At 72.6% G+C, this 57,447-nt stretch carries 50 protein-coding genes, 1 CRISPR repeat array and 1 riboswitch (1 of these 52 only partly in view); of the genes, 20 read left to right on the top strand and 30 right to left on the bottom strand.

Translation table 11 applies throughout. The features are described from left to right. From cobT to ABT092_RS06395, 6 genes are all read right to left on the bottom strand, one after another. On the bottom strand, positions 1-1,450 hold the start of the coding sequence (cobT, locus tag ABT092_RS06420; RefSeq protein ID WP_351240437.1) for a nicotinate-nucleotide--dimethylbenzimidazole phosphoribosyltransferase. It extends 2,648 nt beyond the left edge of the window; only the first 1,450 of its 4,098 coding nucleotides appear in the window; the start codon lies at positions 1,448-1,450; the stop codon falls past the left edge of the window. Positions 1,451-1,766: 316 nt separating this feature from the next. Further along, positions 1,767-2,978: a precorrin-6y C5,15-methyltransferase (decarboxylating) subunit CbiE gene (gene cbiE, locus ABT092_RS06415; RefSeq protein ID WP_351240435.1), complete on the bottom strand. Its 1,212-nt coding sequence runs from the start codon at positions 2,976-2,978 to the stop codon at positions 1,767-1,769. A 253-nt stretch (positions 2,979-3,231) separates the two neighbouring features. Then, positions 3,232-3,870, bottom strand: coding sequence for a GNAT family N-acetyltransferase (locus ABT092_RS06410; RefSeq protein WP_351240433.1), 639 nt, complete (start codon positions 3,868-3,870; stop codon positions 3,232-3,234). A 199-nt stretch (positions 3,871-4,069) separates the two neighbouring features. Beyond that, a complete protein-coding gene (locus tag ABT092_RS06405) occupies positions 4,070-4,897 on the bottom strand; it encodes a MetQ/NlpA family ABC transporter substrate-binding protein (protein WP_351240432.1) in 828 nt (275 codons plus the stop codon). Between the two features lie 92 nt (positions 4,898-4,989). Then, positions 4,990-5,751 (bottom strand): methionine ABC transporter permease, encoded by a 762-nt coding sequence (locus tag ABT092_RS06400; protein WP_351240430.1) that lies wholly within the window; start codon positions 5,749-5,751, stop codon positions 4,990-4,992. After that, positions 5,748-6,803, bottom strand: coding sequence for a methionine ABC transporter ATP-binding protein (locus ABT092_RS06395; protein WP_351240428.1), 1,056 nt, complete (start codon positions 6,801-6,803; stop codon positions 5,748-5,750). The genes ABT092_RS06400 and ABT092_RS06395 overlap by 4 nt, the downstream gene beginning before the upstream one ends. Before the next feature lie 583 nt (positions 6,804-7,386). Here ABT092_RS06395 and ABT092_RS06390 point away from each other — a divergent pair. Further along, positions 7,387-7,746 (top strand): hypothetical protein, encoded by a 360-nt coding sequence (locus ABT092_RS06390; protein ID WP_351240426.1) that lies wholly within the window; start codon positions 7,387-7,389, stop codon positions 7,744-7,746. Position 7,747: 1 nt separating this feature from the next. Beyond that, complete coding sequence (locus ABT092_RS06385; RefSeq protein ID WP_351240424.1) at positions 7,748-8,191, top strand: hypothetical protein; 444 nt, start codon at positions 7,748-7,750, stop codon at positions 8,189-8,191. A 53-nt stretch (positions 8,192-8,244) separates the two neighbouring features. Here ABT092_RS06385 and ABT092_RS06380 read toward each other — a convergent pair whose 3' ends face one another. Both ABT092_RS06380 and ABT092_RS06375 read right to left on the bottom strand, forming a co-directional pair. After that, entirely contained in the window at positions 8,245-8,742 is a 498-nt protein-coding gene (locus tag ABT092_RS06380) for a GNAT family N-acetyltransferase (protein ID WP_351240422.1), read from the bottom strand. Between the two features lie 38 nt (positions 8,743-8,780). Then, complete coding sequence (locus tag ABT092_RS06375) at positions 8,781-9,317, bottom strand: RNA polymerase sigma factor (RefSeq protein WP_351240420.1); 537 nt, start codon at positions 9,315-9,317, stop codon at positions 8,781-8,783. Between the two features lie 253 nt (positions 9,318-9,570). Here ABT092_RS06375 and ABT092_RS06370 point away from each other — a divergent pair, with 253 nt between their 5' ends. Next, positions 9,571-10,242: a lysophospholipid acyltransferase family protein gene (locus tag ABT092_RS06370; RefSeq protein ID WP_351240418.1), complete on the top strand. Its 672-nt coding sequence runs from the start codon at positions 9,571-9,573 to the stop codon at positions 10,240-10,242. 71 nt (positions 10,243-10,313) lie between these two features. Here ABT092_RS06370 and ABT092_RS06365 read toward each other — a convergent pair whose 3' ends face one another. Both ABT092_RS06365 and ABT092_RS06360 read right to left on the bottom strand, forming a co-directional pair. Further along, complete coding sequence (locus tag ABT092_RS06365; protein WP_351240416.1) at positions 10,314-11,669, bottom strand: HEXXH motif domain-containing protein; 1,356 nt, start codon at positions 11,667-11,669, stop codon at positions 10,314-10,316. After that, positions 11,666-12,916: an FxsB family cyclophane-forming radical SAM/SPASM peptide maturase gene (locus ABT092_RS06360; protein WP_351240414.1), complete on the bottom strand. Its 1,251-nt coding sequence runs from the start codon at positions 12,914-12,916 to the stop codon at positions 11,666-11,668. The genes ABT092_RS06365 and ABT092_RS06360 overlap by 4 nt, the downstream gene beginning before the upstream one ends. 395 nt (positions 12,917-13,311) lie before the next feature. On the opposite strand from ABT092_RS06360, the gene ABT092_RS06355 reads away from it, so the two are divergent. The 3 genes from ABT092_RS06355 to ABT092_RS06345 all read left to right on the top strand — a co-directional run bounded on the left by ABT092_RS06355 (position 13,312) and on the right by ABT092_RS06345 (position 18,371). Beyond that, entirely contained in the window at positions 13,312-13,494 is a 183-nt protein-coding gene (locus ABT092_RS06355) for an FxSxx-COOH-like cyclophane-containing RiPP peptide (protein WP_351240412.1), read from the top strand. 83 nt (positions 13,495-13,577) lie between these two features. Continuing rightward, positions 13,578-17,297 (top strand): FxSxx-COOH system tetratricopeptide repeat protein, encoded by a 3,720-nt coding sequence (fxsT, locus tag ABT092_RS06350; protein ID WP_351240410.1) that lies wholly within the window; start codon positions 13,578-13,580, stop codon positions 17,295-17,297. A 54-nt stretch (positions 17,298-17,351) separates the two neighbouring features. Continuing rightward, positions 17,352-18,371, top strand: coding sequence for a hypothetical protein (locus tag ABT092_RS06345; RefSeq protein ID WP_351240408.1), 1,020 nt, complete (start codon positions 17,352-17,354; stop codon positions 18,369-18,371). Here ABT092_RS06345 and ABT092_RS06340 read toward each other — a convergent pair. From ABT092_RS06340 to ABT092_RS06305, 8 genes are all read right to left on the bottom strand, one after another. Beyond that, positions 18,322-20,817: a hypothetical protein gene (locus ABT092_RS06340; RefSeq protein WP_351240406.1), complete on the bottom strand. Its 2,496-nt coding sequence runs from the start codon at positions 20,815-20,817 to the stop codon at positions 18,322-18,324. The genes ABT092_RS06345 and ABT092_RS06340 overlap by 50 nt on opposite strands. Before the next feature lie 34 nt (positions 20,818-20,851). Further along, positions 20,852-21,994, bottom strand: coding sequence for a hypothetical protein (locus tag ABT092_RS06335; protein ID WP_351240404.1), 1,143 nt, complete (start codon positions 21,992-21,994; stop codon positions 20,852-20,854). Continuing rightward, positions 21,991-22,902: a hypothetical protein gene (locus ABT092_RS06330; RefSeq protein WP_351240402.1), complete on the bottom strand. Its 912-nt coding sequence runs from the start codon at positions 22,900-22,902 to the stop codon at positions 21,991-21,993. Before ABT092_RS06330 ends, ABT092_RS06335 begins: the two co-directional genes overlap by 4 nt. 15 nt (positions 22,903-22,917) lie before the next feature. Then, complete coding sequence (locus ABT092_RS06325) at positions 22,918-24,228, bottom strand: hypothetical protein (protein ID WP_351240400.1); 1,311 nt, start codon at positions 24,226-24,228, stop codon at positions 22,918-22,920. 454 nt (positions 24,229-24,682) lie between these two features. Further along, entirely contained in the window at positions 24,683-26,251 is a 1,569-nt protein-coding gene (locus ABT092_RS06320; RefSeq protein WP_351240398.1) for an MFS transporter, read from the bottom strand. Beyond that, positions 26,248-26,799 carry a TetR/AcrR family transcriptional regulator gene (locus ABT092_RS06315; protein WP_351240396.1) on the bottom strand — a complete coding sequence of 184 codons (552 nt, stop codon included), beginning with the start codon at positions 26,797-26,799 and terminating at the stop codon, positions 26,248-26,250. The genes ABT092_RS06320 and ABT092_RS06315 overlap by 4 nt, the downstream gene beginning before the upstream one ends. A 135-nt stretch (positions 26,800-26,934) precedes the next feature. Further along, positions 26,935-28,380 (bottom strand): argininosuccinate lyase, encoded by a 1,446-nt coding sequence (argH, locus tag ABT092_RS06310; protein ID WP_351240394.1) that lies wholly within the window; start codon positions 28,378-28,380, stop codon positions 26,935-26,937. Positions 28,381-28,529: 149 nt separating this feature from the next. Continuing rightward, positions 28,530-29,723, bottom strand: coding sequence for an argininosuccinate synthase (locus ABT092_RS06305; protein ID WP_351240392.1), 1,194 nt, complete (start codon positions 29,721-29,723; stop codon positions 28,530-28,532). Positions 29,724-29,877: 154 nt separating this feature from the next. Here ABT092_RS06305 and ABT092_RS06300 point away from each other — a divergent pair, with 154 nt between their 5' ends. Next, positions 29,878-30,582, top strand: coding sequence for a L,D-transpeptidase family protein (locus ABT092_RS06300; protein ID WP_351240390.1), 705 nt, complete (start codon positions 29,878-29,880; stop codon positions 30,580-30,582). 72 nt (positions 30,583-30,654) lie between these two features. Here the strand turns inward: ABT092_RS06300 and ABT092_RS06295 are convergent, their stop codons facing one another. From ABT092_RS06295 to argC, 5 genes are all read right to left on the bottom strand, one after another. Further along, on the bottom strand, positions 30,655-31,191 hold the full coding sequence (locus ABT092_RS06295) for an arginine repressor (protein ID WP_351240388.1): 537 nt from the start codon (positions 31,189-31,191) through the stop codon (positions 30,655-30,657). A gap of 7 nt (positions 31,192-31,198) precedes the next feature. Continuing rightward, complete coding sequence (locus ABT092_RS06290; RefSeq protein ID WP_351240386.1) at positions 31,199-32,401, bottom strand: acetylornithine transaminase; 1,203 nt, start codon at positions 32,399-32,401, stop codon at positions 31,199-31,201. Further along, on the bottom strand, positions 32,398-33,327 hold the full coding sequence (argB, locus tag ABT092_RS06285) for an acetylglutamate kinase (protein ID WP_351240384.1): 930 nt from the start codon (positions 33,325-33,327) through the stop codon (positions 32,398-32,400). The genes ABT092_RS06290 and argB overlap by 4 nt, the downstream gene beginning before the upstream one ends. 126 nt (positions 33,328-33,453) lie before the next feature. Beyond that, on the bottom strand, positions 33,454-34,605 hold the full coding sequence (argJ, locus tag ABT092_RS06280) for a bifunctional glutamate N-acetyltransferase/amino-acid acetyltransferase ArgJ (protein ID WP_351240382.1): 1,152 nt from the start codon (positions 34,603-34,605) through the stop codon (positions 33,454-33,456). 103 nt (positions 34,606-34,708) lie between these two features. Further along, entirely contained in the window at positions 34,709-35,737 is a 1,029-nt protein-coding gene (gene argC / locus ABT092_RS06275) for an N-acetyl-gamma-glutamyl-phosphate reductase (protein WP_351240380.1), read from the bottom strand. A gap of 89 nt (positions 35,738-35,826) precedes the next feature. Between argC and ABT092_RS06270 the strand changes: the two genes are divergently transcribed. The 3 genes from ABT092_RS06270 (at position 35,827) to ABT092_RS06260 (ending at position 38,045) form a co-directional block, all read left to right on the top strand. Beyond that, positions 35,827-36,405, top strand: a complete 579-nt coding sequence (locus tag ABT092_RS06270; protein ID WP_351240378.1) for a YdeI/OmpD-associated family protein — start codon at positions 35,827-35,829, stop codon at positions 36,403-36,405. Between the two features lie 64 nt (positions 36,406-36,469). Further along, positions 36,470-36,556: riboswitch (ZMP/ZTP riboswitch) on the top strand. 24 nt (positions 36,557-36,580) lie between these two features. Next, positions 36,581-37,438: a bifunctional 5,10-methylenetetrahydrofolate dehydrogenase/5,10-methenyltetrahydrofolate cyclohydrolase gene (locus tag ABT092_RS06265; RefSeq protein WP_351240376.1), complete on the top strand. Its 858-nt coding sequence runs from the start codon at positions 36,581-36,583 to the stop codon at positions 37,436-37,438. Positions 37,439-37,592: 154 nt separating this feature from the next. Beyond that, positions 37,593-38,045 (top strand): iron chaperone, encoded by a 453-nt coding sequence (locus tag ABT092_RS06260; protein WP_351240374.1) that lies wholly within the window; start codon positions 37,593-37,595, stop codon positions 38,043-38,045. Between the two features lie 22 nt (positions 38,046-38,067). Here ABT092_RS06260 and ABT092_RS06255 read toward each other — a convergent pair whose 3' ends face one another. From ABT092_RS06255 to ABT092_RS06245, 3 genes are all read right to left on the bottom strand, one after another. After that, entirely contained in the window at positions 38,068-39,405 is a 1,338-nt protein-coding gene (locus ABT092_RS06255) for a serine hydrolase domain-containing protein (RefSeq protein WP_351240372.1), read from the bottom strand. A gap of 76 nt (positions 39,406-39,481) precedes the next feature. Then, a complete protein-coding gene (locus tag ABT092_RS06250) occupies positions 39,482-39,823 on the bottom strand; it encodes a hypothetical protein (protein WP_351240370.1) in 342 nt (113 codons plus the stop codon). A 104-nt stretch (positions 39,824-39,927) separates the two neighbouring features. Beyond that, the gene (locus ABT092_RS06245) at positions 39,928-40,494 is read right to left on the bottom strand and encodes a histidine phosphatase family protein (RefSeq protein WP_351240368.1); all 567 of its coding nucleotides are present in this window, start codon (positions 40,492-40,494) and stop codon (positions 39,928-39,930) included. 193 nt (positions 40,495-40,687) lie between these two features. Here ABT092_RS06245 and ABT092_RS06240 point away from each other — a divergent pair, with 193 nt between their 5' ends. Further along, complete coding sequence (locus ABT092_RS06240) at positions 40,688-40,900, top strand: DUF1918 domain-containing protein (protein WP_351240366.1); 213 nt, start codon at positions 40,688-40,690, stop codon at positions 40,898-40,900. A gap of 18 nt (positions 40,901-40,918) precedes the next feature. Here ABT092_RS06240 and ABT092_RS06235 read toward each other — a convergent pair whose 3' ends face one another. After that, a complete protein-coding gene (locus ABT092_RS06235; RefSeq protein WP_351240364.1) occupies positions 40,919-42,172 on the bottom strand; it encodes a glycoside hydrolase family 10-like protein in 1,254 nt (417 codons plus the stop codon). A 190-nt stretch (positions 42,173-42,362) separates the two neighbouring features. Here ABT092_RS06235 and ABT092_RS06230 point away from each other — a divergent pair, with 190 nt between their 5' ends. Together ABT092_RS06230 and ABT092_RS06225 are read left to right on the top strand one after the other, a co-directional pair. Then, positions 42,363-43,223 carry a 3-hydroxybutyryl-CoA dehydrogenase gene (locus ABT092_RS06230; RefSeq protein ID WP_351240656.1) on the top strand — a complete coding sequence of 287 codons (861 nt, stop codon included), beginning with the start codon at positions 42,363-42,365 and terminating at the stop codon, positions 43,221-43,223. Between the two features lie 985 nt (positions 43,224-44,208). After that, a CRISPR array of direct repeats spans positions 44,209-44,725; the repeat unit is 28 nt; unit sequence GTGCTCCCCGCGCGTGCGGGGGTGGTCC. Positions 44,726-44,845: 120 nt separating this feature from the next. Then, a complete protein-coding gene (locus tag ABT092_RS06225) occupies positions 44,846-45,784 on the top strand; it encodes a DUF5655 domain-containing protein (RefSeq protein WP_351240362.1) in 939 nt (312 codons plus the stop codon). 101 nt (positions 45,785-45,885) lie between these two features. Here ABT092_RS06225 and ABT092_RS06220 read toward each other — a convergent pair whose 3' ends face one another. Then, positions 45,886-46,635, bottom strand: coding sequence for a DNA-methyltransferase (locus ABT092_RS06220; protein WP_351240360.1), 750 nt, complete (start codon positions 46,633-46,635; stop codon positions 45,886-45,888). A 531-nt stretch (positions 46,636-47,166) separates the two neighbouring features. Here ABT092_RS06220 and ABT092_RS06215 point away from each other — a divergent pair. The 7 genes from ABT092_RS06215 (at position 47,167) to ABT092_RS06185 (ending at position 54,550) form a co-directional block, all read left to right on the top strand. Beyond that, positions 47,167-48,291 (top strand): C40 family peptidase, encoded by a 1,125-nt coding sequence (locus ABT092_RS06215; RefSeq protein ID WP_351240358.1) that lies wholly within the window; start codon positions 47,167-47,169, stop codon positions 48,289-48,291. Positions 48,292-48,367: 76 nt separating this feature from the next. After that, complete coding sequence (locus ABT092_RS06210; RefSeq protein WP_351240356.1) at positions 48,368-48,676, top strand: DUF6112 family protein; 309 nt, start codon at positions 48,368-48,370, stop codon at positions 48,674-48,676. Between the two features lie 86 nt (positions 48,677-48,762). Then, on the top strand, positions 48,763-49,404 hold the full coding sequence (locus ABT092_RS06205; protein WP_351240354.1) for a hypothetical protein: 642 nt from the start codon (positions 48,763-48,765) through the stop codon (positions 49,402-49,404). 60 nt (positions 49,405-49,464) lie between these two features. Next, entirely contained in the window at positions 49,465-51,039 is a 1,575-nt protein-coding gene (locus ABT092_RS06200) for an SCO6881 family protein (protein ID WP_351240654.1), read from the top strand. 95 nt (positions 51,040-51,134) lie between these two features. Then, complete coding sequence (locus tag ABT092_RS06195; RefSeq protein WP_351240352.1) at positions 51,135-52,604, top strand: SCO6880 family protein; 1,470 nt, start codon at positions 51,135-51,137, stop codon at positions 52,602-52,604. 19 nt (positions 52,605-52,623) lie between these two features. Then, on the top strand, positions 52,624-53,031 hold the full coding sequence (locus ABT092_RS06190) for a DUF6238 family protein (protein ID WP_351240350.1): 408 nt from the start codon (positions 52,624-52,626) through the stop codon (positions 53,029-53,031). Positions 53,032-53,047: 16 nt separating this feature from the next. After that, the gene (locus tag ABT092_RS06185; protein ID WP_351240348.1) at positions 53,048-54,550 is read left to right on the top strand and encodes a putative type IV secretion/conjugal transfer ATPase; all 1,503 of its coding nucleotides are present in this window, start codon (positions 53,048-53,050) and stop codon (positions 54,548-54,550) included. 300 nt (positions 54,551-54,850) lie between these two features. Here the strand turns inward: ABT092_RS06185 and ABT092_RS06180 are convergent, their stop codons facing one another. Beyond that, complete coding sequence (locus tag ABT092_RS06180) at positions 54,851-56,170, bottom strand: Vps62-related protein (protein WP_351240346.1); 1,320 nt, start codon at positions 56,168-56,170, stop codon at positions 54,851-54,853. Positions 56,171-56,786: 616 nt separating this feature from the next. Further along, positions 56,787-57,122, bottom strand: coding sequence for a hypothetical protein (locus tag ABT092_RS06175; RefSeq protein WP_351240344.1), 336 nt, complete (start codon positions 57,120-57,122; stop codon positions 56,787-56,789). Positions 57,123-57,447 lie beyond the last annotated feature (325 nt).

Below are 57,447 nucleotides of genomic sequence, written 5' to 3'. Positions count from 1 at the left end.
CGGGGGCCGCCGGGGCGGGCGGCGCCTCGGCGGGCGCCGCCTGGACCACCGGGGTCGGGGCCGGCGTGGTGGTGGCGGGCACCGACACCCCGGTCGGCCCGGGCTCCACGGGGGCGACCGGGGCCGGGGCGGGCCCGACGGGGTCTTCGACCGGGGCGGCGGCCGTCACGGGCTCGGGCTGGGGGTGCGGCAGGGTCAGCGGGTGGGGCGGGGTGGGGGCGAGGTGCGGGGTGGTCGGCACCGAGCCCTCGACCGGGACGAACTCGCCCACCGGAACGGCGACTCCGGCCGGCGGGGTGTGCGGAACCGTCACCGAACCGGTGGCCCGGGCCACCGCGGCGAGCGCGGCGTCGGGTGCGGGCGTCACCGGGGGGGCGAGGGGGACGCCCCGCCCCGCGGTGGGCGGAGCGGTCGGCGCGGAGGGCTGCGGAACCGCCTCGGAGGGTGCCTCCACCACGGGCTGCTCGACCAGCGGGACGGACACCGCCCCGGTGTCGGTGGAGGAGGCGGGCACCTGGGTCCCGTCCATCGTGGGGACGGTGGTGGTGGCCTCGGGAGCAGGCGGGAACGCGGGGGCCGTCTCCGGTGCGGCCGAGGGGGTCACCTGCGCGGGGGGCGCCCCCCAGGGGGCGCCGGCCTGCGGCGGGATCTCGGCGAGCTGGGGGCCCGGGAACGGCGCGGCGGCCGGCGGCTGCTCGGGGGCGGCCGGGGGCGCGGGCGGCCGGCGCACCTTGACCGCGCCCCGACGGGAGCCGGCGGGACCGCGGTCGGCGAGCGAACGGACCGGGCCGGAGGCGCTGTCCGGGGTGGGCGGCGCGGCGTGCAGGGGGCGTCGGGGCGTGCCGGTGGGCTGGCCGGGCGCCGGGTGCGCGCCGGGCGCGCGGACGTCTGCCCCCTCGGCCGCGGGGGCCGGACCGCTGTCCCGACCGCCCGTCTCGTGCGGACCGGGCTCGTGTGCTCCGGCCGGCGCTCCGACTGCGGGCTCGACCGGTGCGGGGGCGGCGGGATGGGGCTGCGGGGTGGGCGCGGAGGTGTTGGCGGTCACGGGTGCGTCGGCCTCGTACGGGTTCGGGGGCTCGTCGTCGTCCGGTGTCTCCAGCGAGGTGGGAACCGAGAGGACGGGGGCGGGCCCTGCGGGCACGGTGGGGCGCGGCCGGGCTGCGGACCCGGACGGCGCGACGGGGCTGCCCGTCGGCGGGGGCGGGGTGGCTCCCGTGGTGTGGACCACCGGCGGATAGGCATCGCCCGCGGGGGCGGTCGCGCGCGCCGAGGGGACGCCACGGCCGTCGCTCCAGGCTCCCTGGGCACCGGGCATCAGGAGTTGGTCGTCGTCGTGGGTCTCGGCGGGGCCCGGCGGCGGTGCCGTCCCGCTCCGGACGGACGCGGCGACGGTCCCCTCGCCGGGGTGGTCCGGCTGTGCCTCGTCCGAAGTCCGGCCGGTGTCGGTCATGCGTACCCCTCGCGCATCGGTAGTCTTCCTCGTCCGTCCCGGTCCCGCCGGACCGCCCGACCCGAGAACGAGCGGGCGCGCCGCGCGGCACGTACCGGTGCCGTCGACACCAGGCATTGTCCCGGCTGGCCCCCACCTCGGCACGCGGTTCCGGAACGGACGCCTGTGGACTGCGCCACGTCGCGCGTCCTCAGCCTTCGCCGTACCGCGGTCCACCCAAAACGGGCGGGTCTTTCGGACATTGGGCCATGAACGAGCCACCGGTCCGGTGCGGTACAACGATCGGCCAGCCTACCCCGGGCGGGCCCCGCGGCGCTCAGGGGGCGCGGCCCGGAAGGCGTCCGGAAAGGAGGAAACCGACCGTCCGTTCCTTCTCCGTCCAGGCCCGGGTGTCGAGTTCCACGGCCTGGAGGAGGGCGCACTCGACCTCGTATCCGTGTTCGATCAGGTCGCGACCGACCCGTTCGGCGGCGTCCCGGGTGGCCGCATGGGTGACGATCCGTCCGGGGCGGCGGTCGGCCACGGCGGACACCACGGCCGCTCCCCCGCCGCCGACGCGCACCACGTCCGGTTCGGGCAGCGTCTCCAGGACGTGCGGCGCACGGCCGTGGACCGTCTGGAGCTGGACGCCGAAGCGACGGGCGGTGGCGGCGGCGCGGGCGCAGTTGTCGGGGTACTGGTCGACGGCGATGACGGCGGCGCCGAAGCGGGCGGCCTCCACCGAGAAGGCCCCGCTGGCGCACCCGATGTCCCAGACCAGGTCGCCGACGCGGGGCCCGAGGCGGGCGAGTTGGGCGGCGCGCAGCCGCTCGTTCTCGCTCTCGCCCAGTCCGGGCCCGAGCTCGGCGGCGGGCAGGGTCCAGCCGCGGGGGCCGGTGCCCGGGTCCCGGCCGGCGATCCAGCCCGGTTCCGGGGTGACGCCGCTGCCGCCCCCGATGCAGAGGACGACGTTGGGGTCGCGCCAGGCGTGGTCGGCGGCCTTGTCCGAGGTGACGACGGTGACGCGTTCGCGATCGGTGCCGAGTTCCTCGCAGATGACGAAGGTGCGGTGCACGCCTTCGAGCAGGAGGCCCAGCTCGGCGGGCCCGGCGCCCGGCGCGGTGAGCACGGCCACCTTGGGGTGGGCCCGGCAGACGTTGACCGCGCGGCGCAGGGTGCGGCGGTGGGCCACGACGACCTCCGCGTCGTCCCAGGGCATGCCGGCCCGGGCGAAGGCCCGGGCGACGGCGGAGGTCGCGGGCAGCACCTCGATCTCCAGGCCGAACTCGGGATCGCGCAGCGCCCGGACGACGCCGAAGAACCCGGGGTCGCCGTCGGCGAGGACCACGGCGGTGCCCCGGTGGGCGGCGATGCGGCGGGCGGCGAGGGCGATGCTGCCGAGCCGGATGCGCTCGGCGCGCTCGGGCACGTCGGGGAAGGCGAGGTGGTGGGCCGCCCCGGCGACCAGGGTGGCCGCGGCGAGTGCCGAACGCGCGGCGACGGAGAGCGGGGAGCCGTCCCAACCGATCACCGTGACCCGGTCGGCCATCGTCGTCAGTCTCCAGAGGTCGAGGGGCCGGACGGGTCGTGTGCCGGGGGCGCGTCGGGGGCGGAGCGACACCGGTGGCGTACGCGGGCGCACGGACGGGCCCGGGCGACGGAAGGGTGCCGGGTGCCGCGCACCGGAGCATCGTGAGCGTACCGGGTACGGGCGGTCCACGCGCCCCGGGTGCGCGGTTCGGGGGAGCCGCCGGGCGCGGGCGAGGGGCGCGCCGGACCCACCGGGCGCGTCTGCCGGAGCGTCAGTTCCAGTCGGTGAAGGCGGTGTAGGCGTCGGAGTCGGCGAAGGCGTCCGCCGGGCCCTCCAGGTCCTCGGGGAGCAGGCTCCACACGATGAGGTCGGTCCGGTGTTCGGTCCAACCGCCGTCGTCGGTCCTGGTCCGCGCTATCCAGGCGCCCCGGAGCACGCCCTCGCTGATGCAGCCGATCTTCTGGGCCACCTGTTGGGCCGCGGTGTTGTCGGCGGCCGTCCGCAGCTCCAGGCGCTCGAACTTCTGGTCCCGGAACAACCACCCCGCGACCGCCAGCGAGACCTCGCAGGCGTAGCCCTCGCCGCGCGCCCAGGAGGCGGTGACGCAGCGCAGTTCGGCGGAGCGGACGCGCCAGTCGGCGGCGCGCAGCCGGGCCGTGCCGACCAGCCGGCCGGTGAGGAACTCGGTCACGGCGAAGACGATGCCGTGGCCGGCCGTGCGTTCGCCGGGGGCGCCCTCGGTGACCCAGGCGCGGGCGTCCTCCTCGGTGTACGGGTGGGGGGCGGAGGCCCACACCACGACCGACTCGTCGTTCATCATCTCGGTCAGGGCCGGAACGTCCACGTCCTCGAAGGGGCGCAGGACCAACCTTTCCGTGCTGAGGGAGATGTCGGGGAAGGTGGTCGTCATGGGCCGCTCCGTAACCTTCAGGAACCTGCAGGTCTGCTGCTGAGTGGACCAGCATGCAGCATCGGGACGCGGGTACGCACCACGGGACCCGGGTGGGAGGGTCGGCCCCGTGGTGCGCGAGGGGTCCGGGGCGCCCGACGTCACGGTCGTCGAACGCCCCGGAGGTCCGGGCGGCTCCTTCGAGCGGTGGTGCGCCGGCTCAGAAGGCCGGGATGACGGCGCCGTCGTAGGTGTCCTCGATGAACTTCTTCACCTCGGGCGAGGTCAGCAGCTCGGCGAGCTTCTTGACCCGGGGGTCGTCCTCGTTGCCCTTCTTGACGGCGAGGAAGTTGCCGTAGGGGTTGTCCTTGGCGTCCTCAGCCGCGATGGCGTCCTTGGCCGGGCTGAGCTTCGCCTCGATGGCGTAGTTGCCGTTGATCACCGCGGCGTCGACGTCCGCGAGGGCCCGGGGCAGCTGGGGGGCCTCCAGTTCGCTGAACTTGAGGTCCTTGGGGTTGTCCGTGATGTCCTTGGGCGTGGCCGCGAACCCGACGCCGTCCTTGAGGGTGATCAGGCCCTTGGCGGCGAGCAACTGGAGGGCTCGCGCCTCGTTGGTGGTGTCGTTGGGGACCGCGATGGTGGCCCCCTTCTCCAGGTCCGCGAGGTCCTTGACCGTCTTGGAGTAGACGCCGAGCGGCTCCAGGTGGACCGTGGCACCCGGCACGGGCACGATGTCGGTGCCCTTCTTCTTGTTGAAGTCGTCCAGGTACGGCTTGTGCTGGAAGTAGTTGGCGTCGAGTTCGCCCTCCTGGACGGCGGTGTTGGGGGTCACGTATTCGGTGAACTCCCTGACCTCCAGCTCCAGGTCGGCCTTGGCCGCGAGCTCGTCCTTGATGTAGGTGAGGATCTCGCCCTGCGGGGTGGCGGTCGCGGCGACCTTCAGCGGCCCGTCGGAGTCGGAGCCCTGGTCGGAGCCGCAGGCGGTGAGGCCGAGCGTGAGGGCTCCGGCGGCGAGGACAGCGGCGGTGATCTTGGTGGTGTTACGCACGAAAAGTGCCTTTCTCCATGGGTGGTACCGGTCCCGGCGGTCTGCGCGGGACGCGTGTGAGGGGGTCGACGGTCGGACGGCCGCCGACCGGGTCAGGGGGTCTTGACGGCTTCGAGCTCGGCGCTCGCCGGAGCGACGCCTTCGGTCGGCGGGGCGGAGCGCAGCAAGCGCAGCCGGGGCCCGGCCCCGGCCCGGCCGGTGCGGCGGTGCAGGGAGCGGGCGGCGAGGTCGCCGGCGAACTGGATGACGGAGATCACGACGGCGAGGATCGCCACGGTGACCCACATCAGTTCGGTCTCGAAGCGCTGGTAGCCGTAGCGGATGGCGATGTCGCCCAGGCCGCCGGCGCCGACCGTGCCCGCCATCGCGCTGTAGCCGATGAGGGCCACGACGGTGGTGGTGGCACTGGAGATCAGCGAGGGCAGCGACTCGGGGACCAGGACCCGGCGGACCACGGTCCAGGTGTTCCCGCCCATCGCCTGGACGGCTTCCACGAGGCCGCCGTCCACCTCGCGCACGGCGGTCTCGACCAGGCGGGCGAAGAACGGGATCGCGCCGATCGCCAGCGGCACGATCGCGGCCTCCCGGCCGATGGTGGTGCCGGTGATCTCCCGGGTGAAGCCCATCAGGGCGACCATCAGGATGATGAACGGCATCGAGCGGGCCACGTTGACGAGTTGGCCGAGGACCTTGTTGAGGACCACGTTCTGGAGCAGTCCGCCCCGGTCGGTGAGGACCAGCAGGACGCCCAGCGGCAGCCCGCCGACGACGGCGATCACGGTGGACCAGCCGACCATGTACAGGGTGTCCCAACACGCCTGCTCCAGCAGCGGCCACATCTCGGACCAGGTCACTTGACACCCTCCTTGGCCAGGGCGGACGGCAGGGGGCGGGGCGCTTTGTCGGCTTCGACGACGTCGACCTGGAGTCCCTGCTCGCGCAGGAAGCCGACCGGCACCACGTTGTCCTCGTAGCGGCCGGGCAGTTCGATGCGCATGCGACCGACCTGCTTGCCAGCGACCGTGTCCATCGCGGCGCCGAGGATCGAGATGTCGATGTTGTACGTGCGGGAGAGCTGCGAGATGACGGGCTGGGTGGCCGCTTCGCCGTGGAAGGTGACGTCCACGACGGTGCGGTCGGGGCCGGTGGCGTCGCCGGCGACCGGGAAGAGCGCGGAGGCGAGTTCGGAGCCCGGGGTGGCCAGCAGTTCGCTGACCGTGCCTGACTCGACGATCCGGCCGTGCTCCATCAGGGCCGCGGAGTCGCAGATCGACTTGACCACGTCCATCTCGTGGGTGATGAGCAGCACGGTCAGCCCGAGCTGCCGGTTGAGGTCGCGCAGCAGGTGGAGGATGGCGCGGGTGGTCTCCGGGTCGAGGGCGCTGGTGGCCTCGTCGGAGAGGAGCACCTTGGGGTCGCCGGCCAGGGCCCGGGCGATGCCGACGCGCTGCTTCTGCCCGCCGGAGAGTTGGGCGGGGTAGGCCCGGGCCTTGTCGGCGAGGCCCACCAGGTCCAACAGCTCTAGCGCTTTACGGGAACGTTCCTTCCCGGAGGTGCCGAGGATCTCCAGGGGCAGTTCGACGTTCTCCCGGACGGTCCGCGTGGAGAGCAGGTTGAAGTGCTGGAAGACCATGCCGATCCGGCTGCGCGCCTCGCGCAGCGCACGGCCCGCCCGGGGGCCGCGGCCGGCGAGGGCGGTGAGGTCCCGGCCGTCCACGGTCACGGTGCCGGCGGTGGGGCGCTCAAGGAGGTTGATGCAACGGATGAGGGAGGACTTGCCGGCGCCGCTCTGGCCGATGACGCCGTACACCTCTCCTTCGCGTACCTGGAGGTCCACGCCGTCGAGGGCGGTGACCTCGCGTCCGCGGGAGCGGTAGACCTTGGTGAGGCCCTGGGTGGTGATCACTGGGATTCCGTCACTGTCGAGTGCGGGCGTCCTGCTGGACGCCGGCACGGGGCATTCGTCGGGGAACGCGGCACGGTTCTCGGTGGCGGGTGTGCGGGGGGAGAAACGCGCGCTCGGGGCGGGCGGGTCCGCTCGACGCACGGTCGGGGACACGGCTCAGCGGTCTCGCTTCGGGGCGCGAGGCTGATGGTGCGGGGGCCCTCAGAAGGCGCACATTCGACACATACAAGCAGCACCGGGCGTCTTCATCGCCTCGGTCGCAAAGGTGCGGCTGCTGGTCGTGGTCATGTCGGCAAGTAAAGCAGACCCCGGGGCGCTGTCCACCCCCTCCGTCCGCATAGCGGACAGTCTCGGACAATCCTCGGACAGCTTCCCGTACCGCCGCGAGGCCCGCATCCCGCCCGTCGCCCCCGTCGCTACGGGGCTCCCGGAGCACCTCGCCCCGCGGCGCCCCCGCCCGGACGGAACCCGCGACTGTGGCCAAGGCCACGAAGGACCCCTCCCCGGCCCTCGCCCCGGGGACACGGGCGGGCTCGACGGGGCCGGCGCGGGGCGCCGACCGGCTGCGTAATAGGGTCGCCGCATGCTTGCTGCACTGACGATCGCGACCGCGGTGGCGGCGCTCGCGCTCGCCGCCTGGTGCGCCTTCGCCGCGTACCGCGACCAGCCCACCAAGGACTGGCACTTCATCGGGATGGTCGTGGTGTCCCTGCTGGCGCTCGCCCAGCTCGTGGTGGGGATCGTCCAGCTGGCGCGCGGGGAGAAGCCCGAGAAGGGCACCGCGATCTTCGTCGGGTACCTCATCGGCTCGGCTAGCTGCATCCCCGCCGCCGGCTTCTTGTCGCTCGCGGAGCGCACCCGCTGGGGTTCGGTGACGGTCGCGGCGGGCGGCGTGGTGCTCGCGGTCCTCCAGGTGCGGCTCTACGACATCTGGGGAGGTTGAGATGACGGAGGCCGGCCCACGGGCGCCGGGCGGGCGCACGCGGTTGATCAGCGGACCGGGGACCCTGCTGCTCTGGCTCTACGGGGTGATGGTCGTCGGAGCGGTGTCGCGCTCCGTCGTCCAGATCACCACCGACTTCGGGCGGGCCCCGCTGGCCTACGCCCTGTCCGCCGTCGCCGGCCTGGTGTACGGATTCATCACGTACTCCCTGGTGCGCGGCGGGGAGACGGCCCGCCGGGCGGCCCTGGTCTGCTGCGTCGTCGAGCTGGCCGGGGTCCTGGTGGTGGGCACCTGGACGGTGCTCGACCCCTCGGCCTTCCCCGACACCACGGTCTGGTCGGAGTACGGCATGGGCTACCTGTTCATCCCGGTGCTGCTGCCGTTGACCGCCGTGTACTGGCTGCGTCGGGCCCGGACCGCTCCGCCCGGGCCGACGCCCTCCTGACCCACCGCCCCGCCCGTCCTCGGCCGAGGGGCCCTCCTCCGCCGCCGGGTGCGTCAGGTCGCGGTGGTGAAGTCGCCCGCCTGCTTGGCGAGGGTGACGACGGTGAGCCGCTCGTCCACCTGACGGCTGCCGACCGGCGCGTAGCCGTGTTTGCGGTACAGCCGCAGGTTCCGGTCGGAGCGTCCGCCGGTGAACAGTTCGAAGCGGGTGGCCGTGCCGGCCGCCTCCAGCCGCTGCTCGATGGCGGCGAGCAACCGTCCGCCGATCCCGTGGCTGCGCATCCGGGGGTGGACGATGAGCTTGCCAATGTGGGCGACGCCCTCGGCGTCGACCGAGCCGCGCACCGAGGCGATCACCTCGTCGCCGAGCCGGGCGACCAGGACCAGCCCCCGGGCCAACTCCGCCCGGACGGACGCCAACGTCTGGGTGAGGGGTTCGATGGAGTAGTCCCCGTAGAGCTCCGCCTCGCTCTGGTAGCACAGGTACTGCAACTTCAGGATCTGTTCGGCGTCCTGCTCGGCCGCCGCGGAGATGGTCACGCTCATGCCCATGTGCGCATGCCTCCTGCTTACCTACTCCACCGGTTGTCTTAACGCTCCCTTCCCCTCGGGTCGGGAACCGCAACCTCCGCCGCGAGCATTCTGCGCAGACATCCCAGGCATCGGGAACGTTCCGGCCCTAGACTTCCCTGTGAGATACCCAACTCTCCTGCGATTTCTCGGTACGTCAGGTCATACGGCGAAAGAAGAGCGGTCATCAGCTTCCGGCAGCGCACGGGCATGCGCCGCACCGCCGCCCGCAGCCGCCGCCCGCGGTCGGCCACCAGGGCCATCTCCTCGGGGTCCGGCTGCGGATCACCGGGCAGGCGGGTGCCGCACGGCAGTTCGCGCTCCAGCAGTCGGTGGCTGCGGTGGACCTCCGAGCGGACGGCGGCGCTCAACCAGCCGGCGGGGTCGGCGGGCGGGCCGGCGGAGGTCCACTGTTCGAGCAGGCGCAGCCAGACCTCCTGGAGGAGGTCCTCGCGGGCGTCGCCGGCGCAGGGCGCCTGCGCCACCACCTCCCGCACGAGCAAGGGGGCGAGGGTCTCCCACGGCAACGACAGCCGGGGCGGGGTGCGGTGGTCCATGTCCGCCCGAACGGCGGCACGGGCCGTCGGGTTGCCGCACCGGGCGACGTTTCAGCCGTGTGAGGGGGCGCACGCGGGGGCCGGTTGACGCGTCCGGACGACCCCACCATCAGTGAGGGAAACGTGACACGACGTGACGATTCGGGGAGCCCGATGTGCGCGCGAGGGCGCCGCGCGAGTATCGTCCTCACCTGCACGGACTGGCGGCAGGCCGTGACCGGCGCAGCCTCGAATCCCGACCCCGGAGGGCCCGTTGTCCCGTTTTGCGCTCATCAAGGCAGTGCTCGGACCGATCATCCGCCTGGTCTTCCGGCTCCGGGTGGAGGGCGTCCAGCACGTTCCGGGAACGGGTCCGGTCATCCTGGCCGGCAATCACCTGACCTTCATCGACTCCATGGTCCTGCCCCTCGTCTGCGACCGCCAGGTGGTCTTCATCGGCAAGGACGAGTACGTGACCGGCAAGGGCCTCAAGGGGCGGCTGATGGCGTGGTTCTTCACCGGGGTCGGCATGGTTCCGGTGGACCGCGACGGCGGCCGGGGCGGGGTGGCCGCCCTGATGACGGGCCGTCGCATCCTGGAGGACGGCCGTGTCTTCGGGATCTACCCCGAGGGCACCCGCTCCCCCGACGGACGGCTGTACCGGGGGCGCACCGGGATCGCCCGGCTGACCCTGATGACCGGGGCCCCCGTGGTGCCGTTCGCGATGATCGGCACCGACAAGCTCCAGCCCGGCGGCCGGGGCATCCCGCACCCGGGCAAGGTCACCGTCCGGTTCGGCGAGCCGATGGAGTTCTCCCGCTACGAGGGCATGGACCGCGACCGCTACGTGCTGCGGGCCGTCACCGACTCCGTGATGGCGGAGGTCATGCGGCTGTCCGGCCAGGAGTACGTCGACATCTACGCCACCAAGGCCAAGGCCGCCTAGATCCTCCCGTTCCGATCCTGCCGGGCCCGCGCGCCCCGGCGCCCGCACCCTCCGGCCCGCCCGTGACCCGCTCACGGGCGGGCCGGGTGGTGTCGGGCCGCGTGGAGCCGGGTCCAGCGCCCCCGGTGCGCCCGGGCGAGGTCCGCCGCGCGGGCCGCGGCCGGTTCCGGCACCCGCTGGGCGTGGAGCTCGGCCAGCGCCCCTTCCATGCGCCGGGCGAACCGGGTGCCGAGGGGGGTGAGCCGCCCGCTGTCCAGCAGCGTGCCGTTGGCCTCCCGGGTGACGTCCCGCCAGCGGGCGAACTCGACCCAGGCCCGTTGACGCCCCGCCGGTTCCCGCGCCACGCCCAGTTGGCGCAGCCAGAAGCGGGCGACGCCCAGATGCGCGTACACCCCGTGCAGCAGCCCGACGAGCGGGCGGGGGTCTTCGCGCCAGGGCGCGTAGAACAGCTCGCCGGGGCGGTCGTCGACCAGGTCGAAGAGGTGGGTCAAGGCGGCCAGCTTGTTGTGTTGGGCCTCGTGGGCCAGGTCCAGGGCGAACCCGAGGGCGGTGCGCGGGGCGGACATCCCGGTGCAGCCGAAGGTCTCGTTGGAACTGCCGCTCAGATCCCGGAAGTCGGGTGACAGCACCGGAACCACCGCCCGGAACACCTCGCCCACCTCGACCAGTTGATCCGGATGGGCGATCCGCAGGACCCGTCGGGCACGCGCGAACGTCCGCTGCCAGCGTACGCGTTCCGCCGCCGGGAGCCGACCGGTGCCCGCCGAGGCGGGAAACGCGTCCGGGTCGAGGTCGTCGAGGACCGGGCCGTTCCCGTCTCCGGCCAGCCCGTGCAGGACCAGCCATCCGGTGCCGTCCGGCTCCGGGTCGTCCGGCGAGGTGGACGCCGCCCCCGGCGCCAGGGCGCGCACCCGCTGCCCGCCGACGCTCACGGTGGTGCCCGCCGGACCGGTGCGCACGCACGCGGGCTCGCCGTGCGCGGCGCCGCCGAACTGGGCCGCGCCCAGCGAGGGCAGGAGGACCCGACCGTGACGCACCGGGAGCGTCACCGCTGCGCTGAGCCCCGCCCGACCGGCGGCGACCACGGCGGTGGCCAACAGCAGGTCCGTGTCGGCGGGGCCCGCGGCGGGGCCCAGGAGCGTGCCGAGGGAGCGGAGTTGGGCCGGGCCCACGGACGGATAGGTGAGCGTCTCGACCACCGCAGCGGGGTTCGAGCGGTACGCGGCTGCCAGCAACTCCCAGGCCCGGTCGGCGTGTTCGGCGGCAGGACCGCCGTACTCCCGCGCCCGGGCCACCACCTCGCGGACCAGCATCAGCCGTCGGCTGTACTGGGCGCTCCGCAGCACGCGTACGGCCTCGGGGCCGCCGTCGCCGACGGCGATCCGGTCGAAGAGCTCCCCGCCGAGCCGGTGCCGGGGCGCCGTCACGGAGCGCCCACCACCGGGCGGGCGAGCAACCGCCCCAGGTCCGCGGCGAGTCGACGTCCGACGTGGCCGATGAGGGCGGCGAGGTCGGGGCAGTACACACTGGGATTGGCGAAGTCCGAGCCGTCCGCACGGTAGCGGTGGGTGACGTGCCCGCCTCCGCAGACCCGGTGCAGCGGGCAGGCGCGGCAGGTCGTCGAGAGTCCGGCGAGCCCGGGCCCCGGGACCGGACCGGTCGGGGCGGTCAGCGCACGGTCGAAGGGGTCGCGCAGCACGTGCAGCCCGGTGTCGATGGCCCCCGGGTAGGTGGTGCGCAGCGTGGCGTCCCGGCCGATCGCCCCGTCCGTCTCCACCACCGCGTAGCCCACCGGGGCGAGCCCCAGGCCCTCCGTCTCCGCCCGGCCGCCGAGCAGCAGGGCGAGCAGGTCGTCCAGCAGCCGCACCCGGGTCTCGCGCACCGGCGCGTCGAACCACACGTCGAACACGGCTGCCAACCAGTCGGCGTACGGGGTGTCGACCCGGTCGGGACGGCGCCCCGGTGGGGGCGCGGACCAGTTGCCGTGCGGCAGCAGGAAGTCGATCACCGGGGGGCGGTGGCCGAGCAGGTGCCGATAGGTGGCGAGCGGATCGTTGCGCACGTCGATCACGCACAACAACCCGCTGAACAGGTGCCGGTGGGGCCCGGCTCCCAGGCGTCGCAGCGCGGCGGACACCTCGGCGTGGCTGCCGCGCCCGTCGGCCCGTCGACGGTGCCGGTCGTGGGCGGCCGCGTCCCCGTCGAGGCTGACCCCGATGCGGACGCCCAACTCGGCGAGGAGGTCCAGACGGCGCCCGTCCAGACCGAGGCCGTTGGTCTGCACGAGCACGTCCAGGCGGACCCCGGGCGGGAGGGCCCGCCGCAGCACCCGGACCGTGCGGGTCAGCGCGGCGGGGCCGAGCAGCAGCGGTTCCCCGCCGTGCAGCACGACCTTGACCGCCGGCAACCGGTGCGCGGCGACGTGCTCGGCGATCCGGTCCGCGGTGCGGTCGAGCACCGCCGGGGCCATGATCCGGGGGCGACCGCGCCAACTCTGGTCGGGCCCCTCGTACATGTAGCAGTAGTCGCAGGCGAGGTCGCACCGACCGTGGACCTTGAGGACGAAGGAGTGGAAGGGCGGGGGTGCGGGGGGTGGGGTCGGCGGCCCGGTGGCGGTCCGGGTCGGTACGCGGACCTCGCTCGTCCCCGGCTCACCGGTTCGGGCCGGATTCACGTCGCGCACGGTGCGTGCACTCCTCAGAACGGTCGTGCTGGGCCGGGTCCGACAGAAAGCCCGTTCAGTATTTTCAGTGGCCCTCGCGATCGTCAAGCGGGCGAATCGGCCGACCTGTCGTGCGCCGCCGCGCAGCTGGTGGTCGGGGTGGCGCCCGAGGCCGCGCGGGGGTTTGCTCCGGTGACGCGACGGGGCGGGGCGAGCGGGGCGACGGGCACATCCGAGCGAGGGGTGACGGCCCGGTGCGGCCCCGTCGCCCCACGGGTGTGGTGGGCGTGCGACCTGGTTGACGGGGCGGCCCGAAACCTGGTTCCCCCTCGCCCGGGTGGCTACGATGGGACCACCGTGCGCCCGTCGGTGCGGACCCGCGGACGAGAAGGGTGGACGATCGCCCCATGGCCGACCCGGCCGAAGTGATAGACGACCTCGAATCCCTGTTGGCGGACCTCTCCGCACTGCCCTTCGAGACGGTGGCGGAGTTGCCGGCCTCGGCTCTCGGGTGCGCGCTGCGCCGACTCCACGAGGCGGCGCGGACCCCGGACCGGATGTTCGCCTCGCAGTACCAGGATTCCCTGTAGCGGTCCGGGACGGATCGATCGCCCACCCCACGCGTCCGGCGGGGTCCGGCCGGTCCCGGACGTCCAGAAGTGGAGCGACCACCATGGCAGTTGAGGCCGGCAGCGAGATCCTCCGGGGCCCGCGCGTCACCCTGTTCTGTTCCCCGACGGAGAACATCGGCCAGACCACCACGGTCCTCAACACCGCACTCGTCCTCGCTGAGGCCGGCCGCCGCGTCCTCGTGGTCGACGCGGCGGTGAGCGGGGGCGCCCGGGTCGGCGCCGCACGCTACCTCGGTGCGCTGCCCGACGTGCGGCGCGAGGTGCCGCCAGGCACGCTGCCCGGCACCGGACTGCCCCGCCCCACCCGGTGGAGCCTGGTCACGCAGGGGGCTTCCCTGTCGCTGGACGTGCTGACCACCCGGGACGCCTCGGACCTCGCCGACCTCCCGGTCCGACAGCGCGGAACCGCCGCGGGACGGGCGCACCTGGCCCAGTACGACGACGTCCTGATCGACGCGCCGGTGACCCGCACCGCCGAGGACCACGCCGTCCTCGGACCGCTGCCGCACGTCATCGCGGCCTGCTTCACCCTCAACTCCTGGCTGATCGAAGGGGCCGCGGCACTCGCCCGGGGACTGCGCCGCCACGCCTCCGGACGGGTGGGGGTGCTCGCGGTGGGGCTGAAGGCCGACAGTCGGACCAGCGACCAACTGCGCATCGCCCGGGCCCTGATCCGGGACTCCTTCGACCCCTTCGGCGACGGTGCGGGCGCCCACTACGTGGAGTTCCCCTACGACCCGCTGTACACCCAGTCCGACACCCTGGCCGTGGTCGAGGAGCGCGACGGCGCGCCGGGCGAGGGGGAGGGCCTGCGGCCCGGCTTCCTGCAACTCGCCGCCGAACTCGCCCGCTCCCGGGCCGTGGAACTGCGTCGGGTGACCCTGCTGCACACCTGCCGCCACCTGGCCTGGGCGGAGTGGGTGGAGGCCCAGTTGGAGGCCCGCGGCATCGCGGTGCGCAGGTTCGGCTTCGCCACCTACAGGGGGGAGGTGCCGGCGCCCGGCAGCATGCTGCTCGCGCTCTCCCCCATCGGGGTGACCCCGGAACAGGCCGACCGGCTCGCCACCCTCTCCCACCCCGACGTGCGCATGGTCCTCGTCGACGAGGAGCCGCTGCCCCGCGGGCTGGGCCACCACGAACAGATCGTGCTGCGCCGGCTCACCGAACCGGAGGCGCTGCTCCGGCTGCGCCGCGGGCTGCGGTTGCCGCCCGGCGGCGAACGGTCCGTCGCGATGCGCCGCTTCCCCCGGTTGCCCGCCCGGCACAACCTGCGCCCCCGCAACCTGGGCTTCGTGGGCCGGGACGAGGTCTTCGAACGGATCAGGGCGGTGCTCGACGCGGCGGAGCGGGCCCGCAGCCACTGCGTCCTGATCGGCGCGCCCGGCGTCGGCAAGAGCCAGTTCGCCCTGGAGTACTGCCACCGCTTCCCCGGGGAGTACGACGTGGTGTGGTGGGTGCGGGCCGACGGCGCGGGCGCCGTCCGCCGCAGTCTGACCCAGCTCGCGGAGCGGCTCGGCGTGCCCACCGTGGGGGACGTGCCGAGCCGGGTGCTGGACCACCTGCGCTCCGCCGGCGCCGGCTCCTGGCTGCTGATCTACGATGACGTCCGGGACCCCGAACTCCTCTTCGACACACGGCTGTTGCCGCCCTCCGGAGACGGCGGGCACGTGCTGCTGACCGCCCGCCGCTCGGCCGGTCTGCCGGCCCGGCACCGGCTGGACCTCGCCTCGTTCTCCGAGTCGGAGAGCCGGGACCTGCTGGCCGGCCGGGTGCACGGGCTGACCGTCGAGCACGCCGACCGGATCAGCCGCACCGTCGCCCACGTCCCCCTGCTCGTCCATCTGGCCGCGGCCTGGGTCGAGGTCCGCGCCTCGCTGCTCACCACCCTCAACCGGCCCCGCACCGAGGCCGTCGAACGGGCGGTCGGGGAGTTCGGCGACGCCTTCCTGTCCCAGCAGCAGGAGTTGCTGGGACGGCACAAGGAGGTCTCGCTGTCCCGGGTCATGCTGGAGGTCTCCCTGCGGGCGCTGCGCGACTCCCCCGCCGCCGAGGCGTGGAGCCACGAGCGGGGCGACAGCGCCGTCACCCGGTGGTTGCTGGAGTGCTGCGCGCTGCTCACCGGCCCCGGGGCCAGCCTGCAACTGCTGCGCTCCGCGCAGATGCAGTACGCGCTGGCGCAGCGCACGGCCGCCCCCGGCGACGCACCCGACGCGTCGATCAGCGATGCGCTGATGGTCGACGTCGCCCTGTGGACCACCGCCCGCTACGGCCTGGTGGAGGTCGACTTCGCCCGCCCCGAGCGTCCCGTCCGCCAGCACCAGGTGTTGCGGGACGCGGTGCTGGCCCGGATGGGCGCCGCCGAGCGGCGCCGGCGCGAACACGAGCTGCGGGCGGTCGTCGCCGGCTTCTCGCACGCCGAGCCCCGGGGCCGCGCGGGCACCGACTTCAGCGACCAGCAGGCCCGGCAGCTGACCGCGCTGCGGATCTGGGAGGACCCCCGGCCCGAGGTGCGCAGACGCCTCATCGACCACCTGCTGAACCTGGCCCGGACCCGGGACGAACTGCGGCTGCGGGAGGTCCTGGAGCTGGGCGGGCGGGCGCACAAGCACTGGCAGGAGGACGAGCCCTCGGCCGAGTACCTCCGACTGCACCAGGTGATGGCCGCGGCGCTGCGCGTCCTCGGGGAGTACGCGGAGGCGTCCCGGCACGCCCGGCTGGCGCTGCGCGGCTACCGGTCGACCTTCGGCGTCAACCACCCCCGCACCCTGCTGTCCGCGGACGCCTACGGGGCGCTGCTCCGGGCCGACGGGCACTTCGCGGACGCCCTGGCCGAGGGCCACCACGTCCACCAGCGGGTGCGCGAACTCCTCGGCCCCCACCATCCGACGACGGCGCAGGCCGAGCACAACCTCGCCCTGTCCGAATCGCTGGTCGGCAAGGTGGCCTCCGCGCTGGACCGGCTCCAGGGCCAGCTGAACCGGCGGCGGGCGATCGGCGGCCCCGACGACCCGGCCGCCTGGAGCGTGGTCGTCCCGCTCGCCGCCGCCCAGCGGGCCCTCGGCCAGGACCGGGAGGCATACGACCTGCTCAAGCAGTACGTGAGTTGGCAGAGCGGGGCCACCGGGGCCCGCATCCCGTACGCGGAGCTGGCCCGGGTGGAGACCGGGCTGGCCGTGTGCGAACGCCGGCTGGGGAACCCGACCGGGGCGTGGGAGCGGGACGACCGGGTGCTGCGGGAGTGCCTGCGCCAGCTCGGGGCGTCCAACCCGGTCACGGTGCGCACCCGGTTCGGCCTCGCGAGCGACCTGCACGCACTGGGCCGGCAGGACGAGGCGCTGGACCAGTCGGCCCGGTGCCTGAGGGCCCTGGACACCAGCATGGGCACCGACCACCCCTACACCCACCTGGCGCGCATCCGGCACGCCGTGCACGAGCGGGGGGCGGGACGGCTGGAAGCGGCCCTGGAGGGCGGCGGGCACGCCTACCGGCGGTTGGAGGCGCGGCTGGGGCCCACCCATCCGTGGACGGTCGCCGCGGCCTCGGCGCTCGCCGGGTCCCTGGTCGCGGACGAGGCCTACGAGGAAGCCGAGTGGCTGGAGGAGCGGGCCCTGGACGGCTTCGAGGAACTCCGCATGACCCAGCACCCGTCGCGGGCGGTGGTCGCGGCCAACCTGCTCGACACGCGGGCCCGGTTGGACACCGGACGGCCCGCGCCGGGCGTGCGGCGGGCCGACGTCGATCTGGAGCTGCCCGGTGTATGACGGAGACGGTGCGGGCAGGCCGCACCGAGGGCACGGGCGAGGGAGTGACAGGACGTGAGTGCAGAACACGGTCCCGGGGAACGGGAGTCCGCCGTCCTCGACCCGCTGTACGCGGAGCACTGGGACCGGGCACCGTTCGCCGAGGTCAGCGAGCGCTGCGAGCGCACCGTGGCCGGCTGTCCGGCGCTGCGGTCGCTGAGCTACTTCAACAACGGCATCGTGGACTTCGTGGTCCGGCCGGCCGGGGCCCGGCCGCTGTCCGGCGGGCGGGAGTCGGACCTGCCGATCGACGTGGAGAGCCGGCCGGGCAACCAGCTCGTGCTGAGCATGGAGACCTTCGACAAGGCGTTGGCGCCCCTGCTGACCGGTTCGCTGATGCGGATGGTGGTCGCCACCCCCTCCGGCGGGCTGTACTGCGGACGGGTGAAGGAACAGCAGCACCTCGTCGGGGTCTCGCTGCGCGGGGACGGCGTGGCGCCCATGGACCGGGCCCTGAACGACCTGGTGACGGACATCCGGGTGCACGTGCTGAGCCGTTCGGCGGAGAACCCCGGCGGCATACCGGATCAGCCGTACCACACGCCGGACGGCACCGTGGAGCCGCACTTCACGGCGGGTGCGCGGGTGGACGAGCCGATGGTGGCCAGGTTGCGCGGGATCTGGGGGCGCCACCTCAACCCGGTGGACCTCCAGTACCTGGGGTACTACGAGGACTGGCGGTTGACGTGCGTGGGCGACGCCTTCGACGACCCCCGGATAGGGAAGCGGTTCCTGAACATCAAGCCGGCGGCACGGCGTCGCAAGTACCGCGACCTGGCCGACCGACTGCGGGACGACATCGCCCGGCTGAGGGACATGCTGCTGTTGGTGAGCCAGGAGCCGATGGACCGGCTGGTCCTGGACGTGGAGGAGGGCTGCGTCTTCTTCCACTGGCTGCCCGGTGGCCGGGGCGGCGACTTCGTGTGCGGGGTGACGCTCGACCAGCACGAGGTGGGCAACGCGGAGCGCCGGTTGCGGGAGTTGGTCAGCGAACTGCCGCGGAGGGCGCCCCGCCCCCGTTCCGGCCGTTGGTGACCGACGCCAACACGGTGGCCTGCACCCGCTCGGCCAGGGTGCTCAGCATCTCGGCGACCTGAGTGCTGCGCACTTCCCGGGTGCCGCGGTCCAGGGCGTCGGGTCCCGGCGGCAGGGTGTCGGGACGGATCTCCGGCAGCACCTCCACGGTGATCTCGAAGCTGCGGCACAGCACGAAGAGGCTGTTGCGCTCCTCCTCGGTGGGGTCCGCGTCGCCGTCGGCGACGGTGGCGAGCCAGTCGCCGACGCTGTCGCGGAAGGTCCGGATGAGCATGCGGACCAGGGTGGTGACGCCGATCGCCTGGAACTGCGGTGCGGTGAAGGTGACGCGCTGGGGGCGGCCGTCCGGGGGAGCCATGCCCGTCGCGTCGACGCCGAGCGAGCGGCGCAGGTCCACTGGCTCGCCCATGAGCCGGTCGAGGGCGTCCACCGCTTCGGTGAACAGCCTGCGCACCGTCTGCGGGAGGGCGGCTCCCCCGCCGTCGCCGGCGGAACCCGGCCCGCCGTCCGTGCGGACGGGCGCCAGGGCCAGGCGTTCGAGGCGGGCGTCGAGGTGCTCGATGCGCTCCAGGGTGCCGCTCTGCTGCTCGGTGACGCGGCCGAGCCGGGCCCGCACCTGGTCCAGGGTGCTTTCGCGCTGGGCGGCTTCCAGCCGGCGGGCGAGGACGTCCACGGCGTGGTCGAGCCGTTCGGCGAACCCGGTGTCGGTGACCACGACGGGCGAGGTGCGGGTGGTCTCCGCGATCCGGTCGCGCATCGCCCGGGAGACGTATCCGTTGGCGACCACCAGGATCTCGCACTCGCCGCGGGGGAACGCCCGGTGCGCGGCACGAGTGACCCGGCCGATCCGTTCGACGTCGTACGGCTCCAGCACGGACGCGGCCGGCAGCACTCCGAGGACGGCTCCGGCTCCCACCCGTACCCAGTAGGCGACCTCCCGGGTCCCGGGCGGGGCGGGGTCGCCGAGCTCCGGGGGCCGGGACTCGCGCCGCCACTGTCCCTGGGCGAGGGCGCGTTCGACGGTGCGCAGGACGTCGGCGTCGGCCCGCTGCTCGTACATCTGCCGTACGGCCGCGTGCACCCGGGCGACGTCCACCACGGGGGCGACCTCGGGCGGCGGGCCGGTGGCGCCCTCGGCGGCCGTGACCGCGGCGGCGGCCTGCACGGCGAGCGCGTCCCGGGTGAGCTGCCACGCCTGGCGGCAGACCTTGAGCACTTCGCGCGGGACGCCGTTGGAGAGTTCGGCGACCGCGGCGACGGCCTCCGGGGTGAAGGGCGTGACGAGCACCTCCTCGGTGTCGTCGCGGGTGGGCGCCTCGGTGGTGTCGAAGTCGCTGGGGTCCGTGTGGTCCTCGTGCCCCGGGCCGGCGGCTTCCGCCCCGGGGCGGAAGCCGCCGACGCGGAGGTAGCCGCTGACGAGCCGGGCGGTCTCGGGTCCGTCGAGCCCGGTGGGCCAGAGCTGGAGCACCCGCTCGTGGAGTCCCTGCGGCATCCGGCTCCAGGGTTCGGGCTGGATGCACATGACCAGCAGCCCGTCCTGGTTGACGTAGGTGTTGACGAGCTTCTCGAAGCCGTTCATGAACTCGCTGCGTTCGCGCTGCGGCCAGCTCAGGACCGTCTCCAGCGCGTCGATGACCAGGACGTACCGCTGGCCCACCCGGCCTTGGAGGAAGCTGAAGACACAGAGCGCGTCGAAGACCGCCTCGGTACTGTCGATGGGGCCGTCGATGCCCCTCTCCCGCAGTGCTTGGCTGGGCTCCGCGGCGGTCAGCCAGTCCCACACCTCCCGTTTGAAGTCGCCCTCCAGGAGCAGGGCCAGGGCGACGGCGAACCTCCGGTGGTCGACCGCGACCCGCAGGTGCTCGCGCAGGTGCCGGTGCATCAGTTCCTTGTCGATGCCGAACGCCTGGATGACCTTGCGCGGGTCGAAGGTGCCGTCGCTGAGTCCGGCGATCACGGCCTTGTGCTGGGGGCCGATGTGGAGGTCCGCCGCATCGGGCCCGGTCAGGAGCTCCACCACCACGTTGGCGTAGTAGGCGGAGACCACCCGCTCGAACGCGATCCGGGCCTCGGTCTCGTGGCGCAGGCTGACCATGCGGTTGCGGTAGACCACGACCAGGTCGAGGGTGGGCTGGTTGATGACCCAGAGCGGGATGGAGGCGTCGGCGCGGATGGCGGCGGTCACCTCCCGGGCCATGTGGGTCTTGCCGACGCCGAAGTCCCCGACCAGGGCCACCGCGCGCCCCAGGTCGCCGCCGGGCCCGGGGCGTTCCAGGTACTCGGCGACCTGGCGGCGGAGCCGGGCGAGTTCGGCGGTGACGATCGTCGGATACCGCTTGGGCCGTCGGGTGCCCATGCGTACCGCGTCGGCGAAGCTGCCCAGCTGCACGACCGGACTGGAGGGGAAGGGGTTGTCCTTCCGCAGGAGGTCGTCGGTCTGGCTCATCGTCGGTGGTCCTTCCCGGGCCGTGCGGTCAGCTTCAGAACTTCAAGGCCGACGGGTCGACCAGGGACCGGCGTTCGGTGAAGCGGCGCAGGCGATTCATCCTGACCGCGGCTTCCTGATTCCGGATCGCCTCGTCCGACACATCGTGCAGGAATCCCTGCAATTGTCTGACATTTCTGTACAGATGCCGCTCTGGGCGGTTCTGAATGACTTCATCCGCAAAGGTGATGCTGTCCCCCGGAAGTCCATCAACCACTGTACGGCGCTCGATGAACACATCCCAGTCCTCGACGTTCACCAATCCCATCTCCAGAAGCGTCAGATGGGGTTCGCGCACGCCCTCGAACTCCATCTCCAACTCTTCCCGGAGTCCGGTGTGCGAGGTCTCCAGGAAGAAGACGATGAAGGGCTGGGCCCAACTGTGGAAACTGCTGACGAACTGGGTGGTCAACCCGTTGTCCAACCAGCGCATGTCCGGAACGATGACCAGCAGAATGCGTGGCAGAACGCTCAGGCGCTCACTGATGTCCTCATAGACGTGGGAGAGGTCATCGTCATTTCTTCGACTCTGGTCGAATCCCTGCCAGAATTCCTCGTCCCGGCTGAGCCTTTCCAATACGCGATCGGCGATCTTCCGGTTGAGTTCATCCACGGTACTCCTGCGGCCATTGCGGCGGCTGAATCCGTTGTCCTCGTTCCGGAAGCCGACCAGGGGAATGATCTCCACCCCCGGATAACCGTCCCGGGGCGACCACATTTCCGTTCCGTCCTCGTCCTGCAACCCTCTCCGGGTCTGCTGGACGGCGGTCGGGGCGAGCCGTCTGGCCAGGTCGTCCACGCACCGGTTGAGCAGGGAGGTCTTGCCCGTGCCGCCGGAACCGCTGACGACCACGACGTGGCCGTGGTTGCTGGTGTCGGCGAGCACCACCGGGTCGGGCCCCTGCTCGACGAACCGCTTGAACAGCACCTCCGTGTGGTCCACCGGCACCCACAGGTCGGCATGTCCGCGGATCCACCACGGGGTGAGCGGTGCGTCCGCCTCCCAGCGGACCAGACCCGGGTGCCCGGGACCCCGTTCGTAGCTCACGGGCACCCCGAAGGGGTTGAACGAGACCCCGTCCGAACTCCGCTGCTCCGGCAGCGGTGTCGACGACGCCACGTCATCGGATGGGCTCATCGACCGTCACCCCCTCCTTCGGATCGTCCCCGCAGCCGACGTGCCGCACGCACCCCGACGGCCCCGGCGCGCGCCGCACCCCGCAGGGCGCGTCGGGTGTGCCACACCATGAACGAGGCGTTCAGCGCCTCGGTTCCGGCCACGGCGTCCGAAAGGAGGGTCCGTTGCCGGGTCGCTTCGGCGCGCAACTGGTCCACGCCGAGCGGACTGTACCCGCGTGCGCCCGCGCGCACCGAGGTGGCGAGCGGCTCGGGGAGCGGCAGGTGCTCGGCGAGGGCGAGGGCGTGCCGGCGGCGGGAGCCGGTGTCCCGCAGTCCGCGCAGTGCGGTGGCGAGTTCGGCCCGGCAGCGCCCCACCTCCTCGTGGGGGGTGCTGGCCCCGGTCTGCCAGCCGGCGAGGTACGTCTCGGCGGCGTAGGAGTAGGCGTGCACGGCGGCGGTGAGCGCCTCGGCGCGTTGCCGGCGGTAGGTCGCACCGCGTTCGACGGCGCTGCCCAGCACCGTGAACGCGGCGGCGACGGCGGCCAGCAGCAGCCCGGTGGCCAGTCCCCCAGCAGGGTCGCCGCCCTTGTCCGGGGCGTCCCCGTTGGCCGCCATCACCGTGCGGCACACCCGCCGGAAGTCCTCGGGGTGCCGCTCGGCCCACTGCTGGACCGTCAGCTCCCCGCCCGAACCGGGTCCGGTGCGCACCTGCTCGCCCTCGCCGGGCACCGCGGTCACGGTGCCGAGGCGGACGGCGGCGGTGACCACCTCGGCGCGGCGGTCGTCGGCGAGGCAGTACACGCGGTGCAGGTCGTCCTCGCTGCCGGCGGCGAGGGCGGGCTGTGCGGCGGTCAGCAGCACCGCCCCGGTCAGCAGGAGGACGGTCGTACGGGCACGGGCGGGACGGCGGGGTGCGCCGGTGGTCATCGGGGTTCCGTCCGGTCAGGGGCGTGCGGTGTCTCCGGCGGGGCGGGCGGGGTCGTGGCGGACGGGCGGTTCGGCGGGCGCGGCGTGCTCGGGCGTCCGGGCCGGCGGGGCGGTGGCACCGGGGTGTTGCAGGGGCTGGTCCCCGGGCGCCGAACGGGGGGTGCGCTGGTGCTGGGGCGACGGGTCGTCCACGGGCGGGCGCGGGGTGCGGGCGCCGAGGGCGTGCCACAGGCCGCCGGCCGTGTAGTGCAGGGTGTTGACGACGAGGACGGCCGGACCGACGATCGCCACCGTGCCGGGGAAGTCGGGCTCCAGGGCGAGGGCCAGGATCACGGCGGTGATGCCGTTCTGCTGGCCGATCCCGAGGTGGACCCGGTCGTCCCGGCCGAGGCCGGGGAAGAGCAGCGGGGCGATCAGCAGCCCGATGACGGCCTGGGCCCCGAAGGCGGCGAGCCCGAGGACGAGCCCCGGACCGAGGGCGATGCCGTCCGCGAGGAGCAGCCCGAGGACCAGTGCGGCCAGCACGAAGGCGACCGTGACGGCGCGGTCGACGAGGGCGGCGTACCGGCCGGTGCGCACCACCAGCCCGAGCCCGGCGACGGCGAGCATCAGCATGTACGGCGCGGCCACGGCCACCACCAGCACGACCAGCAGCAGGGCCAGCGCGTCGGTGCGGCCGGGGCGGGCGGGGCGCTCCGGCCGGGCGCGGGCGCCCCGGTGCAACAACTGCCAGAGGCCGGCGGCGACGGCGAAGAGCAGCAGGTTGCCGCCGAGGGTGAGGGCGTGGGCCGCGAGCCCTTCGCCGGTGGCGGCGGCCGGGGCGCCCTCCCGGCCGGCGAGCCGGAAGGCGACGACCGTGGTGGTGAGGGTGAGCAGGACGGTCACCGGGTCGTCGAAGGACGCCCAGACGGAGAGCAGGTTCTTGGCGCGCGGCGACATCCGGCTGCTCCGGGTCATCGCCGCCACGGAGAGCGGGTCGATCTGGGCGACGGCGATGCCGAGGACGAGGTACTCCGGTTCCCGGAAGAGGGCGACCATGACGCCGGCGATCAGGGCGGCCTTGAGGAGCACGCCCAGGGTCACCGTGAGCAGCAGGGCCCGCAGGTCCCGGCGGACCTCCCGCAGGTCGATCGCGTGCGTGCTGCCGTAGAGGCCGACGGCGAGGAGGAGCCCGGCCAGGACGGGGTACCACGGCGTCGCGGTGAGCGCACGGGGGTCGAGGAGGTGGCCGGCGAGCAGGCCGGCGGCGACGGCGGCACTGGCGGCGACCAGGGTCCGGGGCACGGCGGGGCGACGCCCGTCAGGACGTAAGAAGCGCTTCCTCACGTGTCGTTCCCCCGTTCCTCGTCGGCACCGCCCCCACGGGTGCGCCGGGTCCTCGTGGGGTGCGGCCGGGGCACGGGGCGTGCCGTCGGGCCGGACCGGTCGGGGCACCGTCCGTGCGGGCGCTTCATCATGCCGTACGGGGCGGGGAGTTCGCCGCGCGACCTCGACGGTTCCCGGTCCGCGGGCCCGGGCCTCCTGTTGCCCCGGCCGGCACTCGTTCAAAAGTGCCCGGTGGGCGGGCGAATCTCAAGGGGCCCCGGACCGTCGGCTCCCGGTGTCGGGAGCCGGGGGGCGCTCGTGGTGGCGCCGCCCGCGCGGACCCGCTGGAGGTTCGCTCCGCCGCGCGCCCCGGGTGCTTCCGGTGGAGGCGCTTCTCGTCAACGCGCCGCCGGGCCGGCTCCGTACGGGGGAATTCCCGGTACGGAGCCGGCCCGGCGTGTCGGGCGCGGGTGGTTCAGGAGACCGCCGCGTCGGACGGCTCCTCGGCGGAGACGTCCTCCAGCTTCTGGCCGCGCAGGGTGAACCAGGCGGCCACGGCGGTGGCCAGCAGCACCAGGGCGCCGACGCCGGCCGCGAGGCGCATGCCGTCCACGAACGCGTCCTGGGCGGCCGAGACGAGCGCGTGGGCCTGCTCCGGCGGGAGGGCGCTCGCCGCCTGGACCGCTCCGCCGAGGGACTCGTGGGCGGCGTCCGCGATCTGCGGCGGGGTCCCCGGCGGAGACGTGAACCCGCGGTAGACGCCGGTGAGGATCGAGCCGAGCAGGGCGATGCCGAGGGCGGCGCCGAGTTCGTAGGCGGTCTCGGAGACGGCGGAGGCGGAGCCGGCGTGCTCCTTGGGCACGCTGGAGAGGATCACGTCCGCGGTGACGGTGAACGAGAAGCCCGCGCCGAGACCGACGACCAGCAGCGACGCCCCCAGGATCGGGTAGTCGGTGGTGCGGTCGAGGAAGGCGAGCGCGCCCAGGGCCAGGCCGATCGCGGCGAGGCCCGCGGCGACCACCGCGCGCACCGAGTAGCGACGGGCCATCCGGCCGGCGATCAGACCGGCGACCACCGCACCGAAGGCGGCCGGCAGTTCGGCCACGCCGGCCTGGAGCGGGCCGCGCCCCTGGACGAGTTGGAAGAACTGGGACAGGAAGAAGACGATGCCGGCCAGGCCCAGGATGGTGAGGAGGTCCGCGAGGACCGCGCCGGAGAAGCCCCGGTGCTTGAACAGCCGCATGTCCAACAGCGGATCGGTGAGGGTCAGCTGGCGCCGGACGAACAGGTACAGGGCGAGCGCGCCGACCAGGGCGGCACCGGCCGAACCCACCGAGACGCCGTGTGCGGCGGTCTCCTTGATCGCGTACACCACGCCGATCATGCCGACCAGCGAGAACAGGACGCTGGTCATGTCCCACGGGCCGGGGTTCGGGTTGCGGGACTCCGGCAGGAGCTTCACTCCGACCAGGACGAGGACCGCCATCACCGGGAGGTTGATCAGGAAGACCGAGCCCCACCAGAAGTGTTCGAGCAGGAACCCGCCGACCACGGGGCCGACCGCGGCGCCCGCGGAGGCCGCGGCGCCCCAGATGCCGATGGCGAGGCTGCGCTCGCGGGGGTCGTGGAAGAGGTTGCGGATCAGCGCCAGGGTGGAGGGCATCAGCGTCGCACCGGCGACACCGAGCAGCGCCCGGGCCAAGATCAGCATTTCGGGTGAGGTGGCGTACGCGTTGAGGACGGACACCGCGCCGAAGGCGACGGCGCCGATCAGCAGCAGCTTCTTGCGGCCGATGCGGTCGCCGAGGCTGCCCATGGAGACCAGCAGACCGGCGATGACGAACGAGTAGACGTCACCGATCCACAGCAACTGGGTGCCGGAGGGGGCCAGGTCCTCGCTGATGTAGGGGGTGGCGAGGCCCAGCACGGTCGCGTCGACCGCGACGAGCAGGACGGCGAGCACCAGGACCGCGAGGGCGATCCACCGCCCCGGCCCGCGCTCGTGGGTCTCCGGCCCGTTCGCGGGCCGCTTCTCGCTGGTCATGGGGTCAATCTCCGTCGTACTCCGCCGAGCAGCAACTCGACGATCATGGGTTGGAAGTCCTTGCGGGCCGTGCGTCCGCTGGCCACGGCCCAGGAGGCGGAACTGAGGAGCCCGTAGAACGCCTCGCTGAGCCAGGCGGCGCCGAGGTCGATGCGGAACTCGCCGTTCTCCTGGCCGCGGCGGAACAGGCCCTCGATCCGGTGGTCGAGCCGGCCCCAGCCTTCGTTGACGGCTTCGCCCTCGAAGAGCTGGTTCTCGGTGATCAGGAAGGCGATCAGCCCGGCCGAGGGCTCCGCGGCGGCCACCAGCCGCCGCAGGGCGGACTCGGCGGTGCCCTCGTCGAGACGTGCCTCGTCGAGGGCCGCCTCGCAGGCGCGCAGCCCGAAGTCCTCCAGGGCCCGGATCAACGCGTCCCGGCCCGCGAAGTGGCGGTGCAGGGTGGCGCGGCTGATGCCGGCGGCCTTCGCCACCTCGTCCAGGGTGGCGGTGGCCTTGCGGGTGAGGAGTGCGGCGGCACTGCACAACACGTCTTCGCGATCGACAGCCATGAGACAACCATAGCCCACATGAGACATCAACGTCTTATCGCGAGGGGCGGACGCACCACGGGCCCGGTCGCTCGGCACCGTGGTGGACGGATGCCGGGCGACCGGGCCCGAGCGTGCGGGACCGCGGAGGTGCGCCTACTGCTGCGGGACGGACTGCCCCTCGGGGTCGACCCACGCCCGCTGCACCGCGAGGTCGAACTTGACCTCGACGAGCTGGAGGGCGACCGCGGAGGGCGCGGTGCCGCCCCGCCCGTTGCGGGCGGCGAGGGCACCGGGGACGTCGAGCACCGAGCGGACCTCCGGCGTCAGGTGCGGGGAGATCTTCGCGAACTGCTCGTCGGTGAGCTGGTCCAGCTCGATCCCGTGCGCCTCGCACTCCTTGACGCACCCGCCCGCGACCTCGTGCGCGACCCGGAACGGCACCCCGCGCTTGACCAGCCACTCCGCGATGTCGGTGGCCAGCGAGAACCCGGCCGGAGCCAGCTCCTCCATCCGCTCCCGGTTGACGGTGAGGGTGGCCATCATGCCGGTGAAGGCCGGCAGCAGCACCTCCAGCTGGTCGCAGGAGTCGAAGACCGGCTCCTTGTCCTCCTGGAGGTCCCGGTTGTACGCGAGCGGCAATGCCTTCAGGGTGGCGAGCAGCCCGGTCAGGTTGCCGATCAGCCGGCCGCTCTTGCCCCGCGCCAGTTCGGCGATGTCGGGGTTCTTCTTCTGCGGCATGATCGACGAGCCGGTGGAGAACGCGTCGTGCAGGGTGACGAAGGAGAACTCCTTCGTGTTCCAGATGATGACCTCCTCCGCGATCCGGGAGAGGTCGACGCCGATCATCGCCGTGATGAACGCGAACTCCGCCACGAAGTCGCGGGCGGCGGTGCCGTCGATGGAGTTGCCCGACGAGCCGCGCTCGAAGCCGAGCTCACGGGCCACGGCCACCGGGTCGAGGCCGAGCGAGGAGCCGGCGAGCGCCCCGGAACCGTACGGGGAGACGGCCGTGCGCCCGTCCCACTGGCGCAGCCGCTCGGCGTCCCGGGAGAGCGCCTGGACGTGGGCGAGCACATGGTGGGCGAAGAGCACCGGCTGGGCGTGCTGGAGGTGGGTGCGGCCCGGCATCGCCACGTCCGCGTGCGCCTCGGCGAGGCCGACCAGCGCGTCCTGGAGGTCCACCAGGAGCCCGCCGATGATCCGGGCGTGGTCGCGCAGGTACATCCGGAACAGGGTGGCGATCTGGTCGTTGCGGGACCGGCCCGCGCGCAGCTTGCCCCCCAGCTCGGCGCCGAGCCGCTCCAGCAACCCCCGCTCCAGCGCGGTGTGCACGTCCTCGTCGGCGACGGTGCCGGCGAAGGAGCCGTCCGCCACGTCGGCCTCCAGGCGGTCGAGGCCGGCGAGCATCCGCTCCAGCTCGTCCGCGCTGAGGAGGTCGGCCGTGTGCAGGGCCCGGGCGTGGGCGCGCGATCCGGCGATGTCGTACGGGGCGAGCCGCCAGTCGAAGTGGACGGAGGCGGAGAGTTTCGCCAGGGCCTCGGCGGGGCCGTCGGCGAACCTGGCGCCCCAGAGCCGGACGTCTCCGCTGTTGCTGGTCACTGCACTTGCTCCTTGGCTCTGCTGCGATGGGTGGTGCGGGGCCGCGGGCCGCCGGTGCGGGGCCGCGGCCGATGCGCGACCGCCTCCCGGCCGGGGCGGCGAGGAGGCGGTGCGTACGCTACGGGGTCCGGCGGGTGCCGGATCCCGGCTCAGGCCAGGTCGCGCTTGGCGGCGATCTTCGAGGAGAGCGCGAAGATGTCGATGAAGCCCTGCGCCTTGGACTGGTCGAAGGTGTCGCCGGTGTCGTAGGTGGCGAGGTTGAAGTCGTACAGCGACTCCGGGGAGCGGCGGCCCGTGACCACGGCGCGGCCGCCGTGCAGGGTCATCCGGACCTCACCGGTGACGTGCTGGTTGGCCTCCTGGATGAAGCCGTCCAGGGCGCGCTTGAGCGGCGAGAACCACAGGCCGTCGTAGACCAGTTCGCCCCAGCGCTGCTCGACCTGCCGCTTGTAGCGGGCCAGTTCGCGCTCGACGGTGACGTTCTCCAGCTCCTGGTGGGCGGTGATCAGCGCGATCGCCCCCGGCGCCTCGTACACCTCGCGGGACTTGATGCCGACGAGGCGGTCCTCGACCATGTCGATCCGGCCGATGCCCTGGGCGCCGGCGCGCTCGTTGAGCTGCTGGATGGCCTGGAGGACGGTGACGGGCTTGCCGTCGATGGCGACCGGGACGCCCTCCTTGAAGGAGATGAGGACCTCGTCGGCCTCCCGCGCCACCGCCGGGTTCTGCGTGTACTCGTAGATGTCCTCGATCGGGGCGTTCCAGATGTCCTCCAGGAAGCCCGTCTCGACCGCGCGCCCGAAGACGTTCTGGTCGATGGAGTACGGGGACTTCTTGGATGTGGCGATCGGGAGGTCCTTCACCTCGGCGAAGGCGATGGCCTTGTCCCGGGTCATGGCGTAGTCGCGGACCGGGGCGATGCACTTGAGGTCGGGCGCGAGGGCGACGATGCCGGCCTCGAAGCGGACCTGGTCGTTGCCCTTGCCGGTGCAGCCGTGGGCGACCGTGTCGGCGCCGTGCTTCTTGGCGGCGGCGACCAGGTGCTTGACGATCGCCGGGCGGGACAGCGCCGACACCAGCGGGTAGCGGTCCATGTAGAGGGCGTTGGCCTGGATCGCCGGCAGACAGTACTCGTCGGCGAACTCGTCCCTGGCGTCGGCGACCTCCGCCTCCACCGCACCGCAGGCGAGCGCGCGCTTGCGGATGACGTCCAGGTCCTCGCCGCCCTGGCCGACGTCCACGGCGACGGCGATGACCTCGGCGCCCGTCTCCTCGGCGATCCAGCCGATGGCGACGGAGGTGTCCAGGCCGCCCGAGTAGGCGAGTACGACGCGCTCGGTCACGGGTTTCTCCTCACAGTGCATTCGCTGACATGCATGAGTATGCAGTCCTTCGCATGCTTCGTCAATCCCAGGCTTTCGACCTGCACCGACGGACGAGCGCCCGGACGGCCCCGCCCGGGCTGCCGCCGCCGCGCGGGCGCACTACGGTGCGCCCATGCGCACCGGTGTCCCCGCCCTGCTGACCGTCGCCCTCCTCCTCGTGCAGGCCGCCCCCGCCCCCGCCGCCGGGCGCGGGCCGCTGCCCGCCCGGATGACGGACACCGGCGGCGGCAGCCAGCTGATCACCGCGGTCGCCCCCTCCCCCGACGCCACCACCGGCACCCTCACCTGGTGGGACCGGCGGGGCGGACGGTGGACCGCCACCGGAACGGCGCCCGCACGGTTCGGCGCGGGCGGCCTGGTCGAGGGCAGCGTCCGCCGCCAGGACACCCGCACCACCCCCACCGGCCTGTACGGCCTGCCCTTCGCCTTCGGCAGCACGGCGCCCCCGCCCGGCACCCGCACCCCGTACCGTCCGGTGCGCCCCACCTCCTGGTGGTGCCAGGACAACGCCGCCGCGGCCTACAACCGGTGGGTCGACCCGCTGCCCCCGGACTGCCGCGCCGAGGAGGCCGAGCGCCTGCTCGACTACGGCGCGCAGTACGCCCACGCCCTGGTGGTCGACTTCAACTACCACCGCCCGGTGCGCGGCCGGGGCGCCGGCATCTTCCTCCACGTGAACGGCGAGGGCGCCACCGCCGGCTGCGTGTCCGTGCCCGCCCCCGCGATGGCCGCGCTGCTGCGCTGGGCCGAGCCGGCCCGCCGGCCGCACCTCGCCATCGGCACCGAGTCCGGCGCGACGGCCGTGATCCGGTACTGAGACGCACGAAGGCCGGTCGGCCACCGGGGACGCGCCCCGGGAGCCGACCGGCCCGTACCGCCGCCGCGCCCGTCAGCGCGCGTTCTGCGCCAGGCGCAGCAGGTGCTCGGCGAGCGCCTGGCCGCCCTGCGGCTCCCGGCTGATGAGCAACAGCGTGTCGTCCCCCGCGATCGTCCCCAGGATGTCGTGCAGTTCGGCCTGGTCGATGGCGGAGGCGAGGAACTGGGCGGCCCCGGGCGGGGTGCGCAGGACGACGAGGTTGGCGGACGCCTCGGCGGAGATCAGCAGTTCGCCGGAGAGCCGGCGCATCCGTTCCTCCTTCGCCGACTCCCCGAGCGGGGCCCGCGGGGTGCGGAAGCCGCCCTCGCTGGGCACCGCGTAGATGAGGTCCCCGTCGGTGTCGCGGATCTTCACCGCGTTCAGCTCGTCGAGGTCCCGGGAGAGCGTCGCCTGGGTGACGCTCAGCCCGTCGTCCGCGAGGAGCTTGGCCAGCTGGCTCTGGGAGCGCACCGGCTGCCGGTTGAGGATGTCCACGATCCTGCGGTGCCGCGCCGTGCGGGTCTGCGGCACCGCGGCGCCCGTCTGCTCGTTGCCCTGCGCCTGCGTCATCGTCGCTTCATTCTCCGGCTCGTCCGTCCTCGTGGGCTGCGTCGAGGACGCCGGGCAGGGCCTGGAGGAACGCTTCCGCCTCGTCGTCGCGGAGGTTCAGCGGCGGCATCAGCCGGACGACATCGGGGGCGGGCGCATTGACCAGGAGACCGGCGTCCTGCGCCGCGCGCTGCACCTGGGCGGCGCGCGGTTCGGTGAGCACGATACCGAGCAGCAGCCCGGCGCCCCGGACCCGGCGGACCAAGGGGTGCCCCCACGACTCGATCGCCTCGCGCAGCGCGGCGCCCTGCCGCTTGACGTTGGCGAGCAGGTCCTCGCCGGCCAGGGTGTCGAGCACGGCGAGTCCGGCGGCGCAGCAGACCGGGTTGCCGCCGAAGGTGGTGCCGTGCTGACCGGGCCGCAGCAGTTCGGCGGCCGGCCCGAAGGCGAGCACCGCGCCCAGCGGCAGCCCGCCGCCGAGCCCCTTGGCGAGGGTGACCACGTCGGGGCGGACGTCCTCGTGCGCCTGGTGCGCGAACCAGTGCCCGGTGCGGCCCACGCCCGTCTGGACCTCGTCCAGCACCAGCAGGGTGCCGGTGGCCTCGGTGATCGCCCGGGCGGCGGTGAGGTAGCCGGGGGGCGGGACGACCACGCCGTTCTCCCCCTGGATCGGTTCGATGATGACGAGGGCGGTCTCCTCGGTCACCGCCGCCCGCAGGGCCGCCACGTCGCCGTAGGGGACGTGGGTGACCTCACCGGGCAGCGGGCGGAACGGCTCCCGCTTGCCGGGCTGGCCGGTGAGCGCGAGGGACCCCATGGTGCGGCCGTGGAACCCGCCCTCGGTGGCGACCATGTGGGTGCGCCCGGTCAGCCGGCCGATCTTGAAGGCGCCCTCGTTGGCCTCGGCCCCGGAGTTGCAGAAGAACACCCGTCCGTCCCGGCCGGCCAGCTGGAGGAGGCGTTCGGCGAGGGCGACCGGCGGTTCGGCGACGAACAGGTTGGAGACGTGCCCCAGGGTGGCGATCTGACGGCCGACCGCCTCCACGACGGCGGGGTGGCCGTGTCCGAGCGCGTTGACGGCGATCCCGCCGACGAAGTCGAGGTACCCGGTGCCGTCCGCGTCCCACACCCGGGTGCCCTCGCCCCGCACCAGCGGGAGCGCGGGGGTGCCGTAGTTGTCCATCAGGGCGCCCTGCCAGCGCCGGGTCAGCTCCTCGTTGGCGGTGGTCACTGCGTTCCCCCTCCGGTGGTGGCGTGGTGCGGTCGAGCGGCGTCGTCGGGCACGACCATGGTGCCGATGCCCTCGTCGGTGAAAATCTCCAGCAGGATCGAGTGCGGGACCCGTCCGTCGATGACGCGGGCGGTGCGCACCCCGTTGCGGACGGCGTACAGGCACCCCTCCATCTTGGGGACCATGCCGCTGGCCAACTCGGGCAGCAGCTTCTCCAGTTCGCGGGCGGTCAGTCGGCTGATGACCTCGTCGGTGTGGGGCCAGTCCTCGTAGAGGCCCTCGACGTCGGTGAGGACCATCAGCGTCTCGGCGCCGAGGGCCGCGGCGAGCGCGGCGGCGGCGGTGTCGGCGTTGACGTTGTAGACGTGGTCGTCGTCGATCGAGCGGGCGATCGAGGAGACGACCGGGATGCGGCCGTCCGCGAGCAGCGCCTCGACGGCCCCGGAGTCGATGTCGGTGATCTCCCCGACCCGTCCGATGTCGACCAACTCGCCGTCGATCTCGGGCCGGTGCTTGCGTGCGGTCAGGGTGTGGGCGTCCTCACCGGTCAGTCCGACGGCGAGCGGGCCGTGCCGGTTGAGCAGGCCGACCAGTTCGCGCTGCACCTGTCCGGCGAGCACCATGCGGACCACGTCCATGGCTTCGGGGGTGGTGACGCGCAGCCCCGCCTTGAACTCGCTGACCAGGCCCTGTCGGTCCAGTTGGGCGCTGATCTGGGGGCCGCCGCCGTGCACCACGACGGGCTTGAGCCCGGCGTGGCGCAGGAAGACGACGTCCTGGGCGAAGGCGGCCTTCAGCTCGTCGTCCACCATGGCGTTGCCGCCGAACTTGATGACGACGACCTTGCCGTGGTGCCGGGTCAGCCAGGGCAGTGCCTCGATGAGGGTCTGCGCCTTGGGCAGGGCGGTGTGTTTGCGGGTGCTCATGGCTCCTCGGGTTCCTGGGGTGCGGATGTCCACGGCCCGCCGAGGGCGCGGGTGGCGCGGGCGGGCCGGGTCGTGCTCCGTCCGGGCCCCGGGCCGCCGGGGGTGGCCCGGGCGGCCCGGCGGTGGTCAGGAGGAGTACGCGCTGTTCTCGTGGACGTAGTCGGCGGTGAGGTCGTTGGTCCAGATGGTGGCGGACTCCCCGCCGGCGGCGAGGTCGGCGGTGATCACGACCTCCCGGTAGCGCATGTCGACGAGGTCGCGGTCCTCGCCCACGCTGCCGTTCTTGCATACCCACACACCGTTGATGGCCACATTGAGCCGGTCTGCTTCAAAGGCTGCGGAGGTGGTGCCGATCGCGGACAGCACCCGGCCCCAGTTGGGGTCCTCGCCGTGCAGGGCGCACTTGAGGAGGTTGTTGCGGGCGATGGACCGGCCGACCTCGACGGCGTCGGCCTCGCTGGCCGCGCCCACCACGTCGATCCGGATGTCCTTGCTGGCGCCCTCGGCGTCCCCGATGAGCTGCCGCCCGAGGTCGTCGCACACCTCGCGCACGGCCCGGTCGAAGGCGTCCGCGTCGGGGGTGGTCCCGCTGGCCCCGGAGGCCAGCAGCAGCACGGTGTCGTTGGTGGACATGCAGCCGTCGGAGTCGACCCGGTCGAAGGTGACCCGGGTGGCGGCGCGCAGCGCGCGGTCGAGCCCGGCAGCGTCCACGTCGGCGTCGGTGGTGAGGACGACGAGCATGGTGGCCAGTCCCGGGGCGAGCATGCCGGCGCCCTTGGCCATGCCGCCGACGGTCCAGCCGTCCCCGGTGCGGACGGCCGTCTTGTGGACGGTGTCGGTGGTCTTGATGGCGATGGCGGCCTTCTCGCCGCCGTGTTCGCTGAGTTCGGCGGCGGCCGCGGCGACGCCGGGCAGCAGCTTGTCCATCGGCAGGGTCACGCCGATCAGGCCGGTGGACGCCACGGCGACCTCCCCTGCGTTGACCCCGAGGACCGAGGCGACCTGCTCGGCGGTGGCGTGGGTGTCCTGGAAGCCGGTCGGGCCGGTGCAGGCGTTAGCCCCGCCGGAGTTGAGGACCACCGCGGAGACCCGGCCGCCCTTGAGGACCTGCTCGGACCAGAGGACGGGGGCGGCCTTGACGCGGTTGGAGGTGAAGACGCCCGCGGCGGCGAGGCGCGGACCGTTGTTGACGACGAGGGCGAGGTCGGGGTTGCCGTTGCTCTTGATCCCGGCGGCGATGCCGGCCGCCGCGAATCCCTGTGCTGCCGTGACGCTCACTGCATCTCCTTGTCGCTGCCGGCGCGCGCGGGGCGGCCGGGTGTCCGCTTCTCCGCGCGGTCGGCGGGGCGGGGCGCTGGTCCTGGTGGGGCGGGGTGGTGGCTCAGGGGGCGAGGCCGACGGTGGACAGCCCGGTGGTCTCGGGCAGGCCGAGGGCGATGTTCATGCTCTGGATCGCGCCGCCCGCGGTGCCCTTGGTGAGGTTGTCGATGGCGCTCACCGCGATCACCCGCTGCGCGGCCGGATCGTGGACGACCTGGAGGTGCACCGCGTTGGAGCCGTACACCGAGGCGGTGGCGGGCCACTGGCCCTCGGGCAGCAGCCGCACGAACGGCTCGTCGGCGAACGCCTTCTCGTAGGCGGCGCGCACCGCCTCGCCGGTCACCCCCGCCCGGGCCCGGGCGGAGCAGGTGGCGAGGATGCCCCGGGACATCGGCACCAGGGTCGGGGTGAAGGAGACGCTCACCGGCCCGCCCGCCACCGCACCGAGGTTCTGGCTCATCTCGGGGGTGTGCCGGTGGACGCCGCCGACCCCGTACGGGGAGGCCGAGCCCATGACCTCGCTGCCCAGCAGGTGCGGCTTGGGCGCCTTGCCCGCACCGGAGGTGCCGGAGGCGGCGACGACCACGGCCTCCGGCTCGACCAGGCCCGCCGCGTAGGCGGGGAACAGGGCGAGGGTCACGGCGGTCGGGTAGCAACCGGGCACCGCGATGCGCTTGGACCCCTCCAGCGCAGCGCGGCCACCCGGCAGTTCGGGGAGGCCGTAGGGCCAGGTACCGGCGTGCGGGGAGCCGTAGAAGCGCTCCCAGTCGGCCGCGTCGCGCAGCCGGAAGTCGGCGCCCATGTCGATGACGAGCACGTCCGGGCCGAGTTGCTCGGCCACGGCGGCGGACTCGCCGTGCGGCAGCGCCAGGAAGACCACGTCGTGCCCGGCGAGGGCCTCGGGGGTCGTCGCCTCCAGCACCCGCTCGGCCAGCGGCAGCAGGTGCGGCTGGAGGGCGCCGAGCCGCTGGCCCGCGTTGGAGTTGCCGGTCAGCGCTCCGATCTCCACGTCCGGATGCCCGATCAACAGTCGCAGCACCTCGCCCCCGGCGTACCCACTGGCCCCGGCCACCGCCACCCGCGTCGTCATGCCGTTCCTCTCCTCTGGATGACATGACTATACGCAGGCATGCACATTTATGCAATGGAGGCACGGGGGCGGGCACTAGCCTGTGCCGCATGGAGGAGATCGCGGGGGTAGAGGTCATCGCCTTCGGGGACGCCGCGGCGTTCGAGGGCTGGCTGGCCGAGCACCACACGCGCCGGGAGGGCGTGTGGATCAAGGTGGCCAAGAAGAAGTCCGGCATCCCGACGGTCACCGACGACGCATTGGTCGACATCGGGCTGTGCTACGGATGGATCTCCGGACAGCGACGGTCCTTCGACGAGCAGTACTACCTCCAGAAGTACGTACCGCGTCGACCCAGAAGCCTCTGGTCGCAGGTGAACGTGGATAAGGTGGCGGCGCTGACGGCCGCCGGTCGGATGCGCGAACCGGGGCTGGCCGAGGTGCGCAGGGCGCAGGAGGACGGACGCTGGGCCGCGGCCTACGCATCGCAGAGCACGGCGACGGTGCCGTCCGACCTCACGGCGGCCCTCGCCGCCGACCCCCGGGCCCGGGCGGCGTTCGAGGCGCTCGATGGGACCGGCCGCTACCTGCTGGTCCTGCCGCTGCTCCAGGCGCGCACCCCGGAGACCAGGCGGGTCCGGCTGGACAAGGCCCTCCGCCTGCTGCACAGCGGCGACCCGGAGGAGTAGGGCTCCCGCTCCCCGGCGGACGACGGGCCGTCGCCCCGAGGGAGTCGCCCCGTGGACTACAGTGCCCGTGGGTCGTGACTGGCGCTGAGGTGGAGCACCACCGGGGAGCGACCCGGCGAATGCGCCGTTGCCGTGCGCCTGGGCGAAGTGGTCCCACCACGCCCAGGAGGCAGTCGTGTCCCCCACCCGGACGGCACAGCTCATGGACGGCACCGGCCCGGCCCGGCGTCTGCTCGAAGAAACGGCCCGCCGGGCCGAGGAGTTCACCCGGCGCACGGGGACGGAACCGTGCCTGGCGACCGTGCTCGTGGGCGAGGACCCCGCATCGGTCACCTACGTGCGGATGAAGCGGGCCCGCTGCGCGAAGGTCGGCATCCGCTCCCGTCACCTCGGATTGCCCGCCACCACCACGACCGCGGAACTGGTCGACGCGCTCACCGCGCTCTCCCGGGACCCCCAGGTGCACGGCATCCTGCTGCAACACCCCGCGGGCCCGCACATCGACGAGCGGGCGGCCTTCGAGGCCATCGCACCGGAGAAGGACGTCGACGGGGTCACCATGCGCTCCTTCGCCGCGATGGGTTTCGCGCTCCCCGGCTTCGTCTCGTGCACTCCCGGCGGCATCGTGCGCCTGCTGGACGAGTACGACGTGGAACTGGCCGGCAAGCACGCCGTCGTGATCGGCCGCAGCGCGATCCTGGGCCGGCCGACCGGGATGCTCCTGCTCGCGCGGGACGCCACCGTGACGTACTGCCACTCCCGCACCGCGGACCTGTCCGCCCACGTCAGGGAAGCCGACGTGGTGGTCGCCGCGGTGGGGGTACCCCGTCTGGTGCGCGGCGAGGACGTCAAGCCGAGCGCCGTCGTGATCGACGCCGGCTACAACGCGGGCAACGTCGGTGACGTCGACTTCGACGCCGCCCGCACCCGGGCCCGTCTGATCACCCCCGTCCCCGGCGGGGTCGGTCCGATGACCATCGCGGTGCTGCTGGCCCAGACCGTGGACGCCGCCCGGCAGCAGCTCGACGCGTGAGGCCCCGCCCGGGAGCGTGCGGTGCCGCCGGCCGGGCGGAGGGGCGTACGGCATCCCGATGACGTCCGGCGCCGCGGCGCCCTGCGATGTCAGTGCGCCGGGTTAGGGTCCCTCCCACTGTCCCACCCAGCAGGACCGGCCCGGGGAGAACGCCATGAGCAGCGCGGACGACAGCACGAGCAAGGGCTTCACGGCCGAGGAACGGGCCGCGATGAAGGAGCACGCCCAGGAACTGAGGAAGGAGGCGCGCCGCGCCTCCCGGGCCGACAAGGCGGAGGCCGCCGCTCGGGACGTGGTCGCGAAGATCGCCGAGATGCCGGACGCGGACCGGATCATCGCCGAGCGCGTGCACGCCCTCGTCACGGCCAACGCTCCGGACCTGGCGCCCAAGCTCTGGTACGGCATGCCCGCCTACGCCCTGGACGGCAAGGTCGTCTGCTTCTTCCAGGGCGCCGACAAGTTCAAGGCCCGCTACGCGACCCTCGGTTTCAACGACGGGGCGAAGCTGGACGAGGGGGCGATGTGGGCGACCGCCTTCGCCCTGACCGAGGTGACCCCCGAGGTGGAGGCGCGGATCACCGAGTTGGTCCGGCGGGCGGTCGACTGACCCCGGCGGCGAAGGCGCGCCCTCAGCGGACCGGCCCGTTCGCGGCCCCGCCCGACGCCCACTCGGCGGGCGGGGCCGGCGACTGCGGAACCGCGGTCGAGGGCGGGGTGGACGAGGGCGAGGGGGACGGTGAGGAGTTCTCGGCCGGCAGGTCGAACACGTGCCGCGGGGTGACGAGCTCGGTGATCGCCCGGCCGAACAGGGTGCTGGGCTGTTGGCCGTCGTGCACCGTGTCGGTGTTGAGCAGGACCACCAGGGTCGCCTTCGGTCCGGGGAGGTAGATCGTCAGCGACTCGTACCCGGGCAACGACCCGTTGTGACCGAGCCAGCCCTGGACGTTGAAGATGCCCAAGCCGTAGCCGGCACCGGGAACGATGGCGGGTCCGGTCTTCAGCCGTTCGGCCTGGGTCTCGGGGGTGAGCAGGGTGCCGTTGGCGAGGACCGGCGCCCAGATCCGCAGGTCGTGCAGGTTGCTGATCATCGCTCCGGCGGCCCAGCCCCAGGAGGGGTTCCAGTCGGTGGCGTCCTCGGTGCGACCGGAGGCGGTCTGGTCGGTGTAGCCGTGCGCGTGCGGGCTGGGGAAGGCCGCGTCGGTGGGGAAGACGGTGTGGCGCAGCCCCGCGGGGTCCAGGACGTTGCGCTGGACGTACTCGTCGAGGGGCATGCCGCCCGCCTGCTCCACGACCAGCCCCAGCAGGATGAGGTTGGTGTTGCTGTACTCGAACTGCGTCCCGGGTTCGAACTGGAGGGGGTGCTTGAACGCGTAGTCGAGCAACTCCTGTGGGGTGAAGGGGCGTTCCGGGTCGGAGGTGAGCGCCTTGAAGAAGCCCTCGTCCATCGAGTAGTTGAACAGCCCGCTGCGCATGCCGGCCAGTTCCCGGAGCGTGATGCGGTCGCCGCTCGGGACTCCGTCGACGTACCGGGAGATCGGGTCGTCGAGTCCCACCTTGCCCTGGTCGACGAGTTCCAGCAGGGCGGTGACGGTGAAGGTCTTGGTCTCGCTGCCGATCCGCAGGAAGAGGTCGGGGTCCATCCGCTCCCCCGTGGTCTTGTCGGCGACGCCGAAGGAACGGACGTAGCTGCCCTTGCCGGGGGCCCACAGCCCCACGGTCACCCCCGGCACGTTCGCCTCGGACATGACCGTGCGGACGGCGTCGTCGAGGCGTGCGGAGAGATCGGCGTCGAGTTCGGGGAAGGCGGTGCCGGTGGACGTGGGCGGTGGGGACGGCGTGTCGGACGCGGCGGTCACCGCGGGGGGCGCGGCGGTCACCGCGACCCCGGAGGACACGGGGACGACGAGCAGTCCCGCCGTCACCGTCACCGCGCACACCGTGCGCCAGTGCCTGCGCGAGTACCTCATGGGGCCTCCTGCCGGCCGAGGACAACGGCCTTCCCAGGCTAGGCCCGTCCCGCCGGCCCCGCACGGCGGCCCGCGGTCAGGGGGCGGCGCGCAGACAGACGCGCGCGGAGGCCTGGAAGTCCGGGACGCCGGTCGGGCTCTCCAGCGCACGGGCGACCCGCTCCCGTTCGACCCGTCGCGCCAGTTCCTCGCAGGACTCCGCGAGCGGGTCCACGGGGTCCTGGAGCGGGTCGTTGCACGGCGACGGGTCCCGGGTGCAGTCGGCCGTCGTCCAGGCCCCCCGCTGCTCCGGCAAGGGGCTGGTGGATGTCGTGTCGTTGAGGTGGTCGGTGGCCGCCCAGCCCACGACGCTCACCAGCAGCGCACCGGCCACGAAGCCCTTCGTCCGTCGTGCTCCGGTGCCTTTCTCCGCCGTCATCCGTGCCTCCCCCACGGCGCCTGGGTCAGGGGCACCGCTGTGAATCCTCGCCCGTGTGCGTCCTCATCCTAGGCCCGCGGCAAGGGAGTTGGGCTCGTAGGTGCCTAGCCCAGCCGTAGACTCCACTGTCCGGCGCCGCCGGTGAGGGTCACCGCCGACAGGGGGCGGGCGTCGATGCTCCAGTACGTCAGGGGCGGCACCCTCAGGGCGTAGACCAGGACCGCGCGGACCACGGCCGGTTCGGCGACGGCGACGATGCTCACCCCGCCGTCGGCGGGGCGGGTGTCCAGCCAGTGACCCACCCGGCCGATGAAGCGCCACAGCGACTCGCCGCCGTGCGGGGCGAGTCGGGGGTCGCGCAGCCAGGCGTCGAAGGCGGCCGGTTCCCGCACCGCCACCTCGGCGAGGGTGTGACCGCGCCAGCGGCCCATGTCGCAGTCGCTGAGCGCGGGCTGGACGAGGGGGGCGAACCCGAGCGCGGTGCCGGTGTCCCGGCTGCGCGGGGTCGGCGAGCAGTAGCGCAGTTCCGCGGCGCCGAACGGGACGAGGGCGGGGGCGGCGAGGCGCACCTCCTGCCAGCCGGCCTCGTCGAGCGACCGGTCCTCGTCGAAGCGCTCCGCGAGCAGCGGGGAGCTGCGGGCGGCCGCGATGAGCGTGACCCGAACCTGCATGCGGCGATCGTGGGGGGCCGGTGAAGCTCAGGTCAAGGCTTAACGGAAGGTAATCTTCCGCCGCGAACCCCCGAACCGGACGTAAACTGGCGAACACGGGCACAACCGATGAGCACCGCGGCACGGGTCACCGTCCCGGCACCGGCCCGTTCGGAGGGGACGACGCCCCGCGCACCACGAGGAGGGCAGCGCGATGCGGGCAGCCAAGGGCGACCGACTGCTGGTCCACGGCAGGACCGTGGGGCAGCACGACAGGGTCGCGGAGATCGTCGAAGTGATGGGCGACGCGGGCGCACCGCCGTACCGGGTGCGCTACGCCAACGGGCACGAGGCGGTGAAGTCGCCGGGACCCGACTGCGTGGTCCGTCACGGAACCTCCCGGCGGGAGCAGCGCGGGAGCCGCTGACCCCGGCCCCGCCAAGGTTCAGCGCCGACCGCGGAGCCGGACGCGGTAGTGGTCGTCGACCAGTCGGGCCATGGCCCCGGACGGATCGTCCCGGACCTCCCGGCCGGAGAAGAACACGTGCCCGTCCACCCGGGGGTGCTCCCGGGCGAGGTCGAGGTGGCGGGAGAGCTCGGCCGGGTCCTGCCAGCCGGCCGGCTGCGCCGGATCGCCCGCCTTGTAGAGCGCCTCGCCGACGTACAGGTCGACGTCCGTCCCCTCCGCCGTGCGCGCCCACCAACCCAGCAACTCCGCGTAGTCGGCGGGCTCGAACCCGATGTTCCAGTACAGCTGGGGGCAGACGTAGTCGATCCACCCCTCGCGCACCCAGGTGCGGGTGTCCGCGTACAGGTCGTCGTAGGTCTGCACGCCGGCCCGGGTCCGGGAGCCGCGCGGATCGGTCGCCGCGTTGCGCCACACCCCGAAGGGGCTGATCCCCAGCCGGACGCCGGGCCGCACCTCGCGCAGCCGCTCGGCGGTCTCCCGCACCAGCAGGTCGATGTTGTGCCGGCGCCAGGACGCCCGGTCCTCGAAGCCGTCGCCGTGCTCCGCGTAGGCGTCGGCGTCGTCGAACTCCTGCCCGGCGACCGGGTACGGGTAGAAGTAGTCGTCCCAGTGCACGGCGTCCACCGGGTAGCGGCGGACGGCGTCCAGCATCGCCTCCCGGACGAAGGCCCGCACCTCGGGCAACCCGGGGTTGTAGTACAGCTTGCCGCCGTACGGCACCGCCCAGTGCGGGTTGCGGCGCACCGGGTGCCCGGCGGAGAGCCGACCCGGATCGGTGTGGAAGGCCACCCGGTAGGGGTTGAACCAGGCGTGCAGTTCCAACCCCCGGCGGTGCGCCTCCGCGACGGCGGTGCCGAGCGGGTCCCAGCCGGGGTCGCGCCCCTGGGTGCCGGTGAGGTACTGCGACCACGGCTCGTGCGGGGACGGCCACAGGGCGTCGGCGCAGGGGCGGACCTGGAGGACCACCGCGGTCAGCCGCCGCTCGACGGCGACGTCGAGGAACCCGGCCAGTTCGGCCCGCTGCGCGGCGGCCGACAGACCGGCGGCGGAGGGCCAGTCCCGGTTGGTGACGCTGGCCAGCCACATGCCCCGGATCGGGTGCCCGGTGCGGCGCTCCTGCGCTACGGGCGCCTGCCGTCCGGCGCCGGCCGCCGCGTCCCCGGCGACCGCCATCCCTGCCAGCGTCACCATCGACCCCACCGCGAACTCCCTACGACTCACCGACCCCATGCGTGCTGCCCCGTCCTTCCGCCCACCGCGCCCGGCGGCCCCGGCCGGGACGCCCGTCGTACGGCCAGCATGCCGCACACCCGAGGGACGGACCCGGCGGCGATCCGGAGTACGGTGCAGGCCGAGGCAGTCGCCGGGCCCCGGGCCCGGCCGTACCGAGGTTCACGAAAGGGACGAAGTGACGGACACACTGACCGACATCACCCGCGTCGGAGTGGTGGGCTGCGGCCAGATGGGTGCGGGCATCGCAGAGGTCTGCGCGCGCGCCGGACTGGACGTCAAGGTCGCCGAGACCACCGGCGAGGCACTGGAGCTGGGCCGCACCCGGCTGTACGGCTCCCTGGCGAAGGCCGCCGAACGCGGCAAGATCAGCGAGGCGGAACGCGCCGCGGCCGTCGACCGGCTCGCCTTCACCACCGACCTCGGCGCCTTCGCCGACCGCGATCTGGTGATCGAGGCCGTGGTGGAGAACGAACAGGTCAAGACCGAGATCTTCCGGGTGCTCGACCAGGTGGTCACCCGCCCGGACGCCGTCCTCGCCTCCAACACCTCCTCCATCCCGCTGGTCCGGCTCGCGGTCGCCACCTCCCGCCCCGACCAGGTCATCGGCATCCACTTCTTCAACCCCGCGCCGGTCCAGGCGCTGGTCGAGCTGATCCCGGCCCTCACCACCTCGGAGGGCACCCTCAGCCGTGCCCAACTGCTGGTGGAGAAGGTGCTCGGCAAGCACGCCATCCGGGCCCAGGACCGCAGCGGGTTCGTGGTCAACGCCCTGCTGATCCCGTACCTGCTCGCCGCGATCCGGATGTTCGAATCGGGCTCCGCCAGTCGCGAGGACATCGACAGCGGGATGGAGCTGGGCTGCGCCCACCCCATGGGCCCGCTGAAGCTGGCCGACCTGATCGGCCTGGACACCGTGGCCTCCGTCGCCGACTCCATGTACGCGGAGTTCAAGGAGCCCCTGTACGCCGCTCCCCCGCTGCTCCAGCGGATGGTGGACGCGGGCCGACTGGGCCGGAAGTCGGGCTCGGGGTTCTATCCCTACGGTTAAGCCTCTGACCTGCTACGCAGCCGGGCACAGGTCCCGCAGCAGGCCTGTCAGAAGCTGAGACACGAGGGCCCTGACAAGCACCCCTCCTCCTTTCGGTGCTGTCAGGGTCTTCCCCCGTTACGTGCTGGAAAGTCCCCACAGCGGGCCTGGGACAGACAAGGAAGTCCCTGAAAAGTCCCTAGGAATTCCCAGCGCGGCCATCCAGAACCGGCAACTGCGGGCCCCACACCACTGCCCGTCATAGCCGCGCACCACACTGCGGACGACCAGTAGCGGCCCCAGCACCCGCGGATCGCCGGGACGCTCTGGGAGATCGAAGACTGCTTCCAGTACGCGACTGCTGAAGACCGTTCACCGGTGCTGTCCAGCCACCGGCCGTTCTGCGGCGGTCGGGGGTGACCGTTGTCGCCTTCCCGCAGGCACGCACGTTGATCAGGAGGGTCTTCGGTAGTTGTCACCACCGGCTCCCCCTCTCCGCCGCAGGTGATCCAAGCAGGCGGGCGGCACCGAGCAGGGACCGTCCCGTCGGTTCCCCTGACCCGGCGGGCCCCGGGCTTCCGGGGAGGTGTTCGCCGTGCCCGTGGTGGCGTTTGACTAGGGCTGCGCCGATCTCGGTGGCAAGGTCGAGGAGGTGTGCCGCCGCGGGGCCGTCACCGTTGAGGGTGGCGTACTTGCCTGCCTGGGCGGTGGCCATCACCAGGTGTCCGAGCGGCTCGACGGGGACGCTCACCGTACAGGCGTCGGACACGCACGGGCCGTACGGCGTGCGGGGGCACCGTTCCCTCGTCCCGATCGAAGGCCGCCTTCATGATGGTCACGTTCCCGTATCGGCGGAATATCCGCTGGCCCGCTCGACGGTAGCCTGAACGAAGTTGGGATGTTGATTGGACAGACTGACCAAATGGGCGGTACAGGCGGAATGCCGGACTTTCAAGTTCTTGCCAAAAACAGTGCAGCGACGCCATAAAATGGCTGGTCAGGAAGAGTGCTCCCCGCGCGTGCGGGGGTGGTCCCAGACCGCTGAAGCTGTCGATGATGCGCGTCGTGTGCTCCCCGCGCGTGCGGGGGTGGTCCGTGGAAGACGCTGGTCTGGCCGTCGTTGCTCGGGTGCTCCCCGCGCGTGCGGGGGTGGTCCCTCGGCGCCGACTGCGGGTGGTTCGGGGCTTATGTGCTCCCCGCGCGTGCGGGGGTGGTCCCTCGGTGGAGAGCCAGCGGGGCGACGGGCCCAGGTGCTCCCCGCGCGTGCGGGGGTGGTCCCGTCCGGGGCACCCCCCGCAGGATCTTGCGTGTGTGCTCCCCGCGCGTGCGGGGGTGGTCCCGCGGAGTCCCGGAGCCAGGTGTAGCGGTAGTCCGTGCTCCCCGCGCGTGCGGGGGTGGTCCGGTGTCTCCTCCCCGGCCGGTGGGGTCGTAGGTGTGCTCCCCGCGCGTGCGGGGGTGGTCCGGTGCTGCGCAAGCGGACGGCGGTGCGGTCGGGGTGCTCCCCGCGCGTGCGGGGGTAGTCCCTCCCGCCGCAGATCAGCGAGAGTGACGTGCGCGTGGACCCTGATCCCTCATCAGCGGAATATCCGCTGGCCCTGGGGGATTCTCTGCCCAGTCGATCTGCTGAGGGGCTGGGGGTTCGTGTGGGTGATCTGAAGGCGTTCCGTGTGGATGGCGGGCGTGTGGTGGAGATGGCGGGTTCGTCGGTGGCGCTGGAGCGGGAGTTGCAGTCGCTGGTCGAGGCGAACATGACGACGATGTTGGGGATTCGGTTCCTGGCATCGGAGTACGAGACGGGGCGGCATCGGGGGCGGATTGATTCGCTGGGGCTGGATGAGACCGGGGCGCCGGTGATCGTGGAGTACAAGCGGAGCCGGGACAAGGAGGTGGTGACGCAGGCGCTGTCGTATCTGGCCTGGTTGACCGACAACCGGGCGGAGTTCGAGGGCCTGGTGCGGGAGCGGCTGGGTGCGGGGGCGGCGGGGTCGGTGGACTGGGGCCGTCCTCGGATTGTGTGTGTGGCGGGGGGTTTCACGCCGCATACGGTGGTGGCGTTGGAGGTGATCCGGCAGCGGATCGATCTGGTGGCGTACCGAGTGTTTGAGGACGTGGTCACGCTGCGGTTGGCGGCCTCGTTCACCGGCCCGCCGGGCGCACCGGTCGTCCCCCGTTCCCGTGCCGTTTCCGGGCTGCCCGTCCCGGTGGAGGATTTGGCGGCTTCCGGTGGGGCCAAGACGGTGCGGCAGTACTTGGACGCCTCGCCGCAGGGGTTGAAGGACCTTTTCGGGGATTTGGAGGAGGTGTTGCTGGAGTCGGGTTCGGTGCAGCGGGAGACGCTCCAGCATTACATCGCGTACCGGCGGATCAAGAATGTGGCGTCGGTGAAGGTTCAGCCTCGGAAGCAGACCCTGGTGGTGGGGCTGAAGGTGGACCCGGATTCGGTGGAGTTGGTCGAGGGGTTCACGCGGGATGTCCGCGGTATCGGGTTCGTGGGGACGGGGGAGCTGGAGGTGCGGATCAGATCCCGTGCCGACCTGGAGCGGGCCGGGGATCTGATCCGCCAGAGCGTTGAGGCGGGCTGAACCCGGCGCACACGTGTTGAGGGCGGTTGCCGTGCCCGGACCACCGGGTCGGCAACCGCCCTCATTCTCTTTTCCGCCCCCTCCCCGGGGGGCGGGTCTTCTCACTGTTCCGGTCCGGCGAGGTCGAGGTCGTCCTGGGTGAGGACGGCGTCGCGCAGGCGCTGTTCGGCGATCTGGGCGTAGTGGTCGGACAGCTCGATTCCGATGAAGTTCCGGCCTTCCTTCAGCGCGGCGACGCCGGTGGTGCCGGAGCCGGTGAAGGGGTCGAGGACGGTGCCGGCGGGGCGGGCGACCTGGACGAGCTGGCGCATCACCTCGACGGGCTTCTGGGTGATGTGGACCCGGTCCTTGCGGGGCTGGGAGGCGACGTAGTGGCCGGGGAGGTAGAGGTCCCGGGTCTTGTCGAGGGTGCCTTTGACGCCCCAGAGGATGAACTCGGAGTCCTGCTTCGGCCCGCCCTTGCGGGGGCGGGAGGCGGGCTTGATCCAGGGGATGGTGCCGGACCAGGTCCAGCCCGCCATCTGTAGCGCGTCCGACGTCGTCGGTTCCTGGCGCCAGTCGGTGAACACCATCACGACCGCGTGCTCGCGGGCGGCCCGGTAGGACTCGGTCAGCAGGTCGGTCAGCCAGGCCCGGTACGAGCGCTGGTCGCGGTTCTCGCCGGGGAAGTTCGCCAGGTCGTGCCCGGCGTCCCCGCTCGTGTACTTCGCGCGGGCCGTGCGGGTGGTGCGTTCCGAGGATGTCCGGCCGCCGGAGTTGTAGGGCGGGTCGGTGATGACGGCGTCGACGGATTCGTCGGGCAGGGTCTTCAGGATGGTGAGCGCGTCGCCTCGGTGCAGGGTGTACGGCACAGCGGATTCTCCTTCGGGAAAGGCGGTTGCCCGCCCGCCGGATTCGTCAACGTATGCGGGCGTGGCTCGCTCGAACGCCCTGTCTGGGGTGAGCGGTGCCGCGAACGGTAGCCGTCTTTTCCGGCCGCACCCAGTGACCCGGTGACGGTTTCCGGGGTTGTTTGGTGCGGCCGGATTTCCCTCCTACAGTCCCGTCGTGTTCGCCGCTCTGGGCCCTGCTCAGAGGGTGGTTGAGCTGTGCTGTTGCGTGCTGCCCTGTCCAGCGGACGAGGCGGTCGGGGCCTATGCGAGGGGGCTTTCCATGTGGTGGGTGAGATTACGAGGGCGGCTTGCTGCCGCCTTTCGCGTCGCGGTGGTGTCCGGGAGTTAGCCGCTCCCGGGCACCGGTCCGCTCTCTTCTTTTTCTGACCCGCCCGACTTCCGGTGGCCTTTTCGACGAGAACGCCGGGCCGGGCGGCCTACACGCAAGGAGCCGTCGATGCGGCATGCCCAGATACGCCCACGCCCCGCCCCTGGTTCGGCGGGGCGGTCGTGAAGAAGGTCGCGGTGATCGCGGGTGGGGTCGTGCTGGCTCCGCTGCTGTTGATCGTCCCGGTCACCGTGGCGCTGGCGGGTTCGAGCGGCGCCGAGGTCTCCTGTGGTGCGGACGCACAGGCTGTGGATACCGAGACGGTGTCCGAGCAGGTGGAGTCGATCCTGAACGGCGGGGACGGGGGCGGCGTTTCGGTGCCGGGCCTGACCAGCCCGAAGGGGCAGGTCCCGCACGCGCGGACGATCCAGGCCACCGGGGTGGCGATGAAGGTCCCGGTCCGCGGGCAGATCGTCGCCTTGGCCACCGCCCTCCAGGAGTCCGGTCTCCGCAACCTCGACTACGGGGACAGGGACTCGCTCGGGTTGTTCCAGCAGCGTCCCTCGATGGGCTGGGGCACCGCCGCGCAGATCCGGGACCCGGTGTACGCGTCGACCAAGTTCTACGAGGGGCTGCTCAAGGTCTCCGGCTGGGAGTCGATGACCGTCACCCAGGCCGCGCAGGCCGTGCAGTTGAGCGGGTTCCCCGACGCGTACGCGAAGTGGGAGCCGCTGGCCACCGCGCTCCAGAAGGCCCTCGCCCCCGATCTTCCCGAGGCCGACAACGGCACAGGCACGGTTGACGTCGCGGCCCCATCGTCGGGGTGTGAGACCGGTGGGGGTGGCGGGGATGGTTCCGGGTTCGGGCCGATCCCCGCGGGAGCACTGCCCGAGGGGTACAAGATCCCGAAGGACGCACCCAAGCCGGTACGGGCCGCGATCCGCTGGGGGCTCGGCGCCCTGGGCACCCCGTATCAGTGGGGTGGGTGGTGTTCCGCGCCGCGTGGGCAGGACCCGATGGGGCGGTGTGACTGCTCGTCGTTGATGCAGGCGTCTTACCGGGCTGGCGGGATCGGGCTGTCCCGCACCACTTACACGCAGGTGGCCGAGGGCAAGCCGGTTGCCGTCGAGTCCCTCAAGCCGGGTGACCTGCTGTTCACCCGGGGCACGGCGGCCCGTCCGGAACACGTCGGGATGTTCATCGGCCAGGGGCTGATCCTGCACTCCCCCCGCACCGGTGACGTGGTCCGGATCGCCACGCTCACCGACTGGCGCCCGGACGTTCTCGCCGCCCGCCGCATCCTCTAACCCCTCCGCCTCCCCTCTCCTCCCTCGTTTCCCTTCTTCTCGGGCATTCGTATGCCCTGAACAGGAGTTCCTCGCCATGAAGTCCAGCCAGACGGGTCTTGTCCTGGCCTACGACCCCGGTATCAAGCCCGCCGACGGCGGCCTGCCGGGCATGGACGTCCTCAAGGACGTCATCAACTCGATCAACCTCTTCGGAATCATCGCGGTCGTCGGCGCGCTCGCGGTATCCGCTCTGGTGTGGGCCTGGGGCCATCACTCGGGTGGGCATCAGGCCGAGGCGAACGGCAAGAAGGGCACCGTGGTCGCCGCCGGATGTGCGCTGCTGCTGGGTGCGGCGAACGGCATCGTCAGCTTCTTCTCCGCGATGGGGACCCAGGTCAACTGATGCCCAGGCACGAGAAGGAACGTTCCCCCCATCGCGACTCCCGCCGGTCCGCGAGGAGTTCTCTGGCGCCGGGCGCGGGGTCGTCGGTGCTGCACCGGTCTCTGATCGTGGCCGTGGTGCTGGCGCTGCTGACCGCTGTGGCCGGTCTGGTCGCCTACCTCACCCGCGAGGAGGCCCCGGTCGCCCCCGCCGGTTCCGTACCCGAGACCCGGCAGTCGGCTCCGGCCGCCCCCTCCCCCACTGCCCCGGCTCCGAAAGGGCGCGCGGTGGCGGCGCCCGTGAAGACGAGTGATCCGGTCGTGTTCGCGAAGGCGGCGGCGAAGGTCCTGTGGTCGTACGACACCCGCCGCCTCTCCCAGCCCGAGCACATGGCCGGGCTCGAACGCTGGATGACGGCGGAGAAGAAGTACGCGGACTGGGAGTCCGTGGCGGATCAGGTGCCGGATCGGGTGTTGTGGGCGCGGCTGCAGGACAACGCGCAGTACGCGACCGCGACGGTCGGCGAGGGGCACTTCCCGCAGGCGTTCAAGACCGCGCTCGCCAACGATCCGGGGGCGATCACCGAGGCGTACGTGTACGCGGTGACGGTGACGGGGCGGCAGTCGATCGTCTGGACCGGCGTCGACGCGGGGTCCGGAGCCGAGCCCCGTTCCGCGACGCTCGCCGTCCAGTGCCGCCCCGACCGGGCGTGCGCTCTCGCGGCCGTACTGCCCACCCCCGCCCCGTGACCGGGCCCGGGCTCGAAGGAGAGGAGGTGCCCTGTGCCCTCAGCATGTGATCTGCCCCTGATGGACACCGTCTGCGCCACCGTCGAGGGCGTGGTCGGCTCAACCGGTGAACTCGTCACCGACGGCATCGGCGCCTGGATCGCCAAGTCCATGGGCGAGATGGCCCAGGCCGGCGCCGACCTCGCCGCCCAGGCCGTGGACGAGACCACCACCGTCAACCTGAACGCCGGGTGGTTCCGCGAGAACTACGAACTCCTGCTGCCGATCGGCCTGGTGCTGATCGTGGGGACGTTCTGTCTCCAGCTGATCCGGGCGGCGTGGCGGCGGGACGAACGCGCGCTGTTCCAGGCCGTGACCGGCACCGTCGCCGGGGTGTTCTTCGCGTTCGCGGCCATCGCGTGCACCAGCGTCGCGCTGACCGTGGTGGACGCCTTGTCCGCCGGGTTGTTCAAGGCGGCGAACGCGTCGGTCGACGACGCGGTGCGCCGCCTGGTCAAGGTCAACGGCTACGGGTCGATGTACGGGCTCGGCTGGGCCGTCCCCTCGATCGTCGCCCTCGGCGCGACCGTCGGCGCGTTCCTCTACTGGGCGGTGATGGTCGCCCGAAAAGTGGGGATCTTGATCCTGGTGACCCTGGCGGTGTTCGCCGGTGCCGGTGGCGGCTGGGAGGTCGCCCGCAGGTGGCGGCGCGGCTGGATCGAGGCCACCAGCGCCCTCGTGGTCTCCAAGCTGTTGATGACGATCGTGTTCCTCCTCGGTGTCTCCGCGATCGGCAAGACCGATGCCTCGGACGGCCTCGGGGCGTTGTCGGATGCTATGGCCGGGATCGTGATCATGGTGCTGGTGCTGTTGTGCCCGTACGCGACGTACAAGTTCGTGCACTGGGCGGCTGAGGGCGGTGGGCAGGACGATCTGCACCGCAGCGGCGTGGCCGGAGTCGCGGTCGCGGCCGGGGCGGCGAAGACCGCGGGCCAGCTCGCCATGCAGGCCGGAACCGGTACCCCCGCCCCGCAGGGCCCGGCGAAGGTCCCCGGCCAGGGTGCTGGTGGTGTCGCCTCCGGGATCAACCCCGCCGGGGGCAGCTCTACCTCCTCCGAGGGGATCTCCGGGGGCGAGCCGCCGAAGACCACGTTCCGGTTCGGCGAGGACCCCAACGCCGCCGGCGACCAGGGCCAGCCGCTGATCCGCCGGCCCCGTACCGACGGCGACAAGGGGCAGCCACTCATCCAGCGGCCCGGCCAGCCCACCGGCACCAGCACCGACGGCGTGACCGGCGGGTCATCGGCGGGAGCCGCCGGGACGACCGGGTCAGCCACCGAAGCGACCAGCGCACCCGGCCCGGCCAGTACCGGTTCCGTTACCGCTGCCGCGCCAACCGCCTCGGGACCGGTTCCGGTCGGCTCCGGACCGATCGGTTCGAACGGCTCAGGTGGTTCGGCGACCGCACCGGGCCCGGTGCCCGCCGGAGCACCATCCGCTCCGCCCCCGTTGATCCGGACAGCTCCGGCCAAGCCGGCGCAGCCCCGGCCGCCGGCCCCGCCGGGGCTGAACCCCCAGGGCGGCACGACCCCGGCCGCCCGGTGGGTCTACCCGAATCCGCCCACCGGCCTTCCCGGCTCGGGCTCCCGGTCCTGACCTGCTGACCCGGTGCCCTTGGGGGCGGACCACCCAGGTCCGCCCCCAGGGCCCGGCTACCTCTCCCACTTTCCTTCGTCTGGACGGCTCGACTCATGCACCCTGACTCCGCAACTCCCGTCGCTCCGGCCACGGTGAAGTTCCCCCACCGATCCCGCCGGGGCGTCCTCCTCGGCCTCACCGCGCCGCAGCTCGTCGCCGTCGCCGTGACCGGCCTGCTCCTCCTCGCCGTCCTCATGTCGACCGGCGTCCCCGGCGCGCTGAAGCTCATCCCCCTGTGGACCGTGATCCTCGCGGCCGTGTTCGTCCGCTACCGGGGGCGGTCCCTTGCCGACTGGGCCCCGATCGCCCTGCGGTACGCGTCCCGGCGGGCGAAGGGCCAGCTTGTGTGGCTGGCCCGGCCGTCCTCCCGGCCCCGGCGGGAGGGCCTGCTCCACCTCCCCGGGACCGCCGCCTCCCTCCGCGTCGTCACCTCTCCCGACCGGTGCACCGGCGCGGTCCATGACCCGCACCAGGGCACCCTGACCGCGGTGGTCCGCGTGTCGTCGCGAGCGTTCGCGCTGCTGGACCCGGCGGCCCAGAACTCGAATGTGGCTGGCTGGGGCCGCACGCTGGCGGCGCTGTCCCGTGCGGGGCACATCGCGCGGGTGCAGGTGCTGGAGCGGACGGTGCCGGACTCCGGTGACGCGCTGCAGCGGTACTGGTCCGAGCACGGTCGCCCGGACACCCACCTGGCCGGGCCCATCTACGCCGACCTCCTGACCGCGGCCGGTCCGGCCGCTGCCCCGCACGAGAGTTACGTGGCCATCGCGCTGGACCTGAAGGCGGCCCGGCACCTGGTCAACCAGGCGGGTGGTGGGCTGACCGGTGCGTTCACGGTGCTGGCCCAGTTGACCGCGACGTTCGACCAGTCGGTGCGCAACGCCGGTCTCACCCCCGGCGGGTGGCTGTCGGCGGGCGAGATCGCGGCGGTGATCCGCACCGCGTACGACCCGAAGGCCGGCGCGGCGATGGACCAGTGGTCGGACACCGACCGCCCGCAGGCCGACCCCGCTGCCGCAGGCCCCGTCGTACTGGTGGAGAAGGCCGACCGGATCGAGACCGACTCGGCCCACCACGCCACGTTCTGGATCGAGAACTGGCCCCGGATCGAAACCAGCCCGGGGTTCCTGCACCAGCTCCTGTTCACCTCCGGCGTCCGGCGCACCCTCTCCCTGACCTACGCGCCCAAGAGCCTGGACGCGGCGCTCAAGGACGTGCAGCGGAAGAAGGCCACGGTCATCGCGGACGCGGCCGAGCGGCAGCGCAAGGGCCAGGTCGACTCCGAGGAGGACAACGTCGAGTACGCGGACATCAAGAACCGCGAGCGGGAGCTGATCGCCGGCCACGCCGACGTCGCCCTCACCGGGCTGGTGACCGTCTCGGCGGACACTCCCGACCAGCTCAACGCCGCGTGTGCGGCGATCGAGACGGCGGCCGTCGCGGCGCTGGTTGACCTGCGTCCGCTGACCTGGCAGCAGGCCGAGGCGTTCACCAACGCCGCCCTGCCCCTCGCCCGCCCGTGACCCACAGACCGGGACCACCATGCCGACCGACCTGGCATTCGCCACCGAGGCCCTGGACTTCCACCGGGCGATCACCGTCCCCGACAGCCCGCTCACCGCCACCCGGCCCGAGCTGGACGCCCTTCACCAGCACTGCCTCGCCCTCTACGCCCTCCTCGACGCCCACACCACCCGCACCACCCCGATCGACCGAACCGGAGGCGAGACGCTGAAGGCCGCGCGGGTGCGGTTGTGGCAGGCAGCCGAACATCTCCACGCCGCCTGGCACCACGCCCCCGCAACCGACACCGACCGGCTCGCCGCCCGCAGTGGTTGCCGTCCCCGGCTGCCGGTGTGCGGGCGCCACCTGCGGATATCCGTCCGGGTCCGCCGCACCCACACCCCCGCCGAGCTCCGGGCCCCCTTCACCGGGCCCGACCACCTCTGACCAACCGGAGCCACCGTTGTCTGTTCGCCCCCGGGCCACCGCCAGCCCGCTGTTCACCCCCCACCGCTCCGACCGCCGCGCCAACCGACGGGCGAAGGCGGAGTTCACCGCCGCCCAAGCCAAAGCCCGCCACGCCACACGGCCCCGGGACCGCCGTCCGGTCTCCGGCCCGGACCCGGAACTCCACCCGACGTATCCCATCTCCGGCCGTCCGGGGCCAGCGTCGGCCCGGGGCGGGCAGCTCCGGCTCCCGGCTCACCGGATGACCACCGCCGTCGCGTCCGGCGCCTATCCGTTCCTTGCCGAAGGCGGGCTCGGCGCTCAGGGCATCTACGTCGGCCAGGACGTCCACGCCGAAGCCAGCTTCTGCTACGACCCATTCGCGTTGTACGGGCGGCTGGAGGGGTTCACCAACCCGAACATCCTGCTCGCCGGGGTCATCGGCATGGGCAAGTCCGCCCTCGCCAAGAGCCTGGCGCTGCGGGCGACCGCCTTCGGCTACCGCATCTACGTCCCGTGCGACCCGAAGGGAGAGTGGACGGTCGTCGCCCAGGAGTTGGGCGGGCAGACCATCGCGCTGGGGCCCGGCCTCCCCGGCCGGTTGAACCCGTTGGACGCGCCGGAGAAGCCGTTCGGGATCAGCGACGAGGACTGGACGACCGAGGTCCGCAAACGCCGCCTGCTCCTCCTCGGTTCGCTGGCGAAGACCGTGCTGCGGCGCGAGTTGCACCCGATGGAGCACACTGCCCTGGATATCGCGCTCGACCAGGTCGTCGCCTACACGCAGCAGACGGGGACGACTCCACTGCTCGGCGACGTCGCCTACGTCCTCAGCTCGCCCCAGCACCTCGACGCCGCAACCGGCGAATCCTCCGGGCGGCTGGGGCAGGCCGCCGAGGACCTTGCCCACGCCCTGCGACGACTGATCCACGGCGACCTCGGCGGGATGTTCGACGCGCCGTCGACCGTGCGGTTCGACCCGGCGGCACCAATGCTCTCCATCGATCTGTCCCGGCTCGGCGGCACCGGCGACGACACCGGCCTCGTCCTCGCCATGACCTGCGCGGCGGCGTGGATGGAGGCGGCGATCTCCGACCCCGCCGCAGGCCGTCGGTGGGTGATCTACGACGAGGCATGGCGGGTGATGCGACACGTCGCCCTGCTGGAGCGGATGCAGTCCCAGTGGAAGCTCTCCCGGGGCCTGGGCATCGCCAACATGATGGTCATCCACCGGCTCAGCGACTTGCTGACCGCGGGCGAGGCCGGCTCCCGGGGCCGTGCCCTCGCCGAAGGTCTCCTCACGGACTGTTCGACGCGGATCATCTACCGGCAGGAGGCCGACCAACTTGCCTCCGCTGGCACCCTCCTCGGCCTCACCGGCGTCGAGACCCAGGCCGTCGCCGCCCTCACCAAGGGACGCGGCCTGTGGAAAGTCGCAGGCCGGAGCTTCATCACGCAACATCTGCTCCACCCGGCCGAACGGACACTGTTCGACACAGATGCCCGGATGTCCGCCTGACGCTGGCCCTCGCCCGTGCCGTGGCCGTACTGCCGGGCCTGGGCTCAGACCAGCGGTTCGAAGCGTCTAGGACCAGCGCCTGCCTCCTACAGGAAGCCCTCTTCGGCGGGCTGCGCGTCCGCGTCGAGTGGTACGCCGTCAAGGGCACCTTCTCGCGCCACTCTGACAAAACTGATCAGTTGCTGGTTCGCGGAGTCAGAAGGGGGAGGGGGCAGGTCGATGCTGGCGTAGTGGTGCTGTGGGGGCGGGCACAGGCTGGTGGTGGTCTGTGCCCGCCCTGGTAGATGCCGGGGGTGTGGGTTAGCCGACGGGTACGGGGTCCTTGACAGGGTCGGGTCCGGTCTCGCCGAACGGGTCGGGGTCGCCGCCGATGATGGCTTCGCTCAGGGGTGTCGCCAGGTTGGCGGCGGGGTGCTGGGTGTAGACCCGGGAGTCGACGTCGAACACGAGGCCGCCCTGCCCGCCGACGACGGTGCCGTCCTTGCGGACCGCGCGGATCTCGTGGCGAGGCGACCACAGCGCGGCGGAGTGCCGGGGCGGGGTGGTCATGGGCCAGGTCTGGGTGCGCTCGGTGAACTGGGTGACGCCGTAACGGCTGCTGTAGCCCAGCTCAGTCGTCACGCTGGTCTCCACCGAGGCGGTCAGGCCCTTGAGCTCGATGCCGGCCGACGCGGTGACGGTGACACTGGTGCGGGTGCTGAACTCCTCGCTCCTCTCCGTGCTGATACCCGTCGTCACACTGTCGGACGGGGCTTGTTCGGAGTCGCCCTGAGAATTGTCGTAGTGCATCTGGCAGTAGAAGCTGCTGCGCCGTTCCAGGGTGTAGAAGGGCGAGTTGGCCACCTGCCACTGCAGGGTCTTACCGGGGTCGCCCACGACCGTGCAGGGCACCGTCACGGCCCGGTCGACGACCTTGTCGGTCTCGCGAGGCTCGGGCATCGAGTGCGAGGTGAGGGCCGGCACGCTCGGCGGATTGCTCTTGACGACCGCGGCCGGCAGGTCCAGCACGTACACGGGCCCCGAGGGCTTGCCGTAGCCGTTCGCCGCCACGTGGAGGTCCGCGCCCAGAACGAGGCGCTCGCCGCTGTCGGCGGGATAGGACGGCGGCACGATCTGCCAGGTGGAGAGGTCCGCGTCGGCCCCGGACTTCTTGTCCCACCAGATCAGATCGCCGACCGAGCCCTCACGTACGTAGCTGCGGCCGGCGAACTCCCGACGGATGCAACCGAACCATTCGGCCGCCGGCGGCTCCCAGCTGTTCCAACTCCCCCACACGTCACCGAGCGCGACGTAACCCGACGGCGGGATCGGCCGCCACACCGCGCCGTTGACGTTCGCCCCCGACCCCTGGTCCCGCCAGATGCGTTCGAACCGGACCGGCGGCTTGACCATCTGATCCGCCGCGTTGACACCACGGACCAGGATCGTCGCCCGCCTGCCGCTGATGTCCTCGTGGTTGCCCGCATGCCCGAGGCTGCCCAGACACTTCCAGTCCGGGCTCGCCTGTTCGGGATTGAAGAACGCGCCATGCATGGTGGCCTTCGACCCTCGATCGTCCCACCGGCGCGTGAACCGGTCGGTCACCATGATCTCCAGCGCTCCGAACCTGACAGCCTGCATGTTCCCTCCTCAAAGGTCGTCTCGCTGCGCGACTCGACCGCCCCGCAGCCCGGGGTTACTTTATGGATACACATAGTTGCCGCACGGCCGTGGCGGAGACCTTCGCCTCAGGCCACTGCAGCCCAACGACGCAATTGCCTTGGGCCGAGCCGTATTCGAAATCCAGCGCCCGCCGCAACGGTCCACCCACACTTCGCTGCTGATCACGGCATCCGAATTCTGCGTTCACCGACTTCGTTGTAGAGCCACCCGCGATGGCCGGACACGAAGTGACCTCACCGAAGGAACGGAGCTGCCCGCAATGATCTTTTTCGCCCGAACGAGCGACACCCATCCTCCGCACCCCTGCGGGAGAAACACGAAGCGGCACGAGCTGAAGCGGTTCCGCTTCCTGAACCACGTGGACCGGAACCTGATCGCCGCCGCTGCTCCAGGCCACCGCCGCCCGCCGTGCCCGCCCCTTCACCTGTGAGGGCACAAAGCGCACCACGGCATCCGCGCCGAGCAGGCGACGGCTACCCGAGCCGCCCGCCTGCCACCACGGCCCGCAGGTCTCGGTTCTGCGCGCTCCGCACGACGGCCGCGGCATCCACCCGGCGGCACGTGGCTCCTGGCTCTACTCAGCCGGCACGGTGGGGTCGGCGACGGCGATGATCTCGTTGTCGGCGATGATCCGAATCGGCACGTCGGTGAAGTTGGTGATGGTCACATCCTCGTAGTCGTACTCGAACGCAGACGTTCCCGGAGGGTTGATCGTCATATCGAGTTGGTCGGGCGGAGGCAGCTCACCGACGTACAGGAGGGTCCGCGCATCGGGGTCGTCGAAGCCCTCGTTGAACTGACCGACCATACGGACCGTCGAGTCCTCGGTCTGGGTAAAAGTCACTCGCCCACCGAGCACATCGGTGTAGGTGACGTCGCCAACTGCCACTGGCCGCACTTCCTTCGTCATGGGTGTCCTCTTGCCAGGAACACCTCGCACCCGGAACCTGCGCAGGACTGCCGCACGCTACGCCCCTCGTTCGGGTGACAGTTGATCGATACTTTGTTCTCCTCAAAAAGTTCCGTGCGATCACTGCAAGGTTCGACAAATTCGGCAAGCCCTACCAGGCCGGAATCGCCCAGCCGCTCTGACCTCTGGCTCAACGAAACCCCCAACGAGCATTTCCAGACACGCCTTAACTTGATCTTTAACCTGTGCGGCGTGGGCGAGGAGAAGTGGACTTCTCCGCTTTCGATTTCGTGATGCCCGTTTTGCGGACTGTGTGGACGTCGTG

The organism is Streptomyces sp. NPDC002490, assembly GCF_040296045.1.
Classification (GTDB): domain Bacteria; phylum Actinomycetota; class Actinomycetes; order Streptomycetales; family Streptomycetaceae; genus Streptomyces.
Note: the sequence above shows the minus strand (reverse complement) of the source record. Positions and strands in the feature narration are given on the sequence as shown.

Coding starts and splice junctions, on each gene's coding strand:
- cbiE (WP_351240435.1), bottom strand. CDS start 2,978: ATGGCCGACCGGGTCACGGTGATCGGTTGGGACGGCTCCCCGCTCTCC.
- ABT092_RS06410 (WP_351240433.1), bottom strand. CDS start 3,870: ATGACGACCACCTTCCCCGACATCTCCCTCAGCACGGAAAGGTTGGTC.
- ABT092_RS06390 (WP_351240426.1), top strand. CDS start 7,387: ATGCTTGCTGCACTGACGATCGCGACCGCGGTGGCGGCGCTCGCGCTC.
- ABT092_RS06385 (WP_351240424.1), top strand. CDS start 7,748: ATGACGGAGGCCGGCCCACGGGCGCCGGGCGGGCGCACGCGGTTGATC.
- ABT092_RS06380 (WP_351240422.1), bottom strand. CDS start 8,742: ATGGGCATGAGCGTGACCATCTCCGCGGCGGCCGAGCAGGACGCCGAA.
- ABT092_RS06375 (WP_351240420.1), bottom strand. CDS start 9,317: ATGGACCACCGCACCCCGCCCCGGCTGTCGTTGCCGTGGGAGACCCTC.
- ABT092_RS06355 (WP_351240412.1), top strand. CDS start 13,312: ATGGCCGACCCGGCCGAAGTGATAGACGACCTCGAATCCCTGTTGGCG.
- fxsT (WP_351240410.1), top strand. CDS start 13,578: ATGGCAGTTGAGGCCGGCAGCGAGATCCTCCGGGGCCCGCGCGTCACC.
- ABT092_RS06340 (WP_351240406.1), bottom strand. CDS start 20,817: ATGAGCCAGACCGACGACCTCCTGCGGAAGGACAACCCCTTCCCCTCC.
- ABT092_RS06335 (WP_351240404.1), bottom strand. CDS start 21,994: ATGAGCCCATCCGATGACGTGGCGTCGTCGACACCGCTGCCGGAGCAG.
- ABT092_RS06330 (WP_351240402.1), bottom strand. CDS start 22,902: ATGACCACCGGCGCACCCCGCCGTCCCGCCCGTGCCCGTACGACCGTC.
- ABT092_RS06320 (WP_351240398.1), bottom strand. CDS start 26,251: ATGACCAGCGAGAAGCGGCCCGCGAACGGGCCGGAGACCCACGAGCGC.
- ABT092_RS06315 (WP_351240396.1), bottom strand. CDS start 26,799: ATGGCTGTCGATCGCGAAGACGTGTTGTGCAGTGCCGCCGCACTCCTC.
- ABT092_RS06300 (WP_351240390.1), top strand. CDS start 29,878: ATGCGCACCGGTGTCCCCGCCCTGCTGACCGTCGCCCTCCTCCTCGTG.
- ABT092_RS06295 (WP_351240388.1), bottom strand. CDS start 31,191: ATGACGCAGGCGCAGGGCAACGAGCAGACGGGCGCCGCGGTGCCGCAG.
- argB (WP_351240384.1), bottom strand. CDS start 33,327: ATGAGCACCCGCAAACACACCGCCCTGCCCAAGGCGCAGACCCTCATC.
- argC (WP_351240380.1), bottom strand. CDS start 35,737: ATGACGACGCGGGTGGCGGTGGCCGGGGCCAGTGGGTACGCCGGGGGC.
- ABT092_RS06270 (WP_351240378.1), top strand. CDS start 35,827: ATGGAGGAGATCGCGGGGGTAGAGGTCATCGCCTTCGGGGACGCCGCG.
- ABT092_RS06260 (WP_351240374.1), top strand. CDS start 37,593: ATGAGCAGCGCGGACGACAGCACGAGCAAGGGCTTCACGGCCGAGGAA.
- ABT092_RS06255 (WP_351240372.1), bottom strand. CDS start 39,405: ATGAGGTACTCGCGCAGGCACTGGCGCACGGTGTGCGCGGTGACGGTG.
- ABT092_RS06250 (WP_351240370.1), bottom strand. CDS start 39,823: ATGACGGCGGAGAAAGGCACCGGAGCACGACGGACGAAGGGCTTCGTG.
- ABT092_RS06245 (WP_351240368.1), bottom strand. CDS start 40,494: ATGCAGGTTCGGGTCACGCTCATCGCGGCCGCCCGCAGCTCCCCGCTG.
- ABT092_RS06240 (WP_351240366.1), top strand. CDS start 40,688: ATGCGGGCAGCCAAGGGCGACCGACTGCTGGTCCACGGCAGGACCGTG.
- ABT092_RS06235 (WP_351240364.1), bottom strand. CDS start 42,172: ATGGGGTCGGTGAGTCGTAGGGAGTTCGCGGTGGGGTCGATGGTGACG.
- ABT092_RS06210 (WP_351240356.1), top strand. CDS start 48,368: ATGAAGTCCAGCCAGACGGGTCTTGTCCTGGCCTACGACCCCGGTATC.
- ABT092_RS06200 (WP_351240654.1), top strand. CDS start 49,465: ATGGACACCGTCTGCGCCACCGTCGAGGGCGTGGTCGGCTCAACCGGT.
- ABT092_RS06195 (WP_351240352.1), top strand. CDS start 51,135: ATGCACCCTGACTCCGCAACTCCCGTCGCTCCGGCCACGGTGAAGTTC.
- ABT092_RS06190 (WP_351240350.1), top strand. CDS start 52,624: ATGCCGACCGACCTGGCATTCGCCACCGAGGCCCTGGACTTCCACCGG.
- ABT092_RS06180 (WP_351240346.1), bottom strand. CDS start 56,170: ATGCAGGCTGTCAGGTTCGGAGCGCTGGAGATCATGGTGACCGACCGG.
- ABT092_RS06175 (WP_351240344.1), bottom strand. CDS start 57,122: ATGACGAAGGAAGTGCGGCCAGTGGCAGTTGGCGACGTCACCTACACC.